The following is a 57671-nucleotide window of genomic DNA, read 5'->3' as shown; positions in this document are numbered from 1 at the left end:
CGCGTAGTTCGCCAGGCGCTCCGCCAGCTCGACGGCCTTCGGGTGGGCGTAGGACCACACCGGGAAGAAGGCCAGCTCCTGGGCCTGCTTGTAGGCGGTCTCGGCCAGCTCGTGGCGGCCGTGGCCGGCGTTGACCACGAAGAGGCCGGAGAGGCCGTCGAGGTAGCGCTTGCCCTCGGCGTCGTAGATGTAGGTGCCCTCGCCACGCACGATGGTGGGGACGGGCGCGTTCTCGTACGACGACATGCGGGTGAAGTGCATCCACAGGTGGTCGTAGGCGGTCTGGCTGAGGTCCTTGCTCACGGCTATCGGGTTCCCCACATGTAGGTCTGCTTCTTGAGCTTGAGGTAGACGAAGCTCTCGGTGGAGCGCACTCCGGGGAGGGTCCGGATGCGTTTGTTGATCATTTCGAGGAGGTGGTCGTCGTCCTCGCAGACGATTTCCACGAGCAGGTCGAAGGAGCCCGCGGTCATCACCACGTACTCGACCTCGGCCATGGCCGTCAGCGCGTCGGCGACGGGGTCGAGGTCGCCCTCGACGTTGATGCCGACCATCGCCTGGCGGCGCAGGCCCACGGTGAGCGGGTCCGTCACCGCGACGATCTGCATGACGCCCTGGTCGAGCAGCTTCTGGACGCGCTGGCGCACGGCCGCTTCGGACAGGCCCACGGCCTTGCCGATCGCGGCGTACGGACGGCGGCCGTCCTCCTGGAGCTGTTCGATGATCGCGAGGGAGACGGCGTCCACCGCGGGGGCGGTGCCGCTGCCGTTCCTGGAGTCTGCGCTTCGACTGGCCACGTCTTCACCATGCACCGATCCTCGTCAGTTCCGCAACCCCAGACGTATGAAATCCGTTGTGCAACAGCTCTGAGAGTGCGGAATCCGAAGTTCTTTCCCGGCGGGTATGTCGAAAGCGGCAAGTCAGCGATTAGGGTGGGTTGTCTCACCCATCGGACATCTGAGAGGGAGGGTGGCTGTGACCACCGAGCAGCGCGGGCTCCGTAGTCTTCGCAACTACATCGACGGGGAGTTCCGGGACGCCGAGGACGGGCGGACCATCGAGGTGGTCAACCCGGCCACGGAGGAGGTCTTCGCGACGTCCCCGCTCTCCGGCGAGGCGGACGTCGACGCCGCCATGGCCGCGGCCGCGGCCGCGTTCCCGGCCTGGCGCGACGCGACCCCGGCCGAGCGCCAGCGCGTCCTGCTCAAGATCGCGGACGCGGTCGAGGAGCGCGCCGAGGACCTGATCGCCGCCGAGTCGGAGAACACCGGCAAGCCGCTGGAGCTCGTACGCACCGAAGAGCTCCCGCCGATGATCGACCAGATCCGGTTCTTCGCGGGCGCCGCACGCCTCCTGGAGGGCCGCGCGGCCGGCGAGTACATGGACGGGATGACCTCCATCATCCGGCGCGAGCCCGTCGGCGTCTGCGCGCAGGTCGCGCCGTGGAACTACCCGCTGCTGATGGCCGTCTGGAAGTTCGCCCCGGCGATCGCCGCGGGCAACACCGTCGTCCTCAAGCCCTCGGACACCACCCCGGCGTCCACCCTGCTGCTCGCCGAGATCATCGGCGCCATCGCCCCCAAGGGCGTCTTCAACGTCATCTGCGGCGACCGCGACACCGGCCGCCTGATGGTCGAGCACAAGACCCCTGCCATGGCCTCCATCACCGGCTCCGTGCGCGCGGGCATCGAGGTCGCCGGGTCGGCGGCCAAGGACGTCAAGCGGGTCCACCTGGAGCTCGGCGGCAAGGCGCCCGTCGTGGTCTTCGAGGACACCGACATCGCCAAGGCCGTCGAGGAGATCTCGGTGGCGGGCTACTTCAACGCGGGCCAGGACTGTACGGCCGCGACCCGCGTCATCGTCCACGAGTCGATCCACGACGACTTCGTCACGGCGCTCGCCAAGGCCGCGGCCGACACGAAGACCGGCCAGCCGGACGACGAGGACGTGCTGTACGGCCCGCTCAACAACGCCAACCAGCTCGCGCAGGTCTCCGGCTTCATCGACCGGCTGCCCGCGCACGCCAAGGTCCAGGCGGGCGGCCACCGCGTCGGCGAGAAGGGCTACTTCTACGCCCCGACCGTCGTCTCCGGCCTCAAGCAGGACGACGAGATCATCCAGAACGAGGTCTTCGGCCCGGTCATCACCGTCCAGTCCTTCACGGACGAGGCGCAGGCGATCGAGTACGCGAACGGCGTGGACTACGCGCTCGCCTCCTCCGTCTGGACCAAGGACCACGCCCGCGCGATGCGCATGTCCAAGGCGCTCGACTTCGGCTGCGTCTGGATCAACACGCACATCCCGCTGGTCGCCGAGATGCCGCACGGCGGCTTCAAGCAGTCCGGCTACGGCAAGGACCTCTCCGCGTACAGCTTCGAGGACTACACGCGCGTCAAGCACGTGATGACCTCGCTCGGCTGACGCTCCCCGAGGCATCCGGAGGGCCCCGCTCGACAGCATGTCGGGCGGGGCCCTCCGCGCTCGACGCACCGTCCATTGCCCGTACGCCGCGGCCCGGACATCCTTCGGGAGTGCGAGCCAACTCCGTGAACCTCCCCTCCCGCCGGTCCGTCCTGCGCGCCTCGGGCGCCGCCGCGGCCGGCCTCGCGCTCGCCGCGTGCGGCGTCCCCGCGGCGTACGTGAAGCCCGAGGACCGCGCCGGGCGCGACCTGTCCGCCCGCGACCGGACCCTCGACTTCGCCAACTGGCCGCTCTACATCGACACCGACGAGAAGAACACCTCGAAGCGCCCCACCCTGGCCGCGTTCACCGGGCGCACCGGCATCAAGGTCTCCTACACCGAGGAGATCAACGACAACGACGAGTTCTTCGGCAAGGTCAGCCCCGCCCTGATGAACCACCAGGAGACCGGCCGCGACCTCATCGTCATGAGCGACTGGATGGCCGCCCGCTTCGTGCGCCTCGGCTGGGTCCAGGAGATGGACCGCGCCGGGCAGCCCAACGTCGCCGAGCACCTCGACCCGCAGCTGCGCACCCCCGCGTTCGACGAGGGCAGGCTGCACAGCGTGCCCTGGCAGTCCGGGATCACCGGCATCGCGTACAACCGCAAGAAGCTGGGCCGCGAGATCAAGTCCACCGCCGACCTGTGGCGCCCCGAACTGCGCGGCAGGGTCACGCTCTTCGCCGGGCTCGACGAGTCCTTCTCGCTGCTGATGCAGGGCAACGGCGCCGACGTGACGCGCTGGAGCGCCGACGACTTCGACGCGGTGTGCGAGCAGGTCGAGAAGCTGGTGAAGCGCCGCCACATCAGACGCTTCACCGGCAACGACTACATCAAGGACCTCGCCGCGGGCGACGTGCTCGCCTGCCAGGCGTACTCCGGCGACGTCATCCAGCTACAGGCCGACAATCCCGACATCGAGTTCGTCGTCCCCGAGGAGGGCGCCGAACTCTGGGCCGAGTCCCTGATGATCCCCAACCTCGCGCAGCACAAGGCCAACGCCGAAGCGCTGATCGACCACTACTACCGGCCCGAGGTCGCCGCGGAACTCGCCGCCTGGGTCAACTACGTCTGCCCCGTCCCGGCCGCCCGCGACGTCCTCGCCGCGTCCGACGACAAGGACACGGCGGCGCTGGCGGAGGACCCGCTGATCTTCCCGGACACCGAGATGCGCAAACGCCTCGCGATCGCCCGCGACATCACCTCCGAGGAACGCCAGGGCTTCGCGAAGCGGTGGAACTCGATCGTGGGGCTGTGACGCGCGTGCTCGCGCGGTTCGGCGCCTAGGCCCGCACTCCACGGCCGGGGCCGTGCTCGTGCCCGGCGGGGCGTCGGACGGCGCGTCAGGGTCCGAAGGCGGCGACGAGCAGCGCGTTGCCCGTGGTGTTGGGGCCCCGGCCCTTCGCGTCCGTCGCGTTGACCGAGTGGACGAGCGTCCGCGTCAGGTCGCGCCTGGCCGCGACGACCGCGTTCGAGCCCCAGCGCCCGCCCGTCTTGAACCACACCTCCTGGTCCCCCACGCGCAGCCGCTGGAGCCCGGCGCTCATCGTGGCGCCCGGGATCACGTCGTCCGGCACGTCGAACATCTCCGCCAGCAGCGGCCCGCGCACCACCTCGCCCCGGAACAGCGCGGTCGTGAAGCGCTCCAGGTCGCGCGTGGTGGAGATCAGGTCGCCCGCGGCCCAGGCGTCGGTCGGGCTCCAGACGGTGACGTCGCGCAGCTCCGTCGTGCCGTCCGCGCGCGTGAAGCGCTGGTAGCCGTGGTTGTGCGGGCCCCGCACGCGCGGGTCGCGGCCCGGCAGGTACGTGTCCTTCAGCCCCAGCGGACGGATGACGCGGCGCGTCAGCTCGCTCTCGTACGAGTGTCCCGTGACGCGCTCCACGAGCAGCCCGGCGAGCGTGTAACCGGTGTTGGAGTACTTCTGCGCGGTGCCCGGCACCTTCGCTTCCCGCACCTTCTCCGGCGCGAAGGACGAGGCGAGGTCCGCGCGCGGATCGCGTACGGCGAGCCGCTGCGCGTACGCCTCCTCGACGGTGTGCCAGGCCGGGTCGGGGGCGGGGATGCCGTGCGTGTGGTTGAGGAGGTGGCGCACCGTCACCCCGCCGTACGCGGCCGGGACGACGTCGGGCAGGTAGCGGCGCACGGGTGCGTCCAGGTCGAGCTTCCGCTCGCCGGCGAGCTGGAGCACGGCCGCCGCGACGAACACCTTCGTCACCGAGCCGACCCTGAACCGCCCCCGCGGGTCGGCCGGGCGGCCCGAGCGCAGGTCGTGCACGCCCGCGCTGCCGCGCCAGGTCCCCTCGCCCCCGACCCGTACGAGCGCGGCCGTCGCCTCCGGGTGCCCGGGGCCGATCCCGGCGATCGCGGCGCGCAGCGCGGCGGCGTTCGGGCCCCGCTCCCGCACCGCGGCGGGGGAGTCCACGGCGAACGCGGGGGCGGCGGGCGCCACGGCGGCGCCGAGGGAGAGGGCGAGGACTGCGGCGAGGGAAGCGCGGACGCGGATGCTCATGGTCGACTCCGGGAAGGGGCGGGTGCGGGGACGGGGCGGGTGTTTCGACGCGCCCCATCCTGCTGTTCCCGCCGCATCCGGCGGATCGCCGGAGCGGGGGGGTCTTCGCCGCCCGGTTCATCGCCCGCGCGGGGGAGGGGCGCCCGCCGTGACGAGGCCCGACTCGTACGCGCAGATCACCGCCTGGATCCGGTCGCGCAGCCCCAGCTTCGCCAGCACGTTGCCGACGTGCGTCTTCACCGTGTGGTCGCTGACGGTCAGCTCCGCGGCGATCTCCGCGTTCGACAGGCCCCGCGCGAGCAGCAGCAGCGTCTCGCGCTCGCGCGCCGTCAGCACGTCCAGGCGCGGGTCGGCCCTGCGGGGCGCGGGGCGGGTGTACTGCTCCACCAGGCGCCGCGCCACGGAGGGCGCGAGCAGCGAGTCCCCGGCGGCCACCACCCGCACCGCGTGCACCAGGTCGTCCCTGCGCACGTCCTTGAGCAGGAAGCCGCTCGCGCCCGCGTGCAGCGCCTCGTACACGTACTCGTCGTGGTCGAAGGTCGTCAGCATCACCGTGCGGCACGCGGAGTGCGCGGTGATCGCCCGGCACGCCTCGATGCCGTCGACGCCGGGCATCCTGACGTCCAGCAGCGCCACGTCCGCGGCCCGTTCGCGCACGGCGGCCACGGCCGCAGCCCCGTCGCCGACCTCGGCGACCACCTCGATGTCCGGCTGCACGTCCAGGATCAGCGCGAAACCGCTGCGCACCAGCTCCTGGTCGTCGGCGACCACCACCCGGACCGTCATGCCCCCACCTCCTCGCGGGAGGCCACCTGGGCGGGGCCGAGCGGCAGCGTCAGCAGGGTCCTGAAGCCCCTGCCGCCCGGCCCGGGACCCGCCCACGCCGTCCCGCCGTGCGCCGCCGCCCGCTCGCGCACCCCGATCAGACCGTGCCCCGACGTGCCCGCGGGGCCGCGCCCGTCGTCCGTCACGGACACCGTGAGCTCCCGCTCGCCGTACTCGACGAGCACCTCGGCCGTCCGCGCCCGCGCGTGCCTGACCACGTTCGTCAGCGCCTCCTGCACCACCCGGTACACCGTCGTCTGCGCGTCGGACGGCACCGGGCGCGCCGCGCCGCGACTCGCGTACGACACCGCGAGGCCGCTGCCTTCGGCGACCCGCGCCACCAGCGCGGGCAGCGCGTCGAGCGAGGGCTGCGGGCCGCGCGGCGCCTCCTCGTCCTCCCGCAGCACCCCGAGCAGCCTGCGCAGCTGCACCATCGCGTCCCGCCCCGCCGCCGAGATCGAGTCGAACGCGGCCTCGGCGCGTTCGGGCGCGGCGCGCACCGCGACCGGACCCGCCTCGGCCTGCACGATCATCAGGCTCACCGCGTGCGACAGGATGTCGTGCATCTCGCGGGCGATCCTGGCCCGTTCGCGCGCCGCGGCCCGCTCGGCCTCGGCCAGGTGCGCGCGCCGCGTGGCGTCGGCGAGCCGCCCGAGCACGTACGCGGCGGCGAACACGAAGACCGAGAAGGTCAGTTCGCGCGCCGAGCGGGTGTTGAGCCACACCGAGACCGGCACCGCGAGGGCGACCAGCGCGGCCCCGGCCAGCCTGCGCGCCGGCGGCGCGAGCGCGGCCAGCGTGTAGAGGACGACGAGCCCGGTGTACGGCAGCGGCTGCCCCGGCCCGTCGAGCGCCGTTTTGTACAGCATCCCGGCCGCCAGCACGCCGACCAGCGCGGCCAGCGGGGCGCGCCGCCGCCACACCAGCGGCACCACCATCAGCGTCGTCAGCCCGTACGCGGGCCAGCTCGCCGCAGGCGCGTCGGCGGGGCGCGCCACCACGAACGGCAGCGACATCGCCAGCTGCACCAGCAGCGCCACCCCCGAGTCCACGGCCCACGGCCTGGCCGCCCCGAAGGACCGCAGCCGCGCCCGTACCCCCCGTATCTCCACTACGGCTTGCGGCCCACCGCGCCGAACTGGGCCACCACCTGGCCCTCTTCGGAGCGCCAGCGCGAGCAGGAGACGACGCCGGGCTCCAGGAGGTCGAGGCCGTCCAGGAACGAGGTGAACTCCTCGCGGGTGCGGGCGGTGATCGGGGGCGTCGCGTTCTCGTTCCAGAACGCCATGGCCTCGACGTTGCCCTCGCCGCCGAGCGCGGGCTCCAGCGTCGGGTGGGTCAGCACCAGGTGGCTGCCCGACGGCACCGCGTCCATCACCGTCCGCACGATCGCCCGCGCCGCGTCCGTGTCCAGCACGAAGTTGAGGATGCCGAGCATCATCACGGCGACCGGCCGGTCCAGGTCGAGCGTGTTCCGGGCGCCGTCGACGATCTCCTGCGGGCGGTGCGCGTCCGCGTCGATGTACTCGGTGACGCCGCCGGGCGCGCTGGTGAGCAGCGCACGCGCGTGCGCCAGCACGATCGGGTCGTTGTCGACGTAGACCACGCGGGCGTCGGGCGCGATGCGCTGGGCGACCTCGTGGGTGTTGTCGACGGTGGGCAGGCCCGTGCCGATGTCGAGGAACTGCCGGACGCCCACCTCTCCCGCCAGGTGCGTCACGACGCGGCCGAGGAACGCCCGGTCGGCGCGCGCGACCTCGCCGATGCTCGGGTACATGCCGGTGACCTGGTCGCCGACCGCGCGGTCCACCGGGTAGTTGTCCTTGCCGCCCAGCCAGTGGTTCCAGACGCGGGCGTTGTGCGCGATGTCGGTGCGGATGCGGTCGGCGAGGGCGCGCTCGCCGGTGCTGTGGTCGGTCACGTTCGGGTACCCCTGTTCCGTACGGTGGTGAGCGTGTGCACGCGGTTGGTGGTGATCGAATCGACCCCGTGTGCGATCAGTCGGCGCATGGTACGCCGGGTGTCCGCGGTCCAGGCGGAGACCAGGAGGCCCGCGCGGTGGTCGCGGTCCACCAGTTCGCGGCTCACCAGGCCGAAGCGGTAGTTGAGCCAGCGCGGCCGCACCGCGGCGAGCAGTTCGGGGCGCGGCGGGGCCAGGGTCGTCCAGGTCAGGGCGATCTCCGCGGCCGGGTCCGCGGCACGGACCCGGAGCATGGTGGCGGCGCCCGCGCAGTAGTACGCGCGCTCGGCCGCGCCGCACTCGTGGACCGTGCCCACGACCGCGCGCACGGCCTTCTCGTCCGCGCCCGGCAGGTCGACCATGATCCGCCGGTCGCCCGCCGCGGCGAACGCCTCGCGCAGCGTCGGGACGCCGCCGCCGGTCAGCTCGGTCACCTCGGCGTGGGCGAGCCGCTCCAGGGGCCGGTCCACCTCCCAGAGCCGCTTGAGCGTGGCGTCGTGCAGCAGGACGGGAACGCCGTCGCGGGTGAGGCGCACGTCGATCTCCACCGCGTCCGCGCCGCCCGCGACGGCGGAGCGGATCGAGGCGAGGGTGTTCTCGCGGGCCCGGTACGGGTCGCCGCGGTGGGCGACGGCCGTGACGCGCGGGCGTACGGGGGCGGGTGCCGGGGCGGAGGCGGGCGCGGGGGCGGCGGGTGCCGGGGCGGTCACCGGCCCGCCAGCCAGTTCTCGGTGTACGCGTCGATCTCGGCGGCCAGCTTCGCCTTGCCCGCCTCGTCCAGGAACGACGCCTCGACCGCGTTCTTGGCGAGGGCCGCGATGCCGCGCTCGTCGAGGTCCAGGAGGCGGGCGGCCACCGCGTACTCGTTGTTGAGGTCGGTGCCGAACATCGGCGGGTCGTCGCTGTTGATCGTGACCAGGCAGCCGGCGGCGACCATCGCCTTGATCGGGTGGTCCTCGATGCGCTCGACGGCGCGGGTCGCGATGTTCGAGGTCGGGCAGACCTCCAGCGGGATGCGGTGCTCGGCGAGGTGCGCCAGCAGCTCCGGGTCCGTGGGGGCGCTCGTGCCGTGGCCGATGCGCTCGGCGCGCAGCTCGCGCAGCGCGTCCCAGATCGTCTCGGGGCCCGTCGTCTCGCCCGCGTGCGGCACGGAGTGCAGCCCGGCCTCGATCGCCCGGTCGAAGTACGGCTTGAACTGCGGGCGGGGCACGCCGATCTCGGGGCCGCCGAGGCCGAAGGAGACCAGGCCCTCGGGGCGGTGCGCGAGCGCGAGGCGCACGGTCTCCTCGGCGGACACCAGGCCCGCCTCGCCCGGGATGTCGAAGCACCAGCGCAGGACGACGCCCAGCTCGGCCTCGGCGGCCTTGCGGGCGTCCTCGATCGCCTCCATGAACGCGGTCTCGTCGATGCCCCTGCGGGTCGAGCTGTAGGGGGTGATCGTCAGCTCGGCGTACCGGATGTTCTGCCGCGCCATGTCCCGGGCGACCTCGAAGGTCAGCAGGCGCACGTCCTGCGGGGTGCGGATGAGGTCCACGACGGACAGGTACACGTCGATGAAGTGCGCGAAGTCCGTGAACGTGAAGAAGTCGGCCAGGGCCTCGGGGTCGGTGGGGACCTTCGAGTCGGGGTGGCGCGCGGCCAGTTCGGCGACGATGCGGGGGGAGGCGGAGCCGACGTGGTGCACGTGCAGCTCGGCCTTGGGGAGACCGGCGATGAAGGGGTGCGGGTCGAGGGTGGTCACGGGATGTCTCCAGGGGCGGTGGGCGACGGGACGGCGGGGTGGCTCCCCGGGGGCGTACGGGCTGGTCCGGAGGTGCGCGCGGGACGGTTCGTCGGCGCGCTCTCCCGTCACGGATCATGTCAGGCTGGGAAGGGTCCGGCGAGAGCGGGACGAGGCCCGTGCGGAACACGAATACTGGACACGAAGGGGGAGACCCATGCCGGACGAGGACGAGCGGCCCGACCCGTGGGCGCCGCCCGCGAGACGGGTGCCGCTGGAGAAGCCGGAGGTGCGGGACGCCGCCCCGCGGGGTCCGGGGGCTCCGGGGCCCGTCGACGCGCAGGACGGGGCCGGGGCGGGGCAGGTGCCGCCGCCTCCGGTCGCGCCGGGCGGGCCCGATGCGGCGGGGGCGTACGGATACCCGGGCCATCCCGGCGGCCCCGGGTACGGCCCCGGCGTTCCCCCCGGACACGGGCCCGGACCCGGACAGGGACCAGGTCACGGACCCGGACAGGGGTATCCGGGGTATCCGGGGTACTCGGGGTATCCGGGATATCCCGGTGCTCCCGGGTACGGGCCCCCGGGCGCCTGGGGCATCGCGCCCGCCCCGGCCAACGGCATGGGGATCGCCTCGCTGGTGCTCGGCATCGTCGCCGTCACCGGCTTCTGCCTGTACGGCCTCGGCATCGTCCTCGGCGTCCTCGCCGTGATCTTCGGCGCCATCGGGCGCGGGAAGGCGCGGCGCGGCGAGGCGGACAACGGGGGGATGGCGCTGGCCGGGATCATCCTCGGGGTGGTCGGGGCGCTGGTGAGCGCGGCGTTCCTGGTGTTCCTCGTGTGGGGGGCCCAGAACGGGGTGTTCGACGAGGAGGAGAGCGGGGGCGACTCGTTCGACGCGGCGCGGTTCGTGAGCGTCTCGGCGCAGCGCTGACGCGGGGCGCCCCGTAGGGGGGCGGTGCGGGTGGGTCAGGCCCGCGCGCCGCCCCCACCCGCGCCGCCCCTACCGCAGCCGCTCGCGCGCCTCCATCAGGGCGAAGCCCAGCAGGTTCCGCCCCCGCCACCGCGCCGGATCCGCCGCGCGCTCGTCGTCCGCCGCCAGGCCGATCCCCCACACCCGGTCCAGCGGGCTCGCCTCCACCAGGACGCGTCGGCCCGTCCCCAGCAGGAACGACCCCAGGCGCTCGTCCGAGCCGAACTTGTGGACGCTGCCCGCGACCACCACGCCGAACCGCTCCCGCTCCCACACCGCCTGGTCGAAGCCGCGCACCAGGCGGCCCGCCTTCTTCGCCTCCGCGGGCGACTTCGCCGCGAGGGCGGCGCGCCCGGCCTCCTCGTCCCCGAAGATCCTGGCCTTCTCCGCCATCATCCAGTGCTCGGCTGTCGCGTACCGCACGCCGTCCACCTCGAAGGGCGCGGGCCACCACTGGCTCAGGCAGCTCGACCCCAGCTCGCCGTCGGGGCGCGGACGGTGGCCCCAGAACATCAGGTACTTCACCCGCTCGCCGCGCCCGACCCGGGCGAGCAGCTCGGCCTCGGGGCCGTCCGACACGCTCTCGTTCCGCTCCATGACACGCGACTCTCGCATCCGCCACTGACAATGCGTACGGGATTTTCCGGCTGACGCGACACATGGTCAACAGATTCCGTTGCGTATCCAAAAGGCAACAACGGAATCACTTGTTGAGCCTGCAACCCTCTGTCAGGATCGGCACTCACATCGAGCTGGAGCTACGGAGAGCGTGATGGACGACCGCTTCCAGGCGCAGGACCGCTTCGCGGCGGGCGCACAGTACATCGGCGGGCGGCTGCGGGCCGGCACCTCGGGACGCACACAGAACGTGGTCGACCCGGCGACGGGCACCACTGTCTACAGCTACGAGCTGGCCTCCACCGCCGACGTCGACGACGCCGTCGCCGCCGCGCGCGCCGCGTTCCCCGGCTGGGCCGCGCTCACCCCGGGCGAGCGCTCCGACGCGATGCACCGCTTCGCGGCCGTGCTGGCCGAGCGCGCCGAGGAGATCGCGCACGCCGAGTCGCTCCAGTGCGGCAAGCCGGTCAAGCTGACCACCGAGTTCGACGTGCCCGGCACCGTCGACAACACCGCCTTCTTCGCGGGCGCCGCCCGCCACCTGGAGGGCAGGGCCGCCGCCGAGTACAGCGGCGACCACACCTCCTACGTGCGCCGCGAGCCCATCGGCGTCGTCGGCTCCATCGCGCCCTGGAACTACCCGCTCCAGATGGCCGCCTGGAAGGTCCTCCCGGCGATCGCCGCGGGCAACACCATCGTGCTGAAGCCCGCCGAGATCACCCCGCTGACCTCGCTGCTGTTCGCCGAGGCGGCCACCGAGGCCGGGATCCCCGACGGCGTGTTCAACGTCGTCTCCGGCTCGGGCAAGGACGTCGGCGAGCACCTCGTGGGCCACCCGGACGTCGTCATGACCTCCTTCACCGGCTCCACCGCCGTCGGCCGGCGCGTCGCGGAGATCGCCACCGCGAGCGTCAAGCGGCTCCACCTGGAGCTGGGCGGCAAGGCGCCGTTCGTCGTGTTCGACGACGCCGACCTGGCCGCCGCCGTCAACGGCGCCGTCGCGGGCGCGCTCATCAACACCGGTCAGGACTGCACCGCCGCCACCCGCGCCTACGTCCAGCGCCCGCTGTTCGACGCGTTCGTGCGCGAGACCGCCGCGCTCATGGAGACCGTACGGGTCGGCGACCCGTTCGCCCCCGGCACCGACCTCGGCCCGCTCGTCTCGCACGCCCACCGCGACCGCGTCGCGGGCTTCGTCGAGCGGGCGCGGGCCTACGCCACCGTGGTCACCGGCGGCGAGGCGCCCGGCGGCGACCTCAAGGACGGCGCGTACTACCTGCCGACCCTGATCACCGGTGCCGCGCAGGACAGCGAGATCGTGCGGACCGAGGTCTTCGGGCCCGTCCTGGTCGTCCTGCCCTTCGACACCGACGACGAGGGCATCGCGCTCGCCAACGACACGCCCTTCGGCCTCGCCGCCTCCGCCTGGACCCGCGACGTCTTCCGCGCGAACCGCGCGTCGCGCGAGATCAAGGCGGGCTGCGTCTGGGTCAACGACCACATCCCGATCATCAGCGAGATGCCGCACGGCGGCTACAAGGCGTCCGGCTTCGGCAAGGACATGTCGGCGTACTCCTTCGACGAGTACACGCAGATCAAGCACGTGATGTACGACAACACCGCGGTGGTCCGCAAGGACTGGCACCGCACGATCTTCGGGGACCGATAAGAGCGCCGCGCGACCAGCGGCAACCCACCCGGAAGGGCAACAGCGCATGGAGCAGTACGAGCCCAGGAGCACCGCGCTCTCGGCGGCGCAGCTCGCCGCGGTGCGCCGCAGCGTGCGCGGCGGCAGGGCCTCCCTCACCCGCCGCTCGCTGCTGCGCGCCTCGGGCGCGGGCGCGCTCGCGGTGGGCACCGCCGCCGGGCTGTCCGCCTGCGGGATCCCGCCCGCGAAGCGCGAGGGCGGGGGAGCGGCGTCCGACGACCGCTCGGCCAAGGAGAAGCGGGTCGTCTTCTCCAACTGGCCCGAGTACATGGACGTCGGCGAGGACGACCCCAACGAGTACCCCTCGCTCGCGGCGTTCACCGAACGCACCGGCATCAAGGTCAAGTACACCGCCGACGTCAACGACAACGTCGAGTTCTTCGGCAAGATCAAGCCGATGCTGGCGGCGGGCCAGGACACCGGGCGCGACCTCATATGCGTGACCGACTGGCTGGCCGCGCGACTGATCAGGCTCGGCTGGGCGCAGAAGCTCGACCCGGCGCACCTGCCCAACGCGTACGCCAACCTGTCGGCGCAGTTCCGCCGCCCCGACTGGGACCCGGGCCGCTCCTACTCGTACCCGTGGACCGGCATCTCGACGGTCATCGCGTACAACGAGAAGGCCACGGGCGGGCGGAAGGTCGACTCCGTCACGCAGCTCCTCGACGACCCGAAGCTCAAGGGCAAGGTCTCCTTCCTGTCCGAGATGCGCGACACGATCGGGATGACCCTGCTCGACCAGGGCAAGGACCCGGGGAAGTTCACGGACGCGGAGTACGACGAGGCCGTCGGGCGGCTCCAGAAGGCCGTCGACAAGAAGCAGATCCGCCGCTTCACCGGCAACGACTACACCGCCGACCTGGAGAAGGGCGACATCGCCGCGTGCCTGGCCTGGGCCGGCGACGTCATCCAGCTCCAGGCGGACAACCCGAACATCAAGTACGTGATCCCGGCGGCCGGTTACATCACGTCGAGCGACAACCTGCTCGTCCCCGCGGAGGCCCGGCACAAGGCCAACGCGGAGCGCCTGATCGACTACTACTACGAGCCCCCGGTGGCGGCGCGGCTCGCGGCGTACATCAACTACGTGTGCCCGGTCGACGGGGTGCGCGAGGAGCTGGCGAAGATCGATCCGGCGATGGCGTCGAACACGCTGATCCTTCCCGACAAGGCGATGGCGGCCAAGTCGCGCGCGTTCCGGTCCCTGACCGGCGAGGAGGAGACGGCGTACGAGGAGAAGTTCGCGAAGCTCATCGGCGCGTGATTCCGGGGCGGTGACCTGGTGGGGGCGCCGTGTCCTCGGGCCTCCGTTGCGGGTGCGTGTCGTACCGCGGGCCGGTGGTGGGCCGGTCGCGCAGTTCCCCGCGCCCCTAAAGGGGCGCCTCCCGGCTGAACGCCCCCCGGAGCAGTCCCCCGAAACAGCCCACCGCACCTCCGCCGTCCCCTTCCCCGCCCCCACCCCCGTCCCTCCGACCCCCGGGAAAACCGAATGACCCTGAATGCCAAGAGCGACCGTGCCCCCGGTGGCGACGTCCGTCTCTCCGGGATCAGCAAGACCTACGGCTCCTTCACCGCCGTGCACCCCCTCGACCTCACCATCCCCGAGGGCTCGTTCTTCGCGCTGCTCGGCGCCTCCGGCTGCGGCAAGACCACCACGCTCCGGATGATCGCCGGGCTCGAAGACCCCAGCACCGGCACCGTCTTCCTGGGGGAGAGGGACGTCACCGACCTGCCGCCCTACAAGCGCCCGGTCAACACCGTCTTCCAGTCCTACGCGCTCTTCCCGCACCTCGACATCTTCGAGAACGTCGCCTTCGGGCTGCGCAGGCGCGGCGTCAAGTCCGTGAAGAAGCAGGTCGGCGAGATGCTGGAGCTCGTACAGCTCGGCGACAAGGCCAAGCACAAGCCGCACCAGCTCTCCGGCGGCCAGCAGCAGCGCGTCGCCGTCGCCCGCGCGCTCATCAACCACCCGCAGGTGCTCCTCCTCGACGAGCCGCTCGGCGCCCTCGACCTCAAGCTGCGCCGCCAGATGCAGCTGGAGCTCAAGCGCATCCAGACCGAGGTCGGCATCACCTTCGTGCACGTCACGCACGACCAGGAGGAGGCCATGACGATGGCCGACACCGTCGCCGTGATGAACGGCGGCCGGGTCGAGCAGCTGGGCGCGCCCGCCGACCTCTACGAGAACCCGCGCACCACCTTCGTCGCCAACTTCCTCGGCACCTCCAACCTCATCGAGGCCGAGGTCGTGGAGTCCGCGAAGGACGTCACCGTCACGGCGGGCGGCGGCAGGCTGCGGCTGCCCGCCGAGCGGTGTTCGGCCCCCGCCACCACCGGCGGCAAGCTCCTCGTGGGCATCCGCCCCGAGAAGATCTCCCTGACCCACCGGGACGACGAGGCCTCGATCGCGGACGGGCGCAACAAGGTCCGCGGCCGCGTCGTCGACTCCTCCTTCATCGGCGTGTCCACCCAGTACGTCGTCGACGGCCCCGCCGGCTCCGGCCTCCAGGTGTACGAGCAGAACATCGAGCGCGACACCCGCCTGGTCCCCGGCGCCGAGGTCGTCCTGCACTGGAACCCGGCCCACACCTTCGGCCTCGACGCGGCCCAGGCCATCGACGCGGGCGTGGAGACGGTGGAGGACGCCTCGTGAGCGCCGCCACCCGGGGCGCCCCGCCCCTGCACGACGACGCGCCGCCCGTCGCGCGCAAGCCCGCCGTCCGCAAGCGCCTCGTGCCGTACTGGCTGCTGCTCCCCGGCATCCTGTGGCTGGTCGTCTTCTTCGCCCTGCCGCTGGTCTACCAGGCGTCGACCTCCGTGCAGACCGGCTCCCTGGAGCAGGGCTTCGAGGTCACCTGGCACTTCCGGACCTACTGGGACGCGCTCCAGGAGTACTGGCCGCAGTTCGTGCGCTCGGTGCTCTACGCGGGCACGGCGACGCTGCTCTGCCTGCTGCTGGGCTATCCGCTCGCGTACCTCATCGCCTTCAAGGCGGGCCGCTGGCGGGGCATCCTGCTGGTCCTGGTCATCGCGCCGTTCTTCACCAGCTTCCTCATCCGCACGCTGGCCTGGAAGACGATCCTCGCCGACGGCGGCGCGGTCGTTCAGACGCTGAACGCGCTGCACGTCCTGGACGTGACGAGCTGGCTCGGCTGGACCACGGGGGACCGGGTGCTCGCCACGCCGATGGCGGTCGTCTGCGGACTCACGTACAACTTCCTGCCGTTCATGATCCTGCCGCTCTACACCTCGCTGGAGCGGATCGACGGCAGGCTGCACGAGGCGGCCGGCGACCTGTACGCCACCCCGGCGACCACCTTCCGCAAGGTGACCTTCCCGCTCTCCATGCCGGGCGTCGTCTCGGGCACGCTGCTCACCTTCATCCCGGCGGCGGGCGACTACGTCAACGCCGAACTGCTGGGCTCCACCGACACCAAGATGGTCGGCAGCGTCATCCAGTCGCAGTTCCTGCGGGTCCTGGACTACCCGACGGCCGCCGCGCTCTCCTTCATCCTCATGGCGGTCGTGCTGTTCATGGTCACCTTCTACATCCGCCGCTCCGGGACGGAGGACCTGGTCTGATGCCGCTGCTGCGCTGGTTCCGCCGCAACCTCGTCGTCCTCGCGGGGCTCGCCACCCTTGCGTACCTGATCCTGCCGAACATCGTCGTGATGGTGTTCTCGTTCAACAAGCCCAACGGCCGCTTCAACTACTCCTGGCAGCGCTTCTCCACCGACGCCTGGCAGGACCCCTGCGGCGTCGCCGACATGTGCGGCTCGCTCTCGCTGAGCCTGCAGATCGCCACCTGGTCGACCGTCGGGGCGACCGTGCTCGGCACGATGATCGCCTTCGCGCTGGTCCGCTACCGCTTCCGGGCGCGCGGCGCGATCAACTCGCTGATCTTCCTGCCGATGGCGATGCCCGAGGTCGTCATGGCGGCCTCGCTCCTCACGCTCTTCCTGAACATGGGGGCGCGGCTCGGCTTCTGGACCGTGCTCATCGCCCACATCATGTTCTGCCTCAGCTTCGTGGTGACCGCCGTCAAGGCGCGCGTGATGTCGATGGACCCGAGGCTGGAGGAGGCCGCGCGCGACCTCTACGCGGGGCCCGTCCAGACCTTCGTGCGGGTCACGCTGCCGATCGCGGCGCCCGGCATCGCGGCGGGCGCGCTGCTGGCCTTCGCGCTCTCCTTCGACGACTTCATCATCACGAACTTCAACGCCGGCTCGACCGTCACCTTCCCCATGTTCGTCTGGGGCTCGGCGCAGCGCGGCACACCTGTCCAGATCAACGTCATTGGTACGGCTATGTTCGTCATCGCCGTACTCGTGGTCGTCGTCGGCCAGCTGGTGACGGCCCGGCGCAAGAAAGCCCACTGATTCCCGAAGGAGTTGGAAACCATGGCCCCGGTTGCCATGCGTACCGCTGCACAATCCCTTTCCGACGCGCGGCCCGTGTCGTTCTGGCTGGACGACCCGGGCAGGCCCGGCGCCGTCCCGGCCCTCACCGGCACCGAACGGTGCGACCTGCTGGTCGTCGGCGGCGGCTACAGCGGGCTGTGGACCGCGCTGCTCGCCAAGGAGCGTGACCCCGAGCGCGACGTCGTCCTCATCGAGGGGCACGAGGTGGGCTGGGCCGCCTCGGGCCGCAACGGCGGGTTCTGTGCCGCGTCCCTCACCCACGGCCTGCCCAACGGCCTGGAGCGCTGGCCCGACGAGATCCACGAGCTGGAACGGCTCGGCCTGGAGAACCTCGACGCGATCGAGGCGGCCGTCGCCGCGTACAAGATCGACTGCGATTTCGAGCGGACCGGCGAGATCGACGTGGCGACCGAGCCCTACCAGTGGGAGGAGCTGCGCGACTGGCACGCCGAGATGGAGGAGCGGGGCTTCACCGGCCTCGAACTCCTGGACCGCGACGCGCTGCGCGCCGAGGTCGACTCGCCGACCTTCCTGGGCGGCGTCTGGGACCGGCGCGGCGTCGCCATGCTCAACCCGGCGAAGCTCGCCTGGGGCCTCAAGCGCGCCTGTACGGAGCTGGGGGTGCGGATCTACGAGAACACCCCGGGCCTGGAGCTGGCGACGGCCGGCGCGGGGGCGGCGGTGCGCACGCCCTACGGCCGGGTCTTCGCCCGCCGGGTGGCGCTCGGCACCAACGTGTTCCCGTCGCTGGTCAAGCGGGTGCGGCCGTTCACGGTCCCGGTCTACGACTACGCGCTGATGACCGAGCCGCTCAGCGACGAGCAGCTGGCGTCGATCGGCTGGCACGGCCGTGCCGGGCTCGGCGACAGCGCCAACCAGTTCCACTACTTCCGGATCTCCGCCGACAACCGCATCCTGTGGGGCGGCTACGACGCGATCTACCCGTTCGGCGGGAAGGTCAGCGCGGAGATGGACCACCGCCCCGAGACCTACCTCAAGCTCGCGGAGCACTTCTTCACCTGCTTCCCGCAGCTGGCGGGCCTGCGCTTCAGCCACGCCTGGGGCGGTGCGATCGACACCTGCTCGCGCTTCTCGGCGTTCTTCGGCACGGCGTACGCGGGGAAGGTCGCGTACGCGGCCGGGTTCACCGGTCTCGGCGTCGGCGCCACGCGGTTCGGCGCGGACGTGATGCTCGACCTGCTGGACGGCGCGGACACCGAGCGGACCAGGCTGAAGATGGTCCGCTCCAAGCCGCTGCCGTTCCCGCCCGAGCCGTTCGCCTGGGCCGGGATCGAGCTGACCAAGCGGTCGCTGGCGCACGCGGACGCCAACGGCGGCAGGCGCAACCTCTGGCTGAAGACGATGGACAAGCTGGGGCTCGGCTTCGACAGCTGAGAGCCCGCGTCCGGACCCGGACCCGGACCCGGACCCGTTTCCCGGGTCCAGGTCCGGGTCCGGTCCTGCGTCAAGTCACCCGAACGGCCGGTGGCATTCGCGCCCTCGTTCGAGCCGGGGGCGCACAACCACCGATCTTGATGTGATTCGTCTCACTACCGATGTCCCTCCCGAACTCGCGTAATGATCCGGTCCTGACCCGCTCTCGCCCTTGTGGACGCACTGTCCAACAGAGACGGAAGTCGGATGGGAGGCCGGGTGATGAGTGGCTCGGGAGCCAAGACAGCGGTGGAGTGGCTGGCGTCGGTGGCGCCGGATCCGGAGGCGTGCCGGTGGGAGTGGGAGCGCAACCCCCTGGGGGTCGCGCTGCTGCCCGCCGGCCGCCGCTGGGACGTGCTGATCCTGCCCGCCGACCTCGGTTACCCCACGCTCGACGTGCTGACCCGGCTGATCGACCGGCCCGGTCCCGTGCTCGCCGACTTCGGCGACGCGCGGATGGGGTTCTTCGTTCCGCCGGGCACGGCGGGGCGCTGGCTGGGCACGGGAGTGCGGGGCGCGGGGCGCGGCACCTGGATCGTCGTCCCTTACCCGGGGCGCGCGGCGGGCGGGGTCCGCTGGCTGGTGCTGCCGGACGGCACGGGCACGCTGACCGACCCCGCCCTGCTCGAACTGGCGATGCACGAAGCGGCCGCGGGGAGGCGCTGAACTGCCAGAGGTATTGACAACCTGATTGGTCTGGACCATCTTGTGCGCCACCCCTCCCCAATTCCCCCATGCCCGGAGGCCGTTGTGGACCGCACGAGACGCACAAGACTCCTGGCCGCGCTGAGCGCGGCCGCACTCGCCGCGACGGGGCTCATCGCCTCGGCGCAGTCAGCCAGTGCCGCAGACCCGGAGACCGCCCCCGAGACCGCCTCCGCGTCCGCCGCCGAACTCGCCCGCAACGGCGGCTTCGAGTCCGGCCTCGACGGCTGGAGCTGTACGGCGGGCAGCGGCGCGACCGTCACGTCCCCCGTCCACGGCGGCACCTCCGCCCTCAGGGCCACCCCGGCGGGCAGCGACAACGCCCGGTGCTCCCAGACCGTGAAGGTCAAGCCGGGCTCCGCGTACACCCTCAGCGGCTGGGTGCGCGGCGGCTACGTGTACCTGGGCGCGTCCGGCACCGGCACCACCGACGTCTCCACCTGGACCCCGTCGGCGGCCGACTGGCAGAAGCTCACCACCGGCTTCACCACGGGACCGAACACCACGTCGGTCACGATCTACACCCACGGCTGGTACGGCACCCCCGCCTACCACGCCGACGACCTCAGCCTCTCGGGCCCCGGCGGCGACCCGGTCCAGATCCCGGCCGTGCCCGGCGGCCTCACGGCCGGCACCCCCGGCGCCACCACCGTCCCGCTGACCTGGACGGCATCGCCGGACGCCACCACGTACCACGTCTACCAGGGCGCCACCCGCGTCCAGTCGGTCTCCGGCACCTCGGCGACGGTCACCGGGCTCACCCCCGAGACCGCGTACACCTTCCAGGTCAGCGCCGCCAACGAGGCGGGCGAGTCCGCGAAGTCCGCCGCCGTGAGCGCCACCACGGCCAAGGACGGCGGCGGCACCCCCGGCGGCCAGCTGCCCGCGCACGCCCTCGTCGGCTATCTGCACGCCAGCTTCGCCAACGGCTCCGGCTACACCCGCATGGCGGACGTCCCCGACTCCTGGGACGTCATCAACCTGGCCTTCGGCGAGCCGACCTCGGTCACGTCCGGTGACATCCGCTTCAAGCTCTGCCCGGTCGCCGAGTGCCCGACCGTCGAGTCCGAGGCCGACTTCAAGGCCGCGATCAAGGCCAAGCAGGCGGCGGGCAAGAAGGTGCTGATCTCCATCGGCGGCCAGAACGGCCAGGTCCAGCTGGCGAGCACGGCGGCCCGCGACACCTTCGTCAGCTCGGTCTCGAAGATCATCGACACCTACGGCCTGGACGGCCTCGACATCGACTTCGAGGGCCACTCCCTCTCGCTCCAGAACGGCGACACGGACTTCCGCAACCCGACCAGCCCGGTCGTGGTGAACCTCATCCAGGCGGTCAAGGCGCTCAAGGCCAAGTACGGCAAGGACTTCGTCCTGACCATGGCCCCCGAGACGTTCTTCGTCCAGCTCGGCTACCAGTTCTACGGCTCCGGGCCCTGGGGCGGCCAGGACCCGCGCGCCGGTGCCTACCTGCCGGTCATCCACGCCCTGCGCGACGACCTGACCCTGCTGCACGTCCAGGACTACAACTCGGGTCCGATCATGGGCCTGGACAACCAGTACCACTCGATGGGCGGCGCCGACTTCCACATCGCGATGACCGACATGCTGCTCACCGGCTTCCCCGTGGCGGGCAACGCGCAGCGCTTCTTCCCCGCGCTGCGTCCCGAGCAGGTCGCGATCGGCCTGCCCGCGTCCACCCAGGCCGGCAACGGCCACACCTCGCCGGCCGAGGTCAACAAGGCCCTGGACTGCCTGACCAGGAAGGTCAACTGCGGTTCGTACCAGACCCACGGCACCTGGCCCGCGCTGCGCGGCCTGATGACCTGGTCGATCAACTGGGACCGCTTCAACCAGTGGGAGTTCTCGAAGAACTTCGACGCCTACCGCTGGTGACGGCCGTCGCCAGCAGCGCCGCGCACAGGCACCAGCTGCCCAGCACGTCCAGGGGCCAGTGGTAGCCGCGCAGCACCAGACCGATGCCCGTCGCCGCTGTCAGCGCCGCGGCGACGGGCATCGCCCATCGCGTCCCGACCAGCAGGGCCGCGCCGCAGTAGGCGACCAGGGCCGTCGCCGAGTGCCCCGACGGGTAGTAGCCGGTCTCGGGCGACAGCGGGCCCGGCCGGTCCAGCAGCGCCTTGAGCGGGGCGACCAGCGCGGGCACCAGCGCCATCGCCAGGGCGACCGCCAGCGCCTGGCGGCGGGCGCCGCGCCACAGCGCGTACGCGAGGGCGCAGGCCAGGACCGGGAGCGCGACCTGGAGGTTGCCGAGGTCGGCGAGGAGTTCGGCGAGCCGCTGCGGGCCGCGGCCGACGAGCGAGCGCTCCACGCGCACGTCCAGCCGGTACAGCGGGCCCTCGGCCGCGACCTGCCAGGTGATCAGCGCGAAGAGGACCGCGCACAGCACCGGCAGGAGGAGAGCCGGGCGCTCCGGAACAGGGGGGGTGGTTCCGGAGCGCCCGCCTGGGTCGGTTCGCCGCGCGCCCCGGGGGGTTTGGGGCGGGCGGCCGTCCGACCGGTGAGGAGAACCGGATCCCGAAGGTCCGGCGGCGTGCGCGAAGGCACGACCGAGGTGGAGCCGGGGAGGCCCTGCCTCGGATCCGCCCGCAGTCCCCTGCGGGCGAGGTGTTCCTCTCATCTGCAGAAACCGTACGGCAGCGGGCGGGGGGCCGACAGCCGGAACCCGATCCCGCCATCGGCCCCCCACACCTTCTTCACAGGCCCCGTCCGTCGCCCGGTTCTCCCGCCCGGAGCCGTCGCGGAGGGTCACACGCCCGCGAAGGCGGTCTCCAGGATGTCCATGCCCTCGTTCAGCAGGTCCTCGCCGATGACCAGCGGCGGCAGGAAGCGCAGCACGTTGCCGTAGGTGCCGCAGGTCAGGACCAGCAGGCCCGCGGCGTGGCAGGCCTTGGCGAGCGCGCCCGCCGCCTCCGGGTTCGGGGTCTTGGCGGCGCGGTCCTTGACCAGCTCGATGGCGATCATGGCGCCGCGGCCCCGGATGTCGCCGATGACGTCGTACTTCTCCGCCATCGCCGTCAGGCGCGCCTTCATGACCTCCTCGATGCGCCTGGCCCGGCCGTTGAGGTCCTGCTCCTTCATCGTCTCGATGGCGCCGAGCGCACCGGCGCAGGCCACCGGGTTGCCGCCGTAGGTGCCGCCGAGGCCGCCCGCGTGCGGGGCGTCCATGATCTCGGCGCGGCCGGTGACGGCGGCGAGCGGCAGGCCGCCCGCGATGCCCTTGGCGGTGGTGATCAGGTCCGGGACGATGCCCTCGTCCTCGCACGCGAACCACTGGCCCGTACGGCAGAAGCCGGACTGGATCTCGTCCGCGACGAAGACGATGCCGTTGGCCTTGGCGAACTCGGCGATCGCGGGCAGGAAGCCCTTCGCGGGCTCGATGAAGCCGCCCTCGCCGAGGACCGGCTCGATGATGATCGCGGCGACGTTCTCGGCCCCGACCTGCTTGTTGATCATGTCGATGGCCTGCGCGGACGCCTCGGCGCCGGCGTTCTCGGCACCGGTCGGCCAGCGGTAGCCGTAGGCGACGGGGACGCGGTAGACCTCGGGGGCGAACGGGCCGAAGCCGTGCTTGTACGGCATGTTCTTGGCGGTCAGCGCCATCGTGAGGTTCGTCCGGCCGTGGTAGCCGTGGTCGAAGACGACGACGGCCTGGCGCTTGGTGTACGCACGGGCGATCTTCACGGCGTTCTCGACGGCCTCGGCGCCCGAGTTGAACAGCGCGGACTTCTTGGCGTGGTCGCCCGGGGTCAGCTCGGCGAGCTGCTCGCAGACCTCCACGTAGCCCTCGTACGGCGTGACCATGAAACAGGTGTGGGTGAAGTCGGCCAGCTGGGCGGCGGCGCGGCGCACGACGGCTTCGGCGGAGGCGCCGACGCTGGTCACGGCGATGCCGGAGCCGAAGTCGATCAGGCGGTTGCCGTCGACGTCCTCGATGATGCCGCCGCCCGCGCGGGCGGTGAAGACGGGCAGCACGGAGCCCACGCCACCGGCGACCGTGGCGGTGCGGCGGGCCTGAAGCTCCAGCGACTTCGGGCCGGGGATGGCGGTGACGACGCGGCGCTCCTGCGGAATCGCGGTCATGGGGGGCTCCTGGGGGTGTATCGGACGCTGCTTCTCTTTCTTCCGCAGGCTAGGCGGGGGCGGGGGGAGAAGGCATGCGCCGTTGGGGAGTGAAGGAGGGCGTGTCGTTGTCCGCGGCGGACATACCCCTCGGGCGGGGTCCTGCCGGGGGTCCCCCTCTCCCGGACGCCCCCGGCGGACCCGTCGGACTGGCCATCTTCTGCCAAACCGCGTCCCGCGGGATGAGACGTCGTACACGGTCCACACCCCCCATAGCGGTATGGACACCGGCAATTTCCTGACAACTCGCGCACAGATCCAGCCACTTCGAACACATTTGCTGGCAGCTTTGACGAGCCCCTGGATCCACTCCCCCCACACGCATCTCCTCTCCCAACTTCCTCATGGCTCCCGAAAGGCACGCGCGTGACCCAGTACGCCACCGAGCCACCGCTCGGGATGACAGATTTCGCCTCACTCACTCCGGACGAACGCATACGCGCCGTCCGCACCGCCCCCGCCAGCGCGGGGGCCGGAGAGACGGTCCGCATCCTGCTGATGCTGGCCCGCCCCCGCACCTGCGTGCCCTCACTGCTCGCCTTCACCCTCGGCTGGTCGTCGGCCGGCGGCACCGGCGTCTCCTGGCAGCTGTTCGTCGGCCTGCTGAACACCGTGCTGTTCGTGCTGGTCGCCAACCTCTACAACACGCACACCGACCTGGAGGAGGACAGCCGCAACCTGCCGGGCCGAGTCTGGCTCGTACTGCGCGCCGGCGACCGCAAGGTCGTGCTCGCCGCGCACGCGATGTCGCTCACGATCCTGCTGCTCTCCGTCCTGTACGGCTGGCAGTACCTGATCGCCGCGGCCCTCGCCCTGCTCGGCACCCACCAGTACTCGTACGCCCCGCTGCGCCTGAAGGCCAGACCGGTCGCCGGGCTGCTCGCCTTCTCGCTCGCGACCTTCGGCTCCTTCCTCCTCGGCTACTTCGCCGCGCCGGACGGCGTGCGGCTGCCGGACGCCGACGGCTGGCAGCTCTTCGCCTTCGCGGTGCTGTGGTTCGTCGCCAAGGGCACCGTGAAGAACCTCCCCGACTACGACGGCGACAAGGAAGCGGGGCTGCGCACCTCCGCGACGGTCTTCGCGGAGCGGGCCACCGCGGCCCGGGTCGCGACCGTCCTCACCATGCTCGTCTACCTCGCGCCCGCCGTGCTGGTGGCGACCGGGGCGCTGACCAGGTGGACGCTCCTCGCGCTGCTCTGGACGGCGGCCGCGTACGTGCAGTGCCGGGCGATGGCCCTGGCGACGGACGTCCGCTCGGCCAACCAGGTGCTCAAGCGCGACATGACCCTCTCCTCGCTCTTCCTCGCCACGGTCGTGGTGCTGAACGCGCCCGGCTGGGCCGCCGTGAGCACGGTGGCCCTGGGCGCCGTGCTCATGGTCGGCAGCGACCTCGTCGCGCTCGACTCGCGGCGCGACGAGGACAGCGCCGAGAAAGAGGAGGAGAAGGAGAAGGAGAAGGAGAAGGAGGAAGCGGGCGCGCCGGACGGCACTGCGGGTCCGGCCGCCCCCGACAGGGCCACCGTCCCCGGCGTCCCCGCCCAGCGGACCCCCGCCACCCCGAAGAACAGCACCGCGCCGACGCCCGCCGCGTCGTCCGTCACCGGCCCGTGAACCGCGCCGACCCCCCGATCCCCCGACACCCGAGGAGCCGTACCCCATGAGGGACTTCGACGAGCGTTTCGAGACGTACATGCTGGGCCACACCAACGAGACGAGCCGCTGGATGCACGTCGCCGGCATGGGCCTCGCCCTGGGCGCCGCGGCGCTCGCGGCGAAGCGGCGCAGGCCCAAGTACCTGCTGGCGGGCCCAGCCCTGTTCTTCTCCTGCGCCTGGACGGGACACCTGGCCTTCGAACGCAACCTGCCGGTCGGCGTCAGCGACCCGGGCGCCGCGTTCTCCGGCGACCTGAAGATGATCTGGATGATGGCCACCGGCCGCAACAAGGAGCTGACGGAACTGGTCGAGCGGCTCCGGGCCGAAGGGCGTACGGAGAACGACGGGAAGACGGGCGGGAACCGGCCCGCGGGGACCGCCGCGCTGGTCTCCGTACCCGCGGGACCCTCCGCCGCGTAACCGGTCGGGCGGTGGCGACACGCCGTGCGCGGGGGACGCGCGCGGACTTCCGTACGGGACCGTATGCGGATCCGTGTGCGCCACCGCCGTCCCGGATCGGTGAACTGCCCTGGTCCGGCCAGTAGATTGAGGCGCGTACAGCTGGTCAGGGGACGAGGGGCAGCACCACATGGACACCGAGGGCACGCACGACGCACGCGGCACCCGCGCCGAACCGGTGCCGCGTCCTGCCGGGCCGCCGCCACAAGGGCCCCCCGCACGCCCCCCGGCGGCGCGGCCCGTGCCGCCCGTGCCGGCCACCGCCCCCGCCGGGCCCGTCGCCACGCCCGTCGAGGACTGGCTGACCACGCCCCGGCCGCGCGCCGCCCCCGGCGTCTGGCGCTTCGGGCACGTCCCGAGGCCCCCGCAGCCCCCGCAGGACGCGGTCCCCGACCGCGCCCTGCTGGTCGGCGCGCTCATCTCGTTCCTCGCGGGACTGCTGCTCTGGTCCCTGTGGTGGAACCGCTACATCCCCTACTGGCTCGTACCGCTCAAGCTCGTCACGCCCAGCGAGTGGTGGTACCCGGGCATGCTCGGCGGCCCCAAGACGTACGACGGCTACGACGCGATGACCGTCTACACCGGCGTCTTCGGCGGCTTCCTGGTGTACTCCTTCGGGCGCCTGGGCAACTGGTCGGAGGTGTTCCGCAGGTTCGTCGCGGCCCGCCCCCAGCCGCTGCGCGCGCTGCTCGCCGCCGCGCTCGCCGGACTCGCCCAGCTGCTCGTGTGGACCGACACCGTGCCCGTCGTCGACCCCGTGATGATCCTGCTGCCCGACACCTGGCTGGCGGGCGGCGGCGACCGCATCATGGCCGCCGTCGTCTCGTACGGCGCCTACGCGCTGATCACCCTCGCCTTCCTGTGGCCCTTCGTCCGCATGGGCGACTGGGCCGGCCTCACCCGGGGCCTCAAGACCGGCGCCCGCATCCCGCACCAGGCCGCCCCCGGCACCCCAGGCGTCCCCGCCCACCCGTCCGCGACCCCCGCCCGCTGGCCCGAGCTGCGCGCGGCGGGCGCCACCGAGGCCGCCGACCGGCTCACCGCCGAACTGCGCGGCGGCCGGATGAACGACGTCGACTGCGTACGGGTGCGCCGCGCCTGGGCCGCCGCCCGCAAGGACCCCGCCCGCGTCGAGGAGTTCACCGCCGCCGTCCGCGGCCACGGCGCCGCCGCCTTGGCGCACCCCTCGGGCGCCCGCGACCTGCCGCGCCGCGCCGCCGTCCACGACCTGCTCACCGGGCAGGTCAGGCTCGGCGGCTGCACCGAGCACCCCCGCAACCCGTACGCCCGCAGGGGCACCGGCGTCGCGCTCGAAGCCGCCGTCCTCGGCACCTCGCTGCTCGCCGTCGGCCCGCCGGGCACCGGCAAGACGCGCGCCCTCACCGCGCCCGTCGTCGAATCCCTCTCGCTCCAGGCACTCGCCGGAAAGTGCAGCGTCATCGTGGTGTGCGCCGCCGGGACCGCGCTCGGCGCGGACGAGGCGTACGACGTCGTCGTACGGATCGGCGACCCCCGCTCCGTGCACGACCTGGACCTGTACGGCGGCACCAGCGACCCCGAAGAGGCGTCGACCGTGCTCGCCGAGGGCCTCGTCGGCGACCTCGAAGGCGTCGACACCGGGCGCGCGGCGACCGCGCTCGCCCAGCTCATGGGCCCGTACAAGGCGGTGCACGGCCGCTTCCCCGCCGTGCCCGAGCTGTACGAACTGCTGCGCGGCACCCCCGCGGCCGTGACGGAGCTGCAAGAACGGCTCGAAGCCTTGGGACCGCTGCCGATGCTGCGGGACCTCACCGCGCGCGTGCGCCAGATGGGCACCGCGTCCGACCCCTGCCCCGCCCTCGCCGACCGCCTGGCGCTCCTGGACCGCCCGGCCTTCGCGGACTTCTTCGACACCTCCCGGTCCGCCAGCCCCTTCTCGCTGCGCTCCCTCCAGCACCACCCCATGCGGGTCCGCGTCGAACTGCCCGAACAGGGTCACGCCGAGGCATCCCGGCTGCTCGCCCGGCTCGTCCTCGCGCAGTTCACCGCCGTCGTCACCGCCCGCACCGACCGTTCCCTCTTCAGCTGCCTGGTCCTGGACGACGCCACGGCGACCCTCACCGCCGACACGGTCCGCGGCATCAGGGGCCTGCGCTCGGCCAACGCGGGCGCCGTGCTGTCGCTGCGCACCGTCGACGACGTGCCCGAGGCGCTGCACATCCCGCTGCTCGGCGCGGTCGGTTGCCACATGGCGTTCGCCGGGATCACCACCTGGGACGGCAAGCGGTTCACCGAGGCGTGGGGCACCGAGTGGGTGGAGACCAGGGAGGTCGCCCAGCACACCGTCTTCGCCGACCAGCCGCTGACCCGTGCGGTGCACGCGCTGCGCAAGCTGGTGACGGGCAAGGCGGTCGTACGGGACGCGGTGACGATCAAGCGGGTCGAGCGGCAGCGCTGGTCCGCGTCCGAGCTGGCGCACGAGGTCCCGGCGGGACACGCCGTGCTGTCGCTGACGACGGTCGAGGGGGAGCACGCCCCGCCGCTGCTGGTGGACCTGCGGGGGTAGGACCGGCGCGCCCGGCGGACGTCCGGGCGCGCGGAGGGATCCGTAAACCCGTACGCCCTGGCAGAATCGAAGGGTGCCGCACTACACGGCGGCGCAATTCAGCTCTCGTTCCGCCTCCGCGCAGAAGGTTCAACGGTCACGCATGCCGCCCACGCTCGCCTCACTCGTCCAGCACTCGGCGCTCAAGCTCACCGTGCGCGCGGGCGAGGACCGGCTCGGCACGCCCGTGCGCTGGGCGCACGTCAGCGAGCTGGCCGACCCCGTGCCGTACCTGGAGGGCGGCGAGCTGCTGCTGATCACGGCGATGAAGCTGGACGCGGGCGACCCCGACGCGATGCGCCGCTACGTACGGCGGCTGGCGGGCGCGGGGGTCGTGGGCATCGGCTTCGCGGTCGGCGTGATGTACGACGACATCCCCGACGCGCTGGTGCGGGCCGCCGAGGAGGAGGGCTTCCCGCTCCTGGAGGTGCCGCGCCGCACCCCGTTCCTCGCGATCAGCAAGGCGGTGTCGGCGGCCATCGCCGCCGACCAGTACCGCGCGGTCACCGCGGGCTTCGAGGCCCAGCGCGAACTGACGCGCGCCGCGCTCTCCGGGGACGGCCCCGGCGACCTGCTGACGAAGCTCGCGGCGCACGTGGACGGCTGGGCCGCGCTGTACGACACCTCGGGCGCGGTGGTCGCGGTGGCGCCGGACTGGGCGGCCCGCCGCGCGGCGCGGCTCACCGACGACGTGGTGCGGCTGCGGGACAGGCCGACCCCGGCGAGCGCCGTGGTCGGCGGCTCCGACGACCGGGTGGAGCTCCAGACGGTCGGCTCGGGCCGCCGCGCCAGGGGCACGCTCGCGGTCGGCACGGCGGCCCCGCTCGGCACGGCCGAGCGGTACGCGGTCCACTCCGCGGTGGCCCTCCTCACGCTCGTCACCGAACGCTCCCGCTCGCTCCAGGACGCGGAACAGCGGCTGGGCGCGGCGGTGCTGCGGATGCTGCTTTCGGGCCAGCCCGACCACGCGCGGGCGGTCGCCGGAGACCTGTACGGGGGCCTGCTCGACGCCCCCTTCCGGCTGCTGATCGCGGAGTCCCCGTCCACGGCCGCGCTCGCCGAGGCACTGGAGACGGCGGCGGCGCGCTCCGGCGAGGCGATGCTGATGGTCCCCGAGGGCGACGAACGCCTGGTGGTCCTGGCGGCGGACGGCGGCGACGCGGTGGCGGCGTGCGGCGCGTACACCGAGCGGCTGGGCAAGGAGGAGCCGCCCGAGCAGCCCGAGGAACTGGTCGTGGGCCTCTCCGCGCCCGCGGGCCCGATCGCGGTGGCGGCGGCGTACAAGCAGGCGGAACAGGCCCTGTCGGTGGCCCGCCGCAGGGGCCGGGTGCTGGTCGAGCACGAGGAGCTGGCGGCGGGCTCGGTCCTGCCGCTGCTCGCGGACGACGCGGTGCGCGCCTTCGCGGACGGCATGCTCCGCTCCCTGCACGAGCACGACGCGAAGGGCCGCGGCGACCTGGTGGCCTCGCTCCGCGCCTGGCTCTCCCGCCACGGCCAGTGGGACGCGGCAGCCGCGGACCTGGGCGTCCACCGCCACACCCTGCGCTACCGCATGCGGCGCGTGGAGGAGATCCTGGGCCGCTCCCTGGACGACCCGGACGCCCGCATGGAGCTGTGGCTGGCCCTGAAGGCGACGGCGGCGGTCTCGGGGGAGTAGCCCGCCGGACGGCGGCGGTTCCGCGCGTACGGCCGAGCCGTACGGAGCGGGCCCCACGCCTACGACAAAGAGGTGCGGGCCCGCCGTGCGGCGCTCCATCGCGGACAAACGCCAAGTCAGCGCCCCGGGCCTACGGTGGAGGCGACAGCTCCCGTCCACTTTGAAGGGCCGGTTCCGAGATGACCGCCACCCACGCCTTCTGGCTCGCCGGCCGCCAGGCCACCGGCGACTCCGCGTTCGACGTCACCTCCCCGTGGGACGGCCGGCTCGTCGGCAAGGTCAGCGTGCCCACCGAGGCACAGGTCGAGGAGGCCGTGGCCGCCGCGCACGCCGTCGTCGACGAGTTCGCCGCGACCCCCGCGCACGTGCGCGCCGCCGCCCTCGACCACGTCTCGAAGCGCCTCGCCGAGCGCACCGAGGAGATCGCCCAGCTGATCTCCGCCGAGAACGGCAAGCCCGTCAAGTGGGCGCGCGGCGAGGTCGGCCGCGCCGTCTCCGTGTTCCGGTTCGCCGCCGAGGAGGCCCGTCGTTTCAACGGCGGCGAGGCCCAGCGCCTGGACACCGACGCGGGCGGCGTGGGCCGCCTCGCGCTCACCCGCCGCATCCCCAAGGGCGTCGTCCTGGGCATCGCGCCCTTCAACTTCCCGCTGAACCTCAGCGCCCACAAGGTCGCCCCGGCCATCGCCGTCGGCGCCCCGATCGTGCTGAAGCCCGCGCCCGCGACGCCGATCTCCTCGCTCGTGCTCGGCGAGCTGCTGGCCGAGACCGAGCTGCCCGCGGGCTCCTGGTCGGTGCTGCCGGTCCCCAACGACCGCATGCCCGCCCTCGTCCAGGACGAGCGCCTGCCCGTCATCTCCTTCACCGGCTCGGGCCCGGTCGGCTACTCGATCATGGAGTCCGTGCCGCGCAAGCACTGCACGCTGGAGCTCGGCGGCAACGGCGCGGCGGTCGTCCTCGGCGACTACGCCTCCGAGACCGACCTCGACTGGGCCGCGACCCGCATCGCGACCTTCTCGAACTACCAGGGCGGCCAGTCCTGCATCTCCGTGCAGCGCGTGATCGCCGACGCCTCGGTGTACGAGCGGCTGCTGCCGAAGATCGTCGCGGCGGTCGAGGCGCAGGTGACCGGCGACCCGTCCGACTCCGCGACCGACGTCGGCCCGCTGGTCAGCGAGGACGCGGCCAAGCGCGTCGAGTCCTGGGTGGACGAGGCGGTCGAGGCGGGTGCCTCGCTGCTCACCGGCGGCAAGCGGGACGGCGCCACGTACGCGCCGACCGTCCTCGCGGACGTCCCGGGCGACGTGACGATCTCCTGCGAGGAGGTCTTCGGGCCCGTGCTGACCGTGAAGAAGGTCGACGGCGAGGCCGAGGCGTTCGCGGCCGTCAACGACTCGAAGTACGGCCTCCAGGCGGGCGTCTTCACCCACGACATCCAGACCGCGTTCCGCGCGCACCGCGCGCTGGAGGTCGGCGGCGTGATCGTCGGCGACGTTCCGTCGTACCGGGCCGACCAGATGCCGTACGGCGGCGCGAAGCAGTCCGGCGTGGGCCGCGAGGGCGTGCGGTACGCGATGGACGACTACACGTACGAGCGCGTCCTGGTCCTCACGGGCATCACGCTGTAGCAACCGGCAGGCCCCGCCGCGCGGGACCCCACCCCACCCCTCCCCGCGCCACCCCGCCCCTCCCCGCCCCACCCCGCGCCCCTTTTAGGGGCGCGGGGAACTGCGCGAGGGTGGGGCAGATGCCGCGCGTACCCATCCGCCCCGCAGGGCCCCCGGAGGGTTTCGGGAAGGGGCGGGGCGGGGGAACGCCCACCGCAGGCGAAACGCCCCGCGCACCCTGGCGGCCCCGCCCGAAAAGGGGTACATACGGACGAGTAGCACCGGCCGGTACGCCCCCTACTCGCGGCGAGGTGAGCCTCATGTCCGCCAACTCCGTACCACCCCCCACCCCCACCCCCACCCCCACCCCCACCCCCAAGGTCACCGAGCGCGAAGCGCGCCGCGTCGCCGAGGACGCCAGGGAACAGGACTGGCGCAAGCCCAGCTTCGCCAAGGAGCTGTTCCTCGGCCGCTTCCGCCTCGACCTCATCCACCCCCACCCCCTCCCCACCGCGGACGACGCCCTGCGCGGCGAGGAGTTCCTGGCCAAACTGCGCGACTTCTGCGAGACGGAGGTCGACTCCGCGCTGATCGAGCGCGACGCCCGCATCCCGGACGAGGTCGTCAACGGCCTCAAGGAGCTCGGCGCCCTCGGGATGAAGATCGACACGAAGTACGGCGGGCTCGGCCTCACCCAGGTCTACTACAACAAGGCACTGGCCCTCGCGGGCTCCGCGAGCCCCGCGATCGGCGCCCTGCTCTCGGCGCACCAGTCCATCGGCGTACCGCAGCCGCTGAAGCTCTTCGGCACCCAGGAGCAGAAGGAGGAGTTCCTGCCGCGCCTCGCCCGCACCGACATCTCGGCGTTCCTGCTCACCGAGCCCGACGTGGGCTCCGACCCGGCGCGCCTGGCCACCACGGCGGTACCGGACGGCGACGCGTACGTCCTCGACGGGGTCAAGCTGTGGACCACCAACGGCGTCGTGGCCGACCTGCTGGTCGTCATGGCGCGCGTGCCCGGGAGCGAGGGCCACCGGGGCGGCATCACCGCCTTCGTCGTCGAGGCGGACTCGCCCGGCGTCACCGTCGAGCACCGCAACGCCTTCATGGGCCTGCGCGGCATCGAGAACGGGGTGACCCGCTTCCACCGGGTCCGCGTCCCCGCCGCGAACCGGATAGGCCCCGAGGGAGCGGGCCTCAAGATCGCGCTCACCACCCTCAACACCGGCCGGCTCTCGCTGCCCGCGCTCTGCGTCGGCGCGGGCAAGTGGTGCCTGAAGATCGCCCGCGAGTGGTCGTCGGTCCGCGAGCAGTGGGGCAGGCCGGTGGCCAGGCACGAGGCGGTCGGCGCGAAGATCTCCTTCATCGCGGCGACGACGTTCGCCCTCGAAGCGGTGCTCGACCTCTCCTCGCAGATGGCCGACGAGGACCGCAACGACATCCGCATCGAGGCGGCGCTCGCCAAGCTGTACGGCTCCGAGATGGCCTGGCTGATGGCCGACGAACTGGTCCAGATCAGGGGCGGCCGGGGCTTCGAGACCGCCGCGTCCCTCGCGGCGCGCGGCGAGCGCGCGGTCCCGGCCGAGCAGATCCTGCGCGACCTGCGGATCAACCGCATCTTCGAGGGCTCGACGGAGATCATGCACCTGCTCATCGCCCGCGAGGCGGTCGACGCGCACCTCGCCGTCGCCGGGGACATCATCGACCCCGACAAGACGCTGGCGGACAAGGCGCGGGCGGGCGCGCAGGCGACGGCCTTCTACGCCCGCTGGCTGCCCAGGCTGGTCGCGGGGCCGGGGCAGCTCCCGCGCTCGTACGCGGAGTTCGAGCAGCTCGCGCCCCACTTGCGGTACGTCGAGCGGGCGTCCCGCAAGCTGGCGCGCGCCACCTTCTACGCCATGTCGCGCTGGCAGGGCCGGCTGGAGACCAAGCAGGGCTTCCTCGGCCGGATCGTCGACATCGGCGCCGAACTGTTCGCGATGAGCGCGGCCTGCGTACGGGCCGAACTGCTCAGCCGCACCGAGGAGCACGGCCGCGAGGCCCACCAGCTGGCCGACGTCTTCTGCCGCCAGGCCCGCATCCGCGTCGACGAACTGTTCGGCCGGCTGTGGACCAACACCGACGACATCGACCGCAAGGTCGTCGACGGCGTCCTCGCGGGCGCGTACACCTGGCTGGAGCAGGGCGTCGTCGACCCCAGCGGGGACGGCCCCTGGATCGCCGACGCGACCCCGGGCCCGGCCGGGCACGACAACGTGCACCGGCCCATCCGCTGAGACCGGCCCTTCGCCGAGACGGAACGTCCACGGTACGGACGCCCGCCCCCGCCGCCGCCCCCGCGACGGCAGGATGGGCGTCCGTGACCGTCATCGAGATACCCGGCTCCAAGTCCATCACCGCCCGCGCCCTCTTCCTGGCCGCCGCCGCCGAGGGCACCACGACCCTCCTGCGCCCCCTCGCGTCGGACGACACCGAGGGCTTCGCCGAGGGCCTGACCCGCCTCGGGTACGAGGTCCGGCGCGAACCCGGCGCCTGGCACGTCGTCGGCCGCCCGCAGGGCCCCGCCGCCCCCGAGGCCGACGTCTACTGCCGTGACGGCGCCACCACCGCCCGCTTCCTGCCCGCCCTCGTCTCGGCGGGCCGGGGCACGTACCGCTTCGACGCCTCGCCCCAGATGCGCCGCCGCCCGCTCGCCCCGCTCACCCGCGCCCTGCGCGAACTCGGCGTGGACCTCACGCACCCGGCGGCCGAAGGACACCACCCGCTGACCGTCGTGGCCGACGGCATCAAGGGCGGGGAACTGACCCTCGACGCGGGCGAGTCCTCCCAGTACCTCACCGCGCTGCTGCTGCTCGCCCCGCTCACCGGGACCGGGCTGACCATCACCGTCACGGACCTGGTCTCGGCGCCGTACGTCGAGATCACCCTCGCGATGATGCGCGCGTTCGGCGCCGCGCCGACCCGCGAGGGCGACGTCTTCACCGTGCCGCCCACCGGCTACCGCGCCACCACTTACGCCATCGAGCCCGACGCCTCCACGGCCAGCTACTTCTTCGCCGCCGCCGCGCTCACCGGCACCACCGTCACCGTCCCCGGCCTGACGAGCGCCGCGCTCCAGGGCGACCTGGGCTTCGTGGAGGTGCTGCGCGCGATGGGCGCCGAGGTCGCGGTCACCGCCGACGCCACCACAGTGACGGGCCCCGACCGCCTCCGGGGCCTCACCGTCAACATGCGCGACATCTCCGACACGATGCCCACCCTCGCCGCGCTCGCCCCCCACGCGGACGGCCCCGTGCGCATCGAGGACGTCGCCAACACCCGCGTCAAGGAGTGCGACCGCCTCGAAGCCTGCGCCCAGAACCTGCGCCGCCTGGGCATCGAGGTCGCCACCGGCCCCGACTGGATCGAGATCCGCCCCGGCACCCCGCGCGCGGCCGAGATCGCGACCCACGGCGACCACCGCATCGTGATGTCCTTCGCGGTCACGGGCCTGCGCACGCCCGGCATCGCGTTCGACGACCCCGGCTGCGTACGGAAGACGTTCCCCGGCTTCCACGAGGCGTTCGGCGCGGCCTTCGCCTAGCCCTCCGCCGGCCCTCCGCCCAGGGGGACCGGCCCCCTTTCGGGGCCAGGTCCGGGACACCCTGTCGGGGCACGGGCCCGATGGGGCAAGAATGGGGGGCATGAGCGACAGCCCAGCCCCCCTTGCCGACCCGCACATCGCCTTCGACACGACCGAAGGCCGCCGGGACGTCGTCGTCCTCGGCTCCACCGGGTCCGTCGGAACCCAGGCCATCGACCTGGTCCTGCGCAACCCCGACCGGTTCCGAGTCACGGCGCTCTCGGCGGCAGGCGGCCGGGTCGGCCTCCTCGCCGAGCAGGCGCACCGGCTCCGCGTCCGCACGGTCGCGGTCGCCCGCGAGGAGTGCGTCCCCGCCCTCCGCGAGGCGCTGTCCGCGCAGTACGGGGCGGGGGAGCCCGTCCCCGAGATCCTGGCGGGCCCCGGAGCGGCCACCGACGTCGCCGCGTCCGACTGCCACACCGTCCTCAACGGCATCACGGGCTCCATCGGCCTCGCGCCCACGCTGGCCGCGCTGAAGGCGGGCCGCACCCTCGCCCTGGCCAACAAGGAGTCGCTGATCGTCGGCGGCCCGCTGGTCAAGGAGCTGGCCGCGCCCGGCCAGATCATCCCGGTCGACTCCGAGCACGCCGCGCTCTTCCAGGCGCTGGCCGCAGGCAGCCGCGCCGACGTCCGTAAGCTGGTCGTCACCGCGTCCGGCGGTCCCTTCCGGGGCCGTACGCGCGCGGAGCTCGCGACGGTCACGCCCGAGGACGCGCTGGCGCACCCGACGTGGGCGATGGGCCCGGTCATCACGGTCAACTCCGCGACCCTGGTCAACAAGGGCCTCGAAGTGATCGAGGCGCACCTCCTCTACGACATCCCGTTCGACCGCATCGAGGTCGTCGTGCACCCGCAGTCCTACGTGCACTCCATGGTCGAGTTCACCGACGGCTCGACGCTCGCCCAGGCCACCCCGCCCGACATGAGCGGCCCGATCGCCATCGGCATCGGCTGGCCCGAGCGGGTGCCCGACGCGGCGCCCGCCTTCGACTGGACCAAGGCGTCGAGCTGGGAGTTCTTCCCGCTGGACAACGAGGCGTTCCCGTCCGTGGGACTCGCCCGGCACGTCGGAACACTGGGCGGCACGGCCCCGGCGGTGTTCAATGCGGCGAACGAGGAGTGCGTGGACGCGTTCCTGGCGGGGCGGCTGCCGTTCAACGGAATCACGGACACCGTGACGAAGGTGGTCGAGGAACACGGGACGCCGACCCGGGGAACCTCGCTGACCGTCGCGGACGTCCTCGAAGCGGAGACCTGGGCCCGCGCTCGGGCCCGCGAAGTGGCGGCGAAGGCGACAGCGGAGGCGCGCGCATGAACTGGACGACGATCCTGCTGACGGTCCTCGGCATACTGATCTTCGCCTTCGGGCTGCTCTTCTCGATCGCCTGGCACGAACTGGGGCACCTCTCCACCGCCAAGCTGTTCGGCATCCGCGTACCGCAGTACATGGTCGGCTTCGGGCCCACGATCTGGTCGAAGCAGAAGGGCGAGACGGAGTACGGCATCAAGGCCATCCCGGCCGGCGGCTACATCCGCATGATCGGGATGTTCCCGCCGGGCGACGACGGCAAGATCGAGGCGCGCTCCACCTCACCCTTCCGGGGGATGATCGAGGACGCCCGCGAGGCCGCCTTCGAGGAGCTGAAGCCCGGCGACGAGACGCGGCTGTTCTACACGCGCAAGCCGTGGAAGCGCGTGATCGTGATGTTCGCGGGCCCGTTCATGAACCTGGTGCTCGCCGTCGCGATCTTCATGGGCGTCGCGATGACCTTCGGCTTCCAGACGCAGACCACCGAGGTCGCGGGCGTCCAGCAGTGCGTCATCAAGCAGAGCGAGGACCGCGAGAAGTGCGAGGCGGCCGACCCGGTGTCGCCCGCCAAGGCGGCCGGGCTACGGGTCGGCGACAAGATCGTCTCCTTCAACGGCGAGAAGGTCGACGACTGGTCGACGCTCTCGGACAAGATCCGCGACACCATCGGCCCCGCCACGCTCACGGTCGAGCGGGGCGGCAAGGAGGTCAGGCTCGACGCCGTCCTGGAGAAGAACGAGGTCGCCAAGAAGGACTCCGACGGCGAGATCGTCCCCGGCGAGTTCGTCCCCGCCGGTTACCTCGGCTTCGCCGCCAAGACCGAGATCCTGCCGCTGGGCTTCGGCGAATCCGTCGAGCGCATGGGCGACATGGTCGTCAACGGCGTCGAGTCGATCGTGGCGCTCCCCGGCAAGATCCCGGACCTGTGGGACGCGGCCTTCGGGGACGGCAACCGCGAGCAGGACTCCCCGGTGGGCGTCGTCGGCGCCGCGCGCATCGGCGGCGAGGTGATGACGCTGGACGTCCCGGCGCAGAACCAGATGGCGATGATGCTGTTCCTGCTGGCGGGCTTCAACCTCTCGCTGTTCCTGTTCAACATGCTGCCGCTGCTGCCGCTGGACGGCGGCCACATCGCGGGGGCGCTCTGGGAGTCCGTGCGCAGGGGCTTCGCCAAGCTCTTCCGGCGGCCCGACCCTGGCCCGTTCGACGTGGCCAAGCTGATGCCGGTCGCCTACGTGGTCGCGGGCATCTTCATCTGCTTCACGCTGCTCGTGCTGGTCGCGGACATCGTCAATCCGGTCAAGATCTCCTGAGCCTGATGATCTAGGGAGAAATCGACCATTTCGCGGGGGAATCATGCGGCCGAACACTATTTGTGTTCGGCCGCTCCCCTTTGGGTGGACCCGGGGGCAGCGATGTGCTGGGCCCCAGCGCGGTGACGTAGGCTCGATCCTCGGAAAACCTTTGGAATCTCGCCTCGATCCATACCTTGGGGTTGCACACCAGATGACCGCGATTTCTCTCGGCATGCCGTCCGTCCCGACCAAGCTCGCCGACCGGAGGGTCAGCCGCAAGATCCAGGTCGGCTCCGTCGCGGTCGGCGGGGACGCGCCGGTCTCGGTGCAGTCGATGACGACCACGCGTACGTCCGACATCGGGGCGACGCTCCAGCAGATCGCCGAGCTGACCGCCTCGGGCTGCCAGATCGTGCGGGTCGCCTGCCCGACGCAGGACGACGCGGACGCGCTGGCCACGATCGCGCGCAAGTCGCAGATCCCGGTGATCGCGGACATCCACTTCCAGCCGAAGTACGTGTTCGCGGCGATCGACGCGGGCTGTGCGGCGGTCCGGGTGAACCCGGGCAACATCAAGCAGTTCGACGACAAGGTCAAGGAGATCGCGCGGGCCGCGGGCGACGCGGGCACCCCGATCCGCATCGGCGTCAACGCCGGCTCGCTGGACGCGCGGCTGCTCGCCAAGTACGGCAAGGCCACCCCCGAGGCGCTGGTGGAGTCCGCCCTCTGGGAGGCGTCGCTCTTCGAGGAGCACGGCTTCCGCGACATCAAGATCTCGGTCAAGCACAACGACCCGGTCGTGATGGTCAACGCCTACCGCCAGCTCGCCGCCCAGTGCGACTACCCGCTGCACCTCGGCGTCACCGAGGCCGGCCCCGCCTTCCAGGGCACCATCAAGTCGGCCGTCGCCTTCGGCGCCCTGCTCAGCGAGGGCATCGGCGACACCATCCGGGTCTCCCTCTCCGCGCCGCCCGCCGAGGAGATCAAGGTCGGCATCCAGATCCTGGAGTCGCTCAACCTCCGCCAGCGCCGCCTGGAGATCGTCTCCTGCCCGTCCTGCGGCCGCGCCCAGGTCGACGTCTACAAGCTGGCCGAAGAGGTCACCGCGGGCCTCGAAGGCATGGAGGTCCCGCTGCGCGTCGCCGTCATGGGCTGCGTCGTCAACGGCCCCGGCGAGGCCCGCGAGGCCGACCTCGGCGTCGCCTCGGGCAACGGCAAGGGCCAGATCTTCGTCAAGGGCGAGGTCATCAAGACCGTCCCCGAGTCGAAGATCGTCGAGACCCTCATCGAGGAGGCGATGAAGATCGCCGAGCAGATGGAGAAGGACGGCGTCACCTCGGGCGAACCGCAGGTATCGGTCAGCTGACCCACCGGTCGCACAGCGCGCAGGGGGCCTACCCTAGGTCGGCGGCCGACCCGCCGGGTACAGTGCGGAGATCAGCAGACCGCATGGTGAGGCCCCCTCGTGTTGACGCAGACCACCACCCGGGTCCTCGAACCCAGCGACCTTCCGGCCGCACTCGCACTCCTGGAGAGCGAGCCGGTAGCCAACGCATTCGTCACCGCACGCGTCCAGGCGGCGGGACTCGACCCCTGGCGCCTCGGCGGCGAGATGTGGGGCTGGTACGAGCACGGGCGGCTCCGCTCCCTGTGCTACTCCGGCGCCAACCTCGTCCCCATCTGCGCCACCCCCGAAGCGGTGCGCGCCTTCGCCGAGCGCGCCCGCAGGACCGGTCGCCGCTGCTCCTCCATCGTCGGCCCCGCCGAACCGACCGCCCGGCTCTGGCGGCTCCTCGAACCGAGCTGGGGCCCGGCCCGCGAGGTCCGCAGCAACCAGCCGCTCATGGTCACCGAGACCGAGTCGCCCGACGTCGCGCCCGACCCCTTCGTCCGCCGCATCCGCAAGGACGAGATGGAGGTCCTGATGCCGGCCTGCGTGGCGATGTTCACCGAAGAGGTGGGCATCTCGCCGCTCGCGGGCGACGGCGGCCTCCTCTACCAGGCCAGGGTCGCCGAACTGATCGGCGCGGGCCGCTCCTTCGCCCGCATAGAGGACGGCAGGGTCGTCTTCAAGGCGGAGATCGGCGCGGCCACCAAGCGGGCGTGCCAGATCCAGGGCGTGTGGGTCGCCCCCGAGTTCCGCGGCCGGGGCATCTCCAAGGGCGGCATGGCCGCCGTGCTGCGCTACGCGCTGGCCGACGTCGCGCCGGTCGTCAGCCTCTACGTCAACGACTTCAACACCGCCGCCCGCGCCACGTACCGCAGTGTCGGATTCCGTGAGGTCGGCGCGTTCATGAGTGTGCTCTTCTGAGCCCTGTCCTGACAGCCAGGCCCTGGAAACGGGGCTCCGACAGTAGGGTGCGGCCATGGCAGACGACGTTCGGGTGGGACCGGTCGACCTCGCCGCGCTCGTCGACGAGGCGCTGGCGGTCCAGGCGGTCGCCTTCGGCCTCGGCCCCGACGAGGTCGGCGTGCGGCGGCACATCGTGCTCAGGCACCTCCAGTGCCCCGGCGCCCGCGCGCTGGGCGCCACGACCCCCGACGGGCGGCTCGTCGGATTCGTCTACGGCATGCCCAACGACCGCACCCACTGGTGGTCCACCGTCGTGGAGCCCTACCTCCGCGAACACGGCCGCGACGGCTGGCTCGACGACTCCTTCGTCATCACCGAACTGCACGTCCACCCCGCCCACCAGGGCAGGGGCGTGGGCCGCGAACTGATCACCACCATCACCGACGGCGCCGCCGAACCCCGCTCGATCCTCTCCGCCATCGACATCGAGAGCCCCGCCCGCGGCCTGTACCGCGCGCTCGGCTACGCGGACCTCGCGGTCCGGGTCCACTTCCCGAGCGCCACCCGCCCCTACGCGGTGATGGGCGCGCCGCTGCCGCTGCGCCGCCGGGCGCCCGCCAACTGATTTCCGCCCCCGGGGCCGCCCCGGATAACCTCCTTGCACACATCAGCACACGCATCAGCACGCAGGAGTTCTTCCATGGCAGCCCAGGTCCAGCGCATGTCCCGATTGATGGTCAAGACGCTGCGCGACGACCCGGCCGACGCCGAGGTGCTGAGCCACAAGCTCCTGGTGCGCGCCGGTTACGTCCGCCGCACCGCCGCGGGCGTGTGGTCCTGGCTGCCGCTCGGCAGGAAGGTCCTCGCCAACGTGGAACGCGTCGTCCGCGAGGAGATGGACGCCATCGGCGCCCAGGAGGTGCTGCTGCCCGCGCTGCTCCCCAAGGAGCCGTACGAGGCGACCGGGCGCTGGGAGGAGTACGGCCCCGAGCTGTTCCGCCTCCAGGACCGCAGGGGCGGCGACTACCTCCTCGGCCCCACCCACGAGGAGATCTTCACCCAGCTGGTCAAGGACCAGTGCTCGTCCTACAAGGACCTGCCGGTGATCCTCTACCAGATCCAGACCAAGTACCGCGACGAGGCGCGTCCCCGCGCGGGCATCCTGCGCGGCCGCGAGTTCCAGATGAAGGACTCGTACTCCTTCGACCTGGAGGACGAGGGCCTGGCGCACTCCTACGCGCTGCACCGCGAGGCGTACCAGAAGATCTTCACCCGCCTCGGCCTGGACTACCGCATCTGCGCCGCCACCGCGGGCGCCATGGGCGGCTCCAAGTCCGAGGAGTTCCTGGCCCCCGCCGCGGCCGGCGAGGACACCTTCGCCGACTGCCCGAGCTGCGAGTACGCGGCGAACACCGAGGCCGTCGGCTTCGCGCTGGAGCCGGTCGACGGCTCCGCCGTCGCGGCGGCCGAGGAGATCCCCACCCCCGACACCCCCACCATCGAGACGCTCGCCGCGCACCTCGGCGTCCCCGCGTCCGCGACGCTGAAGAACCTCCTGGTGAAGGTCGACGGCGAGATCGTGGCCGTGGGCGTGCCCGGCGACCGCGAGGTCGACCTGGACAAGGTCGAGGCGCACTTCGCCCCCGCCGCCGTCGAGCTGGTCACCGCCGAGGACTTCGAGGGCCGCGACGACCTGGTGCGCGGGTACGTCGGCCCGCAGGGCCTGGAGAAGGTCCGGTACGTCGCCGACCCGCGCGTCGCGCCCGGCACCGCGTGGATCACCGGCGCGAACAAGGACGGCGTGCACGCGAAGAACGTCGTGGCGGGCCGTGACTTCGAGGTCGAGGAGTACGTCGACGTGGTCGTCGTCCAGGAGGGCGACCCATGCCCGTCCTGCGGCACCGGCCTGAAGCTGGACCGCGCGATCGAGATCGGCCACATCTTCCAGCTCGGCCGCAAGTACGCGGACGCGCTGTCGCTGGACGTGCTCGGCCAGCAGGGCAAGCCGGTCCGCGTGACCATGGGCTCGTACGGCGTCGGCGTCTCGCGCGCGGTGGCCGCGCTGGCCGAGCAGCACGCGGACGAGAAGGGCCTGGTGTGGCCCGCCGAGATCGCGCCCGCCGACGTGCACGTGGTGGCCGCGGGCAAGGCGCTCCAGACGGAGCTGGCGCTCTCGCTCTCCGAGCAGCTGGCCGCCGCGGGCGTCCGGGTGCTGGTCGACGACCGGCCCGGGGTGTCGCCCGGCGTGAAGTTCACCGACTCCGAGCTGATCGGCGTCCCGACCATCCTGGTCGCGGGGCGCCGCGCGGGCGAGGGCGTCGTGGAGCTGAAGGACCGGCGGACGGGGGAGCGCGAGGAGCTCACGGTCGAGGAAGCGGTCGCGCGTCTGACGCGCGCGTAAGCCGGGGTACGGGGGCGGGTCCCGTTGCCCGGGGCGTAAAAGACCGCGCAGTTCCCCGCGCCCCTCAAAGGGGCGCGGGGAACTGCGCGAAAACGGGGGCTGGGGCAGCGCCCCGGTTTCGGGAACGCCCCGCGCAGCGGAACCCGCGTACCGCTACAGCCAGCTCGCGAACTCCAGGAGCAGCTCGCCGTCATCGACGCGCCCCGCCGCCACCGCCCGCGTACCCGACTCCACCGCGCGGAACAGCGTCCACCCGTGCAGCCGCTCCCGGTCCACGTCCAGTGCGTCCGCCAGCTTCGTCACCCTGCGGCGGGCCGCGGCCGCCCCGCCGGGCGCCGCGATCAGGTCCTCGACCCGGTCCCGCACCAGCCGCGCCAGGTCGTACGCGCGCTCGCCCACCAGCGGCTCGGGCCCGACCGCGAGCCAGGGCGCGCGCTCGCCCGAAAGCACCTTGCTCTGCCGGAAGTTGCCGTGCAGCAGCAGTTCCTCACCGGGCCCGGCCACCAGCTCGTCCCGGGCCGCGAGCGCCGCCGCGACCAGCGGCGCCACCGCCGGATCGGCGACCGCCCGCATCGGCTCCGCCTGCCGCGCCGTCCGCTCCGCGACCGTCTCGAAGCCGTGCGCGGGCGACGGCTCGACCCACAGCTTGCGCACCGTGCCCGCCGCTTCGAGCAGCGCCTTCGCCTCGGGCAGCGACCGCAGCGACACCTCGGGGTGCAGCCGCTCCAGCAGCAGCCCCTCCGGGCCCGCACCTGAGTCGAGGGGCAGCACCGCGCCCCAGCCGTTCCAGTGCGCCAGCGCGGCCAGTTCGAGCGCGGGCGCCGCGAACGGCGGGGCGAGCTTGAGCGCGGCGGGCGTTCCGTCGCCCCTGCGGACCAGGACGACCAGGCTGCTGCGCCCGCCGGGCGCGGCGACCCGGTCCACGTCCAGGCCGTGCTCGGCCAGCGTCCGCCCGGTCAGTCCGGGCAGCGCCGCCAGCCAGTCGGCCGCCGCGGCGGACCCGTACGTCTCGCCGAGCATCCGGGTGAGTCGCTGTGACGGTTCGACATGCATGTGCGTGAGTGTTCCTTTGCTTCAGCTGCTCGGGCCGCGTCGCGCGTCGGCGCGTCAGCGGCGTTCGGCGAGCCCGGGAAAGGCTACGCCGGTGCCCCGCCAGCGCACCGCCCGCACGGCGGCCTCGCGCAGGGCGTCGGCCGCTTCCCGCCGCAGCGGCCCCTCCGCGGCCCGTACGAGGTCGGAGTAGACGCCCGCGACCCGGTCCTCGATCACCGCGGCGAGGCGCAGCGCGGACGCCGCGTCCCGCACCGGGAACGGCAGCGCGTACGCCGCGTCCGACGCGACGGGGTCGCCGCCGAGCTTCCGCACGGTCAGGACCAGCGCGTCGCGCCTGGTGCGGTGCGCGGTGAACGCGGCGGTGCCCTCGGCCCTGCGGGCGGCGGAGAGCCGGCCGCCGACGATTCCGTAGCCGTAGACGGCGGCGTGTTCGGCGGCGAGCGCGGCCTGGGCGGCGGCGAGCGCGGTCATGCCGGGGCCCCTTCGGAGAGCAGGTGGGCGTGTGCGGCGCAGGCCGCGGCGACGGACGCCAGCAGCCGGGCCAGCTCGGGCGGGGCGTCGAGGAGCGCGGCGGTGTGCGCGTCGGACGTCCGCCGGGCGGCGTCGGCCAGCTCGCGCAGGGCGGCCCGCCGGTCGGCGGCGGGCGGGGGCGTGCGGACCGGCGACGGGTTCCGGGGCGCCGCGAGGGCCTTCAGGTGCTCGGCCGCCGCGGCCCGCAGCGGGGCGATCCGGGCGGCGAGCGCGGGGTGGGCGGCGCGGGCCGCGTCGTACCGGGCGAGGAGCGCCCCGCTGGTCCGTGCGGCCGAGCCGCGCAGCGCCGCCTCGGCCCCGGCGGCCCGCCGCCGCTTCGCCTCGGCGGCCGACGCGGACCCCGAAGAGCCGTCGGAACCGGGGCCCGAGCCGCCGCATCCGGTCAGCAGCGCGGCGGCCGCGACGCCGGTGCCGCCCGCGATCAGCACACGTCGTCGCACGCGCGTCCCCCTGAATGTGTGTCCGGTCCTGTAGTGATCACCGCAGGCGAGCGTACCCGCGGGTCGGCGGGGAGCGGACGGCAACACCCCTCGGGACCGGATACCCTTTGACCTGACACACAGACTTGCACTGCACCCACAACAGCACACGCGGCCGAGGAGTCACCCGGATGAGCACCACCCAGAACGAGAGGCTGCGCGGTCTGCTGGAACCGCTCGTCGGCGCTCAGGGCCTTGATCTGGAAGAGATCGAGGTGTCCCAGGCGGGCCGCAGGAGAGTGCTGCGAGTCGTCGTCGACTCGGACGCGGGCGTCGATCTCGACACCGTCGCCGACGTCAGCCGGGCCATTTCCGCGAAGCTGGACGAGACCGACGCCATGGGCGAGGGCGAGTACGTCCTGGAGGTCGGCTCCCCCGGTGCCGACCGGCCGCTGACCGAGCACCGCCACTACGTGCGCGCGACGGGCCGGCTGGCCAAGCTCCAGCTGCACGAGGGTGGCGAGCTGGTCGCCCGGATCCTCACAGTGGACGACGAGGGCCTCGACCTGGAGGTGCCGGGCGTGAAGGGGCGCAAGCCCACCGCCCGCAGGGTCGGCTTCGGCGACATCGCCAAGGCCCGGGTGGAAGTCGAGTTCAACCGCAAGAACAAGCAGGACGAGCTGGAACAGGAAGAGGAGGAGGCGTAGCCGTGGACATCGATGTAAAGCTTCTGAAGGGCTTGGCGCAGGACAAGGAGATCCCCTTCGAGACACTCGTCGGGGCGATCGAGTCCGCTCTCCTCATCGCGTACCACCGCACCGAGGGCAGCTTCCGCAGGGCCCGCGTCGAGCTGAGCCGCGAGACCGGCCACGTGACGGTGTGGGCGACCGAGGACCCGGCCGACCTGGAGGAGGGGCAGGAGGCCAAGGAGTTCGACGACACCCCGTCGGGCTTCGGCCGGATCGCCGCCACCACCGCCAAGCAGGTCATCCTCCAGCGGCTGCGCGACGCCGAGGACGACAAGACGTTCGGCGAGTACGCGGGCCACGAGGGCGACGTCGTCACCGGCGTGGTCCAGCAGGGCAAGGACCCCAAGAACGTCCTGGTCGACATCGGCAAGCTGGAGGCCATCCTGCCGGTGCAGGAGCAGGTGCCCGGCGAGGAGTACACGCACGGCCTGCGGCTGCGCACGTACGTCGTACGGGTGGCGAAGGGCATGCGCGGTCCGTCCGTGACCCTTTCGCGCACCCATCCCAATCTGGTGAAGAAGCTCTTCGCGCTGGAGGTCCCGGAGATCGCGGACGGCTCGGTGGAGATCGCCGCCATCGCCCGCGAGGCCGGCCACCGCACGAAGATCGCGGTCCGTTCGACGCGCTCGGGGCTGAACGCGAAGGGCGCCTGCATCGGCCCGATGGGCGGCCGCGTGCGCAACGTGATGGCCGAGCTGCACGGCGAGAAGATCGACATCGTCGACTGGTCGGACGACCCGGCCGAGATGGTGGCCAACGCCCTCTCGCCCGCGCGGGTCTCGAAGGTCGAGGTCGTGGACCTGGGGGCACGCTCCGCGCGGGTCACCGTCCCCGACTACCAGCTGTCGCTGGCGATCGGCAAGGAGGGGCAGAACGCCCGCCTCGCCGCCCGTCTCACCGGCTGGCGCATCGACATCCGCCCGGACACCGAGCAGCCCGCCGAGTAGACGTCCGCGTCTACGGGCAAGTAACTGATCAGGACAACATCCGTTCGATTTTTGCCCCAATGGGGTGAGGTCGGTACGGGGAGGTAGACTTAGCCGTGTCTGGCCGGACGCATGCCCGCGCATGCCCTGAGCGAACCTGTGTGGGATGCCGGGAGCGAGCGGCCAAGAACGAGCTGCTGCGCATCGTGGTGGTCGAGGGCGCCTGCGCCCCCGATCCACGCGGTACGCTGCCCGGCCGGGGTGCTTACGTGCACCCCGTCTCCGCCTGTGTCGATCTGGCGGTCCGCCGCCGTGCGTTCCTCCGGGCCTTCAAGGCCCGCGGACCGCTCGACAGCGCGGCTGTGACTTCGCACGTCGACCGGGCAGCACAGTAAGAAGAAGTACGGCACGGGACCCCGTGCGGTCAGGTACCTCGCGAGTTGGAAGTAGGTCGAGATTGCGATGAGCACTCGATGAGTACGCGATGAGTACGCCCATGAAGTAGCGACGGTCCGGCGGTAACCCGGACCTAAAAGGAGCGAAGTGGCTAAGGTCCGGGTATACGAACTCGCCAAGGAGTTCGGAGTGGAGAGCAAGGTCGTCATGGCCAAGCTCCAGGAACTCGGTGAATTCGTCCGTTCGGCGTCCTCGACGATCGAGGCGCCCGTTGTACGCAAGCTGACCGACGCGCTGCAGGGCCCCGGCGGCAACGCCAAGCCCGCGGCGAAGCCCGGCGCGCCCCGCAAGGCGACGCCGGCCAAGCCCTCGGCACCGTCCCCGGCCTCCCCGGCCCAGACGGCCCGTCCGGCTGCCCCGAAGCCCGGTGCGCCCGCCCCGGCGGCGCCCAAGCCCGCGGCTGCCGAGAAGCCCGTGACGCCGGCCCCCGGCCCGCGTCCCACCCCGGGTCCGAAGCCCGCGGCCGCGCCCAAGCCGGCGCCCGCGTCCCCGGCCCCGACCACGCCGGAGTTCACCGCGCCGCCGTCGGCCCCCGCGCCGAAGCCGGCCGGTCAGGAGCGCCAGGACCGTCAGGACCGTCAGGCCCCGCGCCCCGCTGCCCGTCCGGGCCAGCAGGCGCCGCGCCCCGGCGGCCAGGGCGCTCCGCGTCCCGGCGGCCAGCAGGCCCCGCGTCCCGGTGGTGCCCGTCCGGCAGGACCGCGCCCCGGCAACAACCCGTTCACCTCGGGCGGCTCGACGGGCATGGCCCGTCCGCAGGCCCCGCGCCCGCAGGGCGGCGCCCCGCGTCCCGGCCCGGCGGGCCAGGACCGTCCGGGCCCGCGTCCCGGTGGCGGCCCCGGCGGCGCCCCGCGCCCGCAGGGCGGCCAGGGTGCGCCCGGCGGCAACCGTCCCACCCCCGGTGGGATGCCCCGTCCGCAGGCTCCCCGTCCGGGCGGCGCGCCCGGCGGTAACCGCCCGAACCCGGGCATGATGCCGCAGCGTCCGGCTGCCGGCCCGCGTCCCGGCCCCGGTGGCCGTGGTCCCGGTGGCGGCGGCGGTCGTCCCGGCGGTGGCGGCGGCGGTCGTCCCGGTGGTGGCGGCGGCTTCGCCGGTCGTCCCGGTGGCGGTGGCGGCGGCGGCTTCGCCGGTCGTCCCGCCGGTCCCGGTGGTGGCGGCGGTGCCGGTCGTCCCGGTGGCGGTGGCGGCGGCTTCGGCGGTCGTCCCGGCTTCGGCGGCCGTCCCGGCGGCCCCGGTGCCCGTGGTGGCACGCAGGGTGCGTTCGGCCGTCCCGGCGGGCCCGCCCGTCGCGGCCGCAAGTCGAAGCGTCAGAGGCGCCAGGAGTACGAGGCCATGCAGGCCCCGTCGGTGGGCGGCGTCATGCTGCCCCGCGGCAACGGACAGACCGTCCGCCTGTCGCGCGGTGCCTCGCTGACCGACTTCGCCGAGAAGATCAACGCCAACCCGGCGTCGCTCGTCGCGGTGATGATGAACCTCGGCGAGATGGTCACGGCCACGCAGTCCGTCTCGGACGAGACGCTGCACCTCCTCGGCGACGAGATGAACTACACCGTTCAGATCGTCAGCCCCGAGGAGGAGGACCGCGAGCTGCTGGAGTCCTTCGACATCGAGTTCGGCGAGGACGAGGGCGGCGACGAGGCCCTGGTCTCCCGTCCGCCGGTCGTGACCGTCATGGGTCACGTCGACCACGGTAAGACCCGACTCCTCGACGCGATCCGCAAGACGAACGTCGTCGCGGGCGAGGCCGGTGGCATCACCCAGCACATCGGTGCCTACCAGGTCGCGACCGAGGTGAACGGCGAGGACCGCCGCATCACCTTCATCGACACCCCGGGTCACGAGGCGTTCACCGCCATGCGTGCCCGTGGTGCGAAGTCGACCGACATCGCGATCCTCGTGGTCGCGGCGAACGACGGCGTCATGCCGCAGACGATCGAGGCGCTGAACCACGCCAAGGCGGCCGACGTGCCGATCGTCGTCGCGGTCAACAAGATCGACGTCGAGGGCGCCGACCCGACCAAGGTGCGCGGCCAGCTCACCGAGTTCGGTCTGGTGGCCGAGGAGTACGGCGGCGACACGATGTTCGTCGACATCTCCGCGCGCCAGGGCCTCAACATCGACCAGCTCCTGGAGGCCGTGGTCCTGACCGCGGACGCCTCGCTCGACCTGCGGGCCAACCCGGAGCAGGACGCGCAGGGCATCGCGATCGAGGCCCACCTCGACAAGGGCCGCGGCGCCGTCGCGACCGTCCTCGTCCAGCGCGGTACCCTCCGCGTCGGCGACACGATGGTCGCCGGTGACGCCTACGGCCGCGTGCGCGCCATGCTCGACGACAAGGGCGAGAACGTGGAAGAGGCGGGTCCCTCGACCCCGGTCCTCGTCCTCGGTCTCACCAACGTCCCGGGCGCCGGCGACAACTTCCTGGTGGTCGACGAGGACCGTACGGCCCGTCAGATCGCCGAGAAGCGCGCCGCCCGCGAGCGCAACGCCGCGTTCGCCAAGCGCACCCGCAGGGTCTCCCTGGAGGACCTGGACAAGGTGCTCAAGGCCGGCCTCGTGCAGGACCTCAACATCATCATCAAGGGTGACGCGTCCGGTTCCGTCGAGGCCCTGGAGAGCTCGCTGCTCCAGCTCGACGTCGGCGAAGAGGTCGACATCCGCGTCCTGCACCGCGGTGTGGGTGCGGTCACCGAGTCCGACATCGACCTGGCGATGGGCTCCGACGCCATCGTCATCGGCTTCAACGTCCGTGCGGCCGGCCGTGCCGCGCAGATGGCGGAGCGCGAGGGCGTCGACGTCCGCTACTACTCGGTGATCTACCAGGCCATCGAGGAGATCGAGGCGGCCCTCAAGGGCATGCTCAAGCCGGAGTACGAGGAGGTCGAGCTCGGCACCGCGGAGATCCGCGAGGTCTTCCGCTCGTCCAAGCTCGGCAACATCGCGGGTGTGCTCATCCGCTCCGGCGAGGTCAAGCGCAACACCAAGGCGCGCCTCATCCGCGACGGCAAGGTCGTGGCCGAGGACCTCAACATCATGGGTCTGCGTCGCTTCAAGGACGACGTCACCGAGATCCGCGAAGGGTTCGAGGGCGGTATCAACCTCGGCAACTTCAACGACATCAAGGTCGACGACGTCATCGCGACGTACGAGATGCGCGAGAAGCCGCGCGTCTGACGCGACCGCGTCTGATGCACGGCTGACGAACCGGGGCCGGTCGGCGGAGATTATTTCCGTCGATCGGCCCCGGCCGTTGCGTGTACGGTTCTGGTGTCCCTGCCAAGAGCGGGCGGGGCCCTACTCACCCGAACCGGCGGGACATCCGGACATACATGTATGTGGGGACGCTGTCCTTCGATCTGCTCCTCGGCGACGTACGGTCGTTGAAGGAGAAACGCTCCGTCGTCCGCCCGATCGTGGCCGAGCTCCAGCGCAAGTTCGCGGTGAGCGCGGCCGAGGTCGCCGACCAGGACCTCCACCGCAGGGCCAGGATCGGCGTGGCGATGGTGTCGGGCGACACCGGGCACCTGAGCGACGTGCTCGACCGGTGCGAGCGCCTGGTCGCCGCCCGTCCCGAAGTGGAGCTGCTGTCCGTTCGACGGCGGCTGCACGGGGACGAAGACTGATGTACGTAACAGAAGAAATGCAAGCAAGAGGGAGAAGGACCAGTGGCCGACAACGCGCGGGCGAAGAAGCTGGCAGACCTCATCCGGGAGGTGGTCGCCGAGAAGCTGCAGCGCGGGGTCAAGGACCCCCGCCTGGGTACCCACGTGACGATCACGGACACCCGCGTCACCGGTGACCTGCGGGAGGCCACGGTCTTCTACACGGTCTACGGCGACGACGAGGACAGGGCGAGCGCCGCGGCGGGCCTGGAGAGCGCCAAGGGCGTCCTCAGGTCGGCGGTCGGCCGGGCCGCGGGCACCAAGTTCACGCCCACCCTGACCTTCGTGGCCGACGCGCTCCCGGAGAACGCCAAGACCATCGAGGACCTGCTGGACAAGGCGCGGGCCTCCGACGCCGCGGTGCGCGAGGCGTCCTCGGGCGCCGCGTTCGCCGGGGAGGCGGACCCGTACAAGAAGCCCGGTGAGGACGAGGACTCCAGCGCAGAATGAGCAACGCAGCATCGAAGACGCCCGACGGGCTTGTCATCGTCGACAAGCCGTCGGGCTTCACTTCGCACGACGTCGTCGCCAAGATGCGCGGGATCGCCAGGACCCGCCGCGTCGGACACGCGGGGACGCTCGACCCGATGGCGACCGGCGTGCTCGTCCTCGGCGTGGAGAGGGCCACCAAGCTCCTCGGCCACCTCGCGCTGACCGAGAAGGAGTACCTGGGCACCATCAGGCTCGGCCAGAACAGCATCACGGACGACGCCGAGGGCGAGCTGACCTCGTCCACCGACGCGTCCGCGGTGACCCGCGAGGCGATCGACGCGGGCGTGGCCGAGCTGACCGGCGCGATCATGCAGGTGCCTTCCAAGGTCAGCGCCATCAAGATCGACGGCAAGCGGTCCTACGCGCGGGCCCGCGCGGGCGAGGACTTCGAGATCCCCGCCAGGCCCGTCACCGTCTCCTCCTTCAACGTCTACGACGTGCGGGAGGCGGTCGCCGAGGACGGCACCCCCGTCCTCGACCTGGTGGTCTCGGTGGTCTGCTCGTCGGGCACGTACATCCGTGCGCTCGCCCGCGACCTCGGCGCCGACCTCGGCGTCGGCGGCCACCTGACCGCGCTGCGGCGCACCCGGGTCGGCCCGTACAAGCTGGACGCGGCCAAGACCCTCGACCAGCTCCAGGAGGAGCTGACCGTGATGCCCGTCGCCGACGCGGCGGCGGCGGCGTTCCCCCGCTGGGACGTCGACGAGAAGCGCGGGAAGCTGCTGCTCAACGGCGTGCGCCTGGACATGCCGGCCTTCGACGCCTCGCCGGTCGCGGTCTTCGGGCCCGACGGGACGTTCCTCGCGCTCGTCGAGGAGCAGCGGGGCAAGGCGAAGAGCCTGGCCGTCTTCGGCTGAGGACGGCCGCCGCTTCCCCACCGTGGAGCGGGCGGGCCGCTTCGCCCGCTCCACGATCCCCCTCCCAGGGGGTCTGTCCACGCCGCCCCCGGGATTCACCCCGACGGGCGGGCGCTCGGAGTGAACGACGGAGCGCTGGGGGGCGCGTTCGGCCCGCGTTCTTCTGCCGGTGATCACCGCCCGCCTACCGTCGGACGCATGGGACGCGGGGACCTGGCGGTGCTGGTACGTATCTGTGATCTCGCCGGACGGCCCCGCGGCACCGGATTCGTCGCCGACGACCTGGGCACGGTGGTGACCGGTCACGAGGCGGTCGACGGTCTCGTACGCGTCGTGCTGCACGGCCCCGACGGGCGGACCTGGTCGGCCGGGGCCGCCGACATCACCCCGCTGCCCGAAGCGGGCCTCGCGCTCGTGCGCACCGAAGGCCTGGACGCCGCCCCGCTGCCCGTCGCCGCCCGCCCCGCCGTCGACACCGGGACCTACGTGCGGATCGCCGCGCACGGCTGGCGCGAGGCGCGGGTGCTGGGCACCACGGACGTCACGTACACCACGACCGACCGCGGCCACCTCGTCGTCGGCGCCCTGGAACTGGCCATCGGCACCGACGGCAGCGACGCCCTGCGGCTCGGCGGCGGCGCCGGGGGCGGCCCCGTCGTCGACGCGCGCAGCGGCGCCGTGCTCGGCGTGCTGGGCACCGCGCTGCACGCCGCCCACCCCGCCGCCGGATTCGCCCTGCCGCTGCGCGCGGAAGGCCCCGGGCCGCTCGCCGAACTGCTGCGCCGCAACGCCGCCACCGTCCCCGGCCACGGACCCGACCTCAACCTCGCCGGCGTCCTCCAGCTCACCGCCACCTCGATCGGCCCGTTCGGCCGCTTCGGCCCCCCGAGCGGCTGGCCCGAACCCGTCGAACGCCTCGCCGCCGTCCGCGCGACGGAGTCCTTCGCGGCGTCCGACGCGCATCTGCTCGGCGTGGTCGGCGCCCCGGGAACCGGCCGCACCACCGAGCTGGCCGCGCTCGCCTCCCGCCGCGCCAGGGGCGCCGAACCGGGCCCCACGCTCTGGCTGCGCGGCGCCGACCTGCACGGCGACGACGCGTCCGTGGCCGACGCGGTCGGGCGCGCGCTGCGGCAGGCCGGGCGGATCGTCGCCGCCGCCGGGGCGCGGGGCGACACGGGCAGCGCCACGCCCGAGCGGGTCGCGCGGCTGGCGAGGGAGGCGGGCAGGCCGCTGTACGTGCTCCTCGACGGGCCCGAGGAGATGCCGCCGCTGCTCGCGCACCGGCTCGCCGAGTGGGCCGGGGGCACACGGCGGTGGCTCGGGGAGTGCGGGGCGCGGCTCGTGGTGGCGTGCGGTCCTGAGCACTGGGAGCGGGCGGAGGCGCTGCACCCGGGCGCCCGCTCGCTGACGCTCGGGGACCTGTCGGCGCCCGAGGCGGAGCGGGCCAGGGCGCGCTACGGCATCCCGGACGGCGCGCTCGCCGAGGGCCACGACCGGCATCCGCTCACGCTCAGGCTCCTCGCGGAGGTGCGGGAGGCGCTGCCGGGGGAGGAAGGGGAGGAGACGGGGGAGGGGGAGTCCGGTGCGGAGCGGGGGGAGCCAGGTGGGGTTCGCGGCCGACCCGGCCGGGAGGAGGTGTTCGGCGCGCACCTGGACCTGATGTGTCTGCGCGTCGCCGTACGGATCGCCGCCGCGAGCGGGCCCGTCGTGCGCGGCACCGGCGTGCGGCGGCTCGCGGCGCGGGCCGCGGGCAAGGTCCACGAGGCGGCCCGCCGCTGCCTGGGGCCCGGCCAGGGCGAACTGGACCGGGAGACCTTCGAGGAGGTCTTCCCCTGGCGCTCCGGCTGGGCCTCTGCCGTCCTCACCGAGGGCCTGCTCGTCCCCGCGGGCTCCGGCTACCGCTTCGCGCACGAGGAACTGGCCGACTGGGTGCAGGGCGCCCACCTCGACCTCGACGCCGCCCTGCACGCCCTGGTGCACCGCGCGGCCGCTCCCTCGCCCGACCGGGTCGCGGCACCCGTCGGGTACGACGGGCGTACGGGCGCGGAGGCCGGGCCGCCACGCTCGCTGCCCGGGCCCCGGCACCGCATCGGACCCGTCGTACAGGCCCTGCTGCTCCTGGACCGCAGGGGCGAGCGCGGTGAACTGGCCGCCAAGCTGGGGGAGTTGGTCGACGCGCTGGACCGGCTCGAAGGCGGGGGGCGGTCCAGCGCCCAGGACGAGCGGTGGGGCGACGCCCGCTGGTGGGCCGCCCACCTCGCCCGCGACACCTTGCTGCGCGTCCCCGACGTGCGCCCCTACCTCGGAGTGCTGCGCGCCCTCGCGGGCCGCGTCACGCAGTGCTCGCTGACCGGGGGCGGGCCCGAACGCCTCGGCGTGCTGGGCGGGTTCGGGGCGCCGTTCTGGGAGCGGCTGCGGATCGGCGAGGCGGACCGGATCGACCTGCTGCGCCGCCTGGTCCCCGCCGACGGGACACCGGGCGGCCCCGAGTCCCGGCCCGCGCGCGGCCGGTACATCGACGCCGTCGCCGAACGGCTCGCCGCCGCCCCCAGGACCGTACAGCCGCTGCTGTGCCGCTGGTTCGACGACGAGCGCGCGCTGCCCGTCGACGAGGCCGCGCACGGGCTGCGGCCCACCGTGGCGGGCGCCGCCCAGGCGCTGCTGTACGCGGGGCGCGGCCGGGCCGTCGACGACCTGTGCGAGGCGCTGGTCGCCACCGCCCACCCCCGCGCCGACGAACTGCTCGCCGCGCTCGCCGAGGACGAGCCGTCCGCGCTCTGCCGCGCCGTCGACCGCTGGGCCCACGACGACGCGCGCCCCGGGCGGCGCGTCGCCGCCGCCGCGTACGGGCTCGCCACCGCGCCCCACGTCACCGCGGGCGTCGACCGCGAACTGCTGCGCCACGCCGCCCTCGCCCTGCTCGCCAGGCCGGGCGACGCCACGCTGCACGGCTCGGCGCTCGGCCTCCTCGTGCGCGACCCGCACACCAGGGCGCGGTACCTCGGCGAGGCCGTCGTCCGCTTCCGCGCGGGCGACGCCAGGCTCCCCGCTGCCGCGCTGGCCGCCGCCCTGCCCACCCATCCGGGGCCGGTCGCCGCCGCCTTCCAGGCGCGGCTGGAGACCTGCGGCCCCGAGGCGGCGGGCGAGGTGCTGCGCGCCCTGGCCGACGTCACGGCCCCGGCGCCCGCCCTGCGCGCCGCCGCCCTGGTGCGCGACTACGCCGAGCGCGGCTCGAAGGAGGCGGCACGGGGCGCGGCGGACGGCGCGGAAGACGCCGCCCCGGGCCCGGAAGACGCCGTCCCGGGCCCGGGGGACACGGCCCCTGGTGCGGGAGGCAGGGTCCCCGGCGCGGGGGACACGGCCTCGGGCGCGGGGGACACGGCGCCCGGCGCGGGGGACACTGCCTCGGGCGTCGCCGCGAACGTCGCCGCCTACGTCGACCGGCACCTCGAACAGGGCCCCGCCGCGCGCGCCGTGCTCTTCCCGCTCGTCACCGACCTGCTGCGCGGCTGCCCCGCCCGGGTGCGCCGCGCGCTCGCCGCCGTCCTCGCGGCGCCCGGGAGCCGCGTCGCGCGCCCGCTGCGGGACGAACTCCTCGACGTGCTCCTGGAGTACGAGCGGTGCGCGCCGGGCGACCCCGAGGTGCTGGAGGCGGTGCTGCGGGCCGCCGCGCTCGGCTGTGCGCACGGGCCGGGCGAGCGCACCGGGGAACTGGTGCGGCGCGCCGGACTGCTCCTGGTCCGCACGCCGGACGGCGCGACCCGCTTCGACCGGCGGATCGTCGCCCTCGCCCGCGAGGCGCCCGGGTTCGCCGCGCTCCTCGCACGCCTGCTGGACGGCGCGCCGGGGGAGTGGGAGCTGGTGGTGGGACCGAGCGCCCGCAGGACGATCGGAGCGCTGGCGGGCGGTACGCCCATGCCGATGCGGGCCGAGCGACCGGAGCATGGCAGTCTTAGACCTGCGTAAGCAGCAATCTCATACGTATACGGGTTCGGGCGAGGAGCGGTCACAGTGCAGCGCTGGCGTGGCTTGGAGGACATCCCCCAGGACTGGGGACGCAGCGTCGTCACCATCGGCTCCTACGACGGGGTGCACCGCGGACACCAGCTGATCGTCGGGCGCGCCGTCGAGCGGGCCCGCGAGCTGGGCGTTCCCTCGGTGGTCGTCACCTTCGACCCGCACCCCAGCGAGGTCGTGCGGCCCGGCAGCCACCCGCCGCTGCTCGCCCCGCACCACAGGCGCGCGGAGCTGATGGCCGACCTCGGCGTGGACGCGGTGCTGATCCTCCCGTTCACCTCGGAGTTCTCCAAGCTGTCGCCCGCCGACTTCATCGTGAAGGTGCTCGTCGACAAGCTGCACGCGCGGGCCGTCATCGAGGGCCCCAACTTCCGCTTCGGCCACCGGGCCGCGGGGAACGTCGCGTTCCTCGCCGAGCTGGGCGAGACGTACGACTACGAGGTCGAGGTCGTCGACCTCTACGTCAGCGGCTCGGCCGGCGGCGGCGAGCCGTTCTCCTCGACCCTGACCCGCAGGCTCGTCGCCGAGGGCGACATGACGGGCGCCGCCGAGATCCTCGGCCGCCCGCACCGCGTCGAGGGCATCGTCGTTCGCGGCGCGCAGCGCGGCCGCGAGCTGGGCTTCCCCACCGCCAACGTCGAGACGCTGCCGCACACCGCGGTCCCCGCCGACGGGGTGTACGCGGGCTGGCTCACGGCCGACGGCGAGCGGATGCCCGCGGCGATCTCGGTCGGCACGAACCTGCAGTTCGACGCGACGGAGCGGACGGTCGAGGCGTACGCCATCGACCGGGTCGGCCTCGACCTGTACGGGCTGCACGTCTCCGTGGACTTCCTCGCGTACGTGCGCGGCATGGCGAAGTTCGACTCGGTCGACGCCCTGCTGGTGGCGATCGGCGACGACGTGAAGCGGGCGCGCGAGCTGACGGCGGCGTACGACGCGCGGTAGGCGCACGGCGCACGGCGTCCGGTAGGCGTACGGCGTGCGGTGGCCGTACGCCTCAAGGGGCCGCCTTCGCCACCGCCCAGTGACAGGCCACGCCCGCCGCCGTACCGCCGGGGAGGACCGGCAGGTCCACCGTGCGGCAGCTCTCCGCGACGCCCGCGCGCTCGGCCTCGCCGCTCGCCAGGACCTGGCAGCGGGCGTGGAAGCGGCAGCCGCCGGGGACGCGGGAGGGGTCCGGGGGCTCGCCGGTCAGGACGACCGGTTCGCCGTCGGACTCCGGCAGCACGGAGAGCAGCGCCTGTGTGTACGGGTGCCGGGGCGCCGTCAGCACCTCCTCGACCGGACCCGTCTCCACGATGCGCCCCAGGTACATCACGGCGACCCGGTCGGCGATGTTCCAGGCGAGGCCCAGGTCGTGGGTGACGACCAGCGCGGAGAGCCCCAGTTCGTCGCGGAGCGACAGCAGCAGCGCCAGGATCTCGCCGCGCACGGACGCGTCCAGGGACGCCACCGGCTCGTCCGCGACGATGAGTTCGGGGTCCAGGACGAGGGCGCCCGCGATGACGACGCGCTGGCGCTGGCCGCCGGAGAGCTCGTGCGGGTAGCGGAGGAAGAAGCGCTCGGGGGGACGCAGCCCCGCGCGGGCGAGCGCGCCCGCCACGGCCGCGCGCTCGTCGCCCGCGTAGCGGTGGATGCGGAGCCCTTCGGCGACGGCCTCGTACACGGTGTGGCGGGGGTTGAGGGAGCCGCTGGGGTCCTGGAGGACGAGCTGCACGCGCTTGCGGTACGCCTTGAGGGCGCGCGAGCCGTAGTCGAGCGGCTCGCCCCGGAAGGTCACGCGTCCGGCGGTGGGCGGGACGAGGCCGAGGAGGGAGCGGGCGAGGGTGGTCTTGCCGCAGCCCGACTCGCCCACGAGCGCGACGATTTCGGCGGGACCGACGTCGAGGTCGACGCCGTCGACGGCCCTCGCCCGGGGGGCTTTCCTCCGTCCGGGGAAGGTGATGTGGAGGTCGGCGGCGGAGAGGAGGGGGGCGGTGCTCTTCATGGGGGCGGCTCCGTGGGTGGTGCGGGTCGGGGTGCGGGGTGCGGCGGTGCGGGGCGGGGTGGCGAGCCCGCTCGGGGGTGGGTGGTGCCCTGCGGGCCGTGGGCGGCTGGTCGCGGGGGGGGGGGCGGGCCCCCCCCCCCGCGGCCCCCCCCCCCCCCGGGGGGGCCGGCCCCCC

The 57671-nt window shown here is 73.0% G+C and carries 48 protein-coding genes (1 of these 48 cut by a window edge); 33 read left to right on the top strand and 15 right to left on the bottom strand.

What is annotated here, in order from left to right; genetic code table 11:
- Positions 1-321 carry the start of an aspartate aminotransferase family protein gene (locus ACIBNE_RS39050; RefSeq protein WP_399280468.1) on the bottom strand. Its footprint begins 1059 nt before the window's first position, so the window shows 321 of its 1380 coding nt (coding positions 1-321); it begins with the start codon at positions 319-321; the stop codon falls past the left edge of the window.
- The gene (locus tag ACIBNE_RS39045) at positions 306-797 is read right to left on the bottom strand and encodes an Lrp/AsnC family transcriptional regulator (RefSeq protein ID WP_399280466.1); all 492 of its coding nucleotides are present in this window, start codon (positions 795-797) and stop codon (positions 306-308) included. The genes ACIBNE_RS39050 and ACIBNE_RS39045 overlap by 16 nt, the downstream gene beginning before the upstream one ends.
- A 178-nt stretch (positions 798-975) precedes the next feature.
- On the opposite strand from ACIBNE_RS39045, the gene ACIBNE_RS39040 reads away from it, so the two are divergent.
- Both ACIBNE_RS39040 and ACIBNE_RS39035 read left to right on the top strand, forming a co-directional pair.
- Entirely contained in the window at positions 976-2421 is a 1446-nt protein-coding gene (locus ACIBNE_RS39040; RefSeq protein ID WP_399280464.1) for a gamma-aminobutyraldehyde dehydrogenase, read from the top strand.
- A 110-nt stretch (positions 2422-2531) separates the two neighbouring features.
- Positions 2532-3719, top strand: a complete 1188-nt coding sequence (locus ACIBNE_RS39035) for a spermidine/putrescine ABC transporter substrate-binding protein (protein ID WP_399280462.1) — start codon at positions 2532-2534, stop codon at positions 3717-3719.
- An 85-nt stretch (positions 3720-3804) separates the two neighbouring features.
- Here the strand turns inward: ACIBNE_RS39035 and ACIBNE_RS39030 are convergent, their stop codons facing one another.
- From ACIBNE_RS39030 to ACIBNE_RS39005, 6 genes are all read right to left on the bottom strand, one after another.
- The gene (locus tag ACIBNE_RS39030) at positions 3805-4971 is read right to left on the bottom strand and encodes a serine hydrolase domain-containing protein (RefSeq protein ID WP_399280460.1); all 1167 of its coding nucleotides are present in this window, start codon (positions 4969-4971) and stop codon (positions 3805-3807) included.
- A 117-nt stretch (positions 4972-5088) separates the two neighbouring features.
- Complete coding sequence (locus ACIBNE_RS39025; protein ID WP_399280458.1) at positions 5089-5757, bottom strand: response regulator; 669 nt, start codon at positions 5755-5757, stop codon at positions 5089-5091.
- Positions 5754-6908 (bottom strand): sensor histidine kinase, encoded by a 1155-nt coding sequence (locus ACIBNE_RS39020; RefSeq protein ID WP_399280456.1) that lies wholly within the window; start codon positions 6906-6908, stop codon positions 5754-5756. Before ACIBNE_RS39020 ends, ACIBNE_RS39025 begins: the two co-directional genes overlap by 4 nt.
- Positions 6908-7717, bottom strand: coding sequence for an SAM-dependent methyltransferase (locus ACIBNE_RS39015; protein ID WP_399280453.1), 810 nt, complete (start codon positions 7715-7717; stop codon positions 6908-6910). The genes ACIBNE_RS39020 and ACIBNE_RS39015 overlap by 1 nt, the downstream gene beginning before the upstream one ends.
- The gene (locus ACIBNE_RS39010; RefSeq protein ID WP_399280451.1) at positions 7714-8466 is read right to left on the bottom strand and encodes a glycerophosphodiester phosphodiesterase; all 753 of its coding nucleotides are present in this window, start codon (positions 8464-8466) and stop codon (positions 7714-7716) included. The genes ACIBNE_RS39015 and ACIBNE_RS39010 overlap by 4 nt, the downstream gene beginning before the upstream one ends.
- Positions 8463-9497, bottom strand: a complete 1035-nt coding sequence (locus ACIBNE_RS39005) for an adenosine deaminase (protein ID WP_399280449.1) — start codon at positions 9495-9497, stop codon at positions 8463-8465. Before ACIBNE_RS39005 ends, ACIBNE_RS39010 begins: the two co-directional genes overlap by 4 nt.
- Positions 9498-9693: 196 nt before the next feature.
- On the opposite strand from ACIBNE_RS39005, the gene ACIBNE_RS39000 reads away from it, so the two are divergent.
- The gene (locus tag ACIBNE_RS39000) at positions 9694-10407 is read left to right on the top strand and encodes a DUF4190 domain-containing protein (protein ID WP_399280447.1); all 714 of its coding nucleotides are present in this window, start codon (positions 9694-9696) and stop codon (positions 10405-10407) included.
- A gap of 69 nt (positions 10408-10476) precedes the next feature.
- Here the strand turns inward: ACIBNE_RS39000 and ACIBNE_RS38995 are convergent, their stop codons facing one another.
- Positions 10477-11043 (bottom strand): NADAR family protein, encoded by a 567-nt coding sequence (locus ACIBNE_RS38995; protein ID WP_399280445.1) that lies wholly within the window; start codon positions 11041-11043, stop codon positions 10477-10479.
- A 175-nt stretch (positions 11044-11218) separates the two neighbouring features.
- Between ACIBNE_RS38995 and ACIBNE_RS38990 the strand changes: the two genes are divergently transcribed.
- The 8 genes from ACIBNE_RS38990 to ACIBNE_RS38955 all read left to right on the top strand — a co-directional run bounded on the left by ACIBNE_RS38990 (position 11219) and on the right by ACIBNE_RS38955 (position 21225).
- The gene (locus ACIBNE_RS38990) at positions 11219-12733 is read left to right on the top strand and encodes a gamma-aminobutyraldehyde dehydrogenase (protein WP_399280443.1); all 1515 of its coding nucleotides are present in this window, start codon (positions 11219-11221) and stop codon (positions 12731-12733) included.
- A 46-nt stretch (positions 12734-12779) separates the two neighbouring features.
- Positions 12780-14036, top strand: coding sequence for a PotD/PotF family extracellular solute-binding protein (locus tag ACIBNE_RS38985; RefSeq protein WP_399280441.1), 1257 nt, complete (start codon positions 12780-12782; stop codon positions 14034-14036).
- A 225-nt stretch (positions 14037-14261) separates the two neighbouring features.
- The gene (locus ACIBNE_RS38980) at positions 14262-15425 is read left to right on the top strand and encodes an ABC transporter ATP-binding protein (RefSeq protein ID WP_399280439.1); all 1164 of its coding nucleotides are present in this window, start codon (positions 14262-14264) and stop codon (positions 15423-15425) included.
- Positions 15422-16354 carry an ABC transporter permease gene (locus ACIBNE_RS38975; protein WP_399280438.1) on the top strand — a complete coding sequence of 311 codons (933 nt, stop codon included), beginning with the start codon at positions 15422-15424 and terminating at the stop codon, positions 16352-16354. The genes ACIBNE_RS38980 and ACIBNE_RS38975 overlap by 4 nt, the downstream gene beginning before the upstream one ends.
- Positions 16354-17151, top strand: a complete 798-nt coding sequence (locus ACIBNE_RS38970) for an ABC transporter permease (protein WP_399280437.1) — start codon at positions 16354-16356, stop codon at positions 17149-17151. The genes ACIBNE_RS38975 and ACIBNE_RS38970 overlap by 1 nt, the downstream gene beginning before the upstream one ends.
- A gap of 21 nt (positions 17152-17172) precedes the next feature.
- The gene (locus ACIBNE_RS38965) at positions 17173-18588 is read left to right on the top strand and encodes an NAD(P)/FAD-dependent oxidoreductase (RefSeq protein ID WP_399280435.1); all 1416 of its coding nucleotides are present in this window, start codon (positions 17173-17175) and stop codon (positions 18586-18588) included.
- A 261-nt stretch (positions 18589-18849) separates the two neighbouring features.
- Positions 18850-19293, top strand: coding sequence for a hypothetical protein (locus tag ACIBNE_RS38960; RefSeq protein ID WP_399280433.1), 444 nt, complete (start codon positions 18850-18852; stop codon positions 19291-19293).
- Between the two features lie 84 nt (positions 19294-19377).
- On the top strand, positions 19378-21225 hold the full coding sequence (locus ACIBNE_RS38955) for a chitinase (RefSeq protein WP_399280431.1): 1848 nt from the start codon (positions 19378-19380) through the stop codon (positions 21223-21225).
- On the opposite strand, the gene ACIBNE_RS38950 is transcribed toward ACIBNE_RS38955, so the two are convergent.
- A complete protein-coding gene (locus ACIBNE_RS38950; RefSeq protein ID WP_399280429.1) occupies positions 21179-21967 on the bottom strand; it encodes a phosphatase PAP2 family protein in 789 nt (262 codons plus the stop codon). The two genes, ACIBNE_RS38955 and ACIBNE_RS38950, sit on opposite strands and share 47 nt — an antisense overlap.
- Before the next feature lie 128 nt (positions 21968-22095).
- Positions 22096-23430 carry a 4-aminobutyrate--2-oxoglutarate transaminase gene (gene gabT, locus ACIBNE_RS38945; protein WP_399280427.1) on the bottom strand — a complete coding sequence of 445 codons (1335 nt, stop codon included), beginning with the start codon at positions 23428-23430 and terminating at the stop codon, positions 22096-22098.
- Between the two features lie 405 nt (positions 23431-23835).
- Here gabT and ACIBNE_RS38940 point away from each other — a divergent pair, with 405 nt between their 5' ends.
- From ACIBNE_RS38940 to ACIBNE_RS38880, 13 genes are all read left to right on the top strand, one after another.
- A complete protein-coding gene (locus ACIBNE_RS38940) occupies positions 23836-25080 on the top strand; it encodes a UbiA family prenyltransferase (RefSeq protein WP_399280425.1) in 1245 nt (414 codons plus the stop codon).
- A 46-nt stretch (positions 25081-25126) separates the two neighbouring features.
- A complete protein-coding gene (locus tag ACIBNE_RS38935; RefSeq protein WP_399280423.1) occupies positions 25127-25543 on the top strand; it encodes an Mpo1-like protein in 417 nt (138 codons plus the stop codon).
- A gap of 169 nt (positions 25544-25712) precedes the next feature.
- The gene (locus ACIBNE_RS38930) at positions 25713-28127 is read left to right on the top strand and encodes an ATP/GTP-binding protein (protein ID WP_399280421.1); all 2415 of its coding nucleotides are present in this window, start codon (positions 25713-25715) and stop codon (positions 28125-28127) included.
- 142 nt (positions 28128-28269) lie between these two features.
- Positions 28270-29823, top strand: a complete 1554-nt coding sequence (locus ACIBNE_RS38925) for a PucR family transcriptional regulator (protein ID WP_399280419.1) — start codon at positions 28270-28272, stop codon at positions 29821-29823.
- A gap of 179 nt (positions 29824-30002) precedes the next feature.
- A complete protein-coding gene (locus ACIBNE_RS38920) occupies positions 30003-31448 on the top strand; it encodes an aldehyde dehydrogenase family protein (RefSeq protein ID WP_399280417.1) in 1446 nt (481 codons plus the stop codon).
- 299 nt (positions 31449-31747) lie between these two features.
- Positions 31748-33703 (top strand): acyl-CoA dehydrogenase family protein, encoded by a 1956-nt coding sequence (locus ACIBNE_RS38915; protein WP_399280415.1) that lies wholly within the window; start codon positions 31748-31750, stop codon positions 33701-33703.
- A gap of 83 nt (positions 33704-33786) precedes the next feature.
- The gene (gene aroA, locus ACIBNE_RS38910) at positions 33787-35010 is read left to right on the top strand and encodes a 3-phosphoshikimate 1-carboxyvinyltransferase (RefSeq protein WP_399280413.1); all 1224 of its coding nucleotides are present in this window, start codon (positions 33787-33789) and stop codon (positions 35008-35010) included.
- Between the two features lie 100 nt (positions 35011-35110).
- Complete coding sequence (dxr, locus tag ACIBNE_RS38905) at positions 35111-36364, top strand: 1-deoxy-D-xylulose-5-phosphate reductoisomerase (RefSeq protein WP_399280411.1); 1254 nt, start codon at positions 35111-35113, stop codon at positions 36362-36364.
- Positions 36361-37671, top strand: a complete 1311-nt coding sequence (locus ACIBNE_RS38900; RefSeq protein ID WP_399280409.1) for a M50 family metallopeptidase — start codon at positions 36361-36363, stop codon at positions 37669-37671. Before dxr ends, ACIBNE_RS38900 begins: the two co-directional genes overlap by 4 nt.
- Before the next feature lie 193 nt (positions 37672-37864).
- Complete coding sequence (gene ispG, locus ACIBNE_RS38895) at positions 37865-39019, top strand: flavodoxin-dependent (E)-4-hydroxy-3-methylbut-2-enyl-diphosphate synthase (RefSeq protein WP_399280407.1); 1155 nt, start codon at positions 37865-37867, stop codon at positions 39017-39019.
- Positions 39020-39121: 102 nt separating this feature from the next.
- The gene (locus ACIBNE_RS38890; RefSeq protein ID WP_399280529.1) at positions 39122-39964 is read left to right on the top strand and encodes a GNAT family N-acetyltransferase; all 843 of its coding nucleotides are present in this window, start codon (positions 39122-39124) and stop codon (positions 39962-39964) included.
- Between the two features lie 55 nt (positions 39965-40019).
- Positions 40020-40571 carry a GNAT family N-acetyltransferase gene (locus tag ACIBNE_RS38885; RefSeq protein ID WP_399280405.1) on the top strand — a complete coding sequence of 184 codons (552 nt, stop codon included), beginning with the start codon at positions 40020-40022 and terminating at the stop codon, positions 40569-40571.
- A 75-nt stretch (positions 40572-40646) separates the two neighbouring features.
- Entirely contained in the window at positions 40647-42347 is a 1701-nt protein-coding gene (locus tag ACIBNE_RS38880; protein ID WP_399280403.1) for a proline--tRNA ligase, read from the top strand.
- A 153-nt stretch (positions 42348-42500) separates the two neighbouring features.
- Here ACIBNE_RS38880 and ACIBNE_RS38875 read toward each other — a convergent pair whose 3' ends face one another.
- The 3 genes from ACIBNE_RS38875 to ACIBNE_RS38865 are packed head-to-tail and all read right to left on the bottom strand — an operon-like array spanning position 42501 to position 44371.
- Positions 42501-43400 (bottom strand): aminoglycoside phosphotransferase family protein, encoded by a 900-nt coding sequence (locus ACIBNE_RS38875; RefSeq protein ID WP_399280401.1) that lies wholly within the window; start codon positions 43398-43400, stop codon positions 42501-42503.
- A gap of 54 nt (positions 43401-43454) precedes the next feature.
- Positions 43455-43871: a ferritin-like domain-containing protein gene (locus ACIBNE_RS38870; RefSeq protein ID WP_399280399.1), complete on the bottom strand. Its 417-nt coding sequence runs from the start codon at positions 43869-43871 to the stop codon at positions 43455-43457.
- The gene (locus ACIBNE_RS38865; protein WP_399280397.1) at positions 43868-44371 is read right to left on the bottom strand and encodes a hypothetical protein; all 504 of its coding nucleotides are present in this window, start codon (positions 44369-44371) and stop codon (positions 43868-43870) included. The genes ACIBNE_RS38870 and ACIBNE_RS38865 overlap by 4 nt, the downstream gene beginning before the upstream one ends.
- Positions 44372-44541: 170 nt before the next feature.
- Here ACIBNE_RS38865 and rimP point away from each other — a divergent pair, with 170 nt between their 5' ends.
- From rimP to ACIBNE_RS38820, 9 genes are all read left to right on the top strand, one after another.
- On the top strand, positions 44542-45057 hold the full coding sequence (gene rimP, locus ACIBNE_RS38860) for a ribosome maturation factor RimP (protein ID WP_399280395.1): 516 nt from the start codon (positions 44542-44544) through the stop codon (positions 45055-45057).
- Positions 45058-45059: 2 nt separating this feature from the next.
- Positions 45060-46046: a transcription termination factor NusA gene (gene nusA, locus ACIBNE_RS38855; protein ID WP_399280393.1), complete on the top strand. Its 987-nt coding sequence runs from the start codon at positions 45060-45062 to the stop codon at positions 46044-46046.
- Between the two features lie 95 nt (positions 46047-46141).
- A complete protein-coding gene (locus ACIBNE_RS38850) occupies positions 46142-46420 on the top strand; it encodes a YlxR family protein (RefSeq protein WP_399280390.1) in 279 nt (92 codons plus the stop codon).
- Positions 46421-46568: 148 nt separating this feature from the next.
- Positions 46569-49652, top strand: coding sequence for a translation initiation factor IF-2 (infB, locus tag ACIBNE_RS38845; RefSeq protein WP_399280389.1), 3084 nt, complete (start codon positions 46569-46571; stop codon positions 49650-49652).
- Between the two features lie 155 nt (positions 49653-49807).
- Entirely contained in the window at positions 49808-50101 is a 294-nt protein-coding gene (locus ACIBNE_RS38840; RefSeq protein ID WP_399280387.1) for a DUF503 domain-containing protein, read from the top strand.
- A gap of 42 nt (positions 50102-50143) precedes the next feature.
- Complete coding sequence (rbfA, locus tag ACIBNE_RS38835; protein WP_399280385.1) at positions 50144-50590, top strand: 30S ribosome-binding factor RbfA; 447 nt, start codon at positions 50144-50146, stop codon at positions 50588-50590.
- Positions 50587-51489, top strand: a complete 903-nt coding sequence (gene truB, locus ACIBNE_RS38830) for a tRNA pseudouridine(55) synthase TruB (protein WP_399280383.1) — start codon at positions 50587-50589, stop codon at positions 51487-51489. Before rbfA ends, truB begins: the two co-directional genes overlap by 4 nt.
- A 198-nt stretch (positions 51490-51687) precedes the next feature.
- A complete protein-coding gene (locus ACIBNE_RS38825) occupies positions 51688-55455 on the top strand; it encodes a trypsin-like peptidase domain-containing protein (RefSeq protein ID WP_399280381.1) in 3768 nt (1255 codons plus the stop codon).
- A 45-nt stretch (positions 55456-55500) separates the two neighbouring features.
- Positions 55501-56454, top strand: a complete 954-nt coding sequence (locus ACIBNE_RS38820; RefSeq protein WP_399280379.1) for a bifunctional riboflavin kinase/FAD synthetase — start codon at positions 55501-55503, stop codon at positions 56452-56454.
- Between the two features lie 52 nt (positions 56455-56506).
- On the opposite strand, the gene ACIBNE_RS38815 is transcribed toward ACIBNE_RS38820, so the two are convergent.
- A complete protein-coding gene (locus tag ACIBNE_RS38815; protein WP_399280378.1) occupies positions 56507-57496 on the bottom strand; it encodes an ABC transporter ATP-binding protein in 990 nt (329 codons plus the stop codon).
- Positions 57497-57671 lie beyond the last annotated feature (175 nt).

This window comes from Streptomyces sp. NPDC050504 (assembly GCF_044458065.1).
Classification (GTDB): Bacteria; Actinomycetota; Actinomycetes; order Streptomycetales; family Streptomycetaceae; genus Streptomyces.
This window is presented reverse-complemented; position numbering and strand designations above follow the sequence as displayed.

What these genes read in the sequence shown, in the direction of transcription:
- ACIBNE_RS39025 (WP_399280458.1), bottom strand. Translation starts at nt 5,757, where the DNA reads ATGACGGTCCGGGTGGTGGTCGCCGACGACCAGGAGCTGGTGCGCAGC.
- rimP (WP_399280395.1), top strand. Translation starts at nt 44,542, where the DNA reads ATGAGCACCACCCAGAACGAGAGGCTGCGCGGTCTGCTGGAACCGCTC.
- ACIBNE_RS38925 (WP_399280419.1), top strand. Translation starts at nt 28,270, where the DNA reads ATGCCGCCCACGCTCGCCTCACTCGTCCAGCACTCGGCGCTCAAGCTC.
- ACIBNE_RS38875 (WP_399280401.1), bottom strand. Translation starts at nt 43,400, where the DNA reads ATGCATGTCGAACCGTCACAGCGACTCACCCGGATGCTCGGCGAGACG.
- ACIBNE_RS39030 (WP_399280460.1), bottom strand. Translation starts at nt 4,971, where the DNA reads ATGAGCATCCGCGTCCGCGCTTCCCTCGCCGCAGTCCTCGCCCTCTCC.
- ACIBNE_RS38915 (WP_399280415.1), top strand. Translation starts at nt 31,748, where the DNA reads ATGTCCGCCAACTCCGTACCACCCCCCACCCCCACCCCCACCCCCACC.
- ACIBNE_RS38960 (WP_399280433.1), top strand. Translation starts at nt 18,850, where the DNA reads ATGAGTGGCTCGGGAGCCAAGACAGCGGTGGAGTGGCTGGCGTCGGTG.
- ACIBNE_RS38990 (WP_399280443.1), top strand. Translation starts at nt 11,219, where the DNA reads ATGGACGACCGCTTCCAGGCGCAGGACCGCTTCGCGGCGGGCGCACAG.
- ACIBNE_RS38980 (WP_399280439.1), top strand. Translation starts at nt 14,262, where the DNA reads ATGACCCTGAATGCCAAGAGCGACCGTGCCCCCGGTGGCGACGTCCGT.
- ACIBNE_RS38995 (WP_399280445.1), bottom strand. Translation starts at nt 11,043, where the DNA reads ATGGAGCGGAACGAGAGCGTGTCGGACGGCCCCGAGGCCGAGCTGCTC.
- ACIBNE_RS38965 (WP_399280435.1), top strand. Translation starts at nt 17,173, where the DNA reads ATGGCCCCGGTTGCCATGCGTACCGCTGCACAATCCCTTTCCGACGCG.
- ACIBNE_RS38825 (WP_399280381.1), top strand. Translation starts at nt 51,688, where the DNA reads ATGGGACGCGGGGACCTGGCGGTGCTGGTACGTATCTGTGATCTCGCC.
- gabT (WP_399280427.1), bottom strand. Translation starts at nt 23,430, where the DNA reads ATGACCGCGATTCCGCAGGAGCGCCGCGTCGTCACCGCCATCCCCGGC.
- ACIBNE_RS38885 (WP_399280405.1), top strand. Translation starts at nt 40,020, where the DNA reads ATGGCAGACGACGTTCGGGTGGGACCGGTCGACCTCGCCGCGCTCGTC.
- ACIBNE_RS38870 (WP_399280399.1), bottom strand. Translation starts at nt 43,871, where the DNA reads ATGACCGCGCTCGCCGCCGCCCAGGCCGCGCTCGCCGCCGAACACGCC.
- ACIBNE_RS38970 (WP_399280437.1), top strand. Translation starts at nt 16,354, where the DNA reads ATGCCGCTGCTGCGCTGGTTCCGCCGCAACCTCGTCGTCCTCGCGGGG.
- ACIBNE_RS38950 (WP_399280429.1), bottom strand. Translation starts at nt 21,967, where the DNA reads ATGAGAGGAACACCTCGCCCGCAGGGGACTGCGGGCGGATCCGAGGCA.
- dxr (WP_399280411.1), top strand. Translation starts at nt 35,111, where the DNA reads ATGAGCGACAGCCCAGCCCCCCTTGCCGACCCGCACATCGCCTTCGAC.
- ACIBNE_RS38880 (WP_399280403.1), top strand. Translation starts at nt 40,647, where the DNA reads ATGGCAGCCCAGGTCCAGCGCATGTCCCGATTGATGGTCAAGACGCTG.
- ispG (WP_399280407.1), top strand. Translation starts at nt 37,865, where the DNA reads ATGACCGCGATTTCTCTCGGCATGCCGTCCGTCCCGACCAAGCTCGCC.
- ACIBNE_RS38900 (WP_399280409.1), top strand. Translation starts at nt 36,361, where the DNA reads ATGAACTGGACGACGATCCTGCTGACGGTCCTCGGCATACTGATCTTC.
- ACIBNE_RS38930 (WP_399280421.1), top strand. Translation starts at nt 25,713, where the DNA reads ATGGACACCGAGGGCACGCACGACGCACGCGGCACCCGCGCCGAACCG.
- ACIBNE_RS39000 (WP_399280447.1), top strand. Translation starts at nt 9,694, where the DNA reads ATGCCGGACGAGGACGAGCGGCCCGACCCGTGGGCGCCGCCCGCGAGA.
- truB (WP_399280383.1), top strand. Translation starts at nt 50,587, where the DNA reads ATGAGCAACGCAGCATCGAAGACGCCCGACGGGCTTGTCATCGTCGAC.
- ACIBNE_RS38840 (WP_399280387.1), top strand. Translation starts at nt 49,808, where the DNA reads ATGTATGTGGGGACGCTGTCCTTCGATCTGCTCCTCGGCGACGTACGG.
- ACIBNE_RS38815 (WP_399280378.1), bottom strand. Translation starts at nt 57,496, where the DNA reads ATGAAGAGCACCGCCCCCCTCCTCTCCGCCGCCGACCTCCACATCACC.
- ACIBNE_RS38985 (WP_399280441.1), top strand. Translation starts at nt 12,780, where the DNA reads ATGGAGCAGTACGAGCCCAGGAGCACCGCGCTCTCGGCGGCGCAGCTC.
- ACIBNE_RS38920 (WP_399280417.1), top strand. Translation starts at nt 30,003, where the DNA reads ATGACCGCCACCCACGCCTTCTGGCTCGCCGGCCGCCAGGCCACCGGC.
- ACIBNE_RS38935 (WP_399280423.1), top strand. Translation starts at nt 25,127, where the DNA reads ATGAGGGACTTCGACGAGCGTTTCGAGACGTACATGCTGGGCCACACC.